Annotated in this window: 53 protein-coding genes, 1 tRNA gene and 3 pseudogenes; 29 read left to right on the forward strand and 28 right to left on the reverse strand. The window is 37.9% G+C overall.

Translation table 11 applies throughout. The annotated features are described in order from the left end of the window. Both J671_RS17855 and J671_RS17860 read left to right on the forward strand, forming a co-directional pair. Window positions 1–254: pseudogene (locus J671_RS17855) on the forward strand (IS5/IS1182 family transposase); the annotation flags it as partial. Between the two features lie 167 nt (window positions 255–421). Next, window positions 422–1,201 carry a Rossmann-like and DUF2520 domain-containing protein gene (locus tag J671_RS17860; protein WP_004888020.1) on the forward strand — a complete coding sequence of 260 codons (780 nt, stop codon included), beginning with the start codon at window positions 422–424 and terminating at the stop codon, window positions 1,199–1,201. A 14-nt stretch (window positions 1,202–1,215) separates the two neighbouring features. Here J671_RS17860 and J671_RS17865 read toward each other — a convergent pair whose 3' ends face one another. Then, window positions 1,216–1,842 (reverse strand): glutathione S-transferase family protein, encoded by a 627-nt coding sequence (locus J671_RS17865; protein ID WP_031982990.1) that lies wholly within the window; start codon window positions 1,840–1,842, stop codon window positions 1,216–1,218. A 171-nt stretch (window positions 1,843–2,013) separates the two neighbouring features. After that, complete coding sequence (gene trmB, locus J671_RS17870; protein ID WP_004888016.1) at window positions 2,014–2,730, reverse strand: tRNA (guanosine(46)-N7)-methyltransferase TrmB; 717 nt, start codon at window positions 2,728–2,730, stop codon at window positions 2,014–2,016. Window positions 2,731–2,875: 145 nt separating this feature from the next. Between trmB and J671_RS17875 the strand changes: the two genes are divergently transcribed. Both J671_RS17875 and J671_RS17880 read left to right on the forward strand, forming a co-directional pair. After that, window positions 2,876–5,314: an ExeM/NucH family extracellular endonuclease gene (locus J671_RS17875; protein ID WP_004888014.1), complete on the forward strand. Its 2,439-nt coding sequence runs from the start codon at window positions 2,876–2,878 to the stop codon at window positions 5,312–5,314. A 208-nt stretch (window positions 5,315–5,522) separates the two neighbouring features. Continuing rightward, on the forward strand, window positions 5,523–6,134 hold the full coding sequence (locus tag J671_RS17880; protein ID WP_002156856.1) for a glutathione binding-like protein: 612 nt from the start codon (window positions 5,523–5,525) through the stop codon (window positions 6,132–6,134). 61 nt (window positions 6,135–6,195) lie between these two features. On the opposite strand, the gene J671_RS17885 is transcribed toward J671_RS17880, so the two are convergent. Continuing rightward, window positions 6,196–6,540 carry a hypothetical protein gene (locus J671_RS17885; RefSeq protein ID WP_002156827.1) on the reverse strand — a complete coding sequence of 115 codons (345 nt, stop codon included), beginning with the start codon at window positions 6,538–6,540 and terminating at the stop codon, window positions 6,196–6,198. 172 nt (window positions 6,541–6,712) lie between these two features. Further along, window positions 6,713–8,278, reverse strand: a complete 1,566-nt coding sequence (gene ahpF, locus J671_RS17890) for an alkyl hydroperoxide reductase subunit F (RefSeq protein ID WP_004841771.1) — start codon at window positions 8,276–8,278, stop codon at window positions 6,713–6,715. Between the two features lie 259 nt (window positions 8,279–8,537). Here ahpF and J671_RS17895 point away from each other — a divergent pair, with 259 nt between their 5' ends. Together J671_RS17895 and J671_RS17900 are read left to right on the forward strand one after the other, a co-directional pair. Beyond that, a complete protein-coding gene (locus J671_RS17895) occupies window positions 8,538–8,756 on the forward strand; it encodes a DUF1653 domain-containing protein (RefSeq protein ID WP_004888012.1) in 219 nt (72 codons plus the stop codon). A 36-nt stretch (window positions 8,757–8,792) separates the two neighbouring features. After that, a complete protein-coding gene (locus J671_RS17900; protein WP_004888011.1) occupies window positions 8,793–9,380 on the forward strand; it encodes an O-methyltransferase in 588 nt (195 codons plus the stop codon). A gap of 63 nt (window positions 9,381–9,443) precedes the next feature. On the opposite strand, the gene J671_RS17905 is transcribed toward J671_RS17900, so the two are convergent. Together J671_RS17905 and ahpC are read right to left on the reverse strand one after the other, a co-directional pair. After that, complete coding sequence (locus J671_RS17905) at window positions 9,444–9,659, reverse strand: KTSC domain-containing protein (RefSeq protein WP_002049514.1); 216 nt, start codon at window positions 9,657–9,659, stop codon at window positions 9,444–9,446. Window positions 9,660–9,851: 192 nt separating this feature from the next. Beyond that, window positions 9,852–10,415 (reverse strand): alkyl hydroperoxide reductase subunit C, encoded by a 564-nt coding sequence (gene ahpC / locus J671_RS17910; protein WP_002049519.1) that lies wholly within the window; start codon window positions 10,413–10,415, stop codon window positions 9,852–9,854. A 352-nt stretch (window positions 10,416–10,767) separates the two neighbouring features. Between ahpC and hrpA the strand changes: the two genes are divergently transcribed. Both hrpA and J671_RS17920 read left to right on the forward strand, forming a co-directional pair. Beyond that, window positions 10,768–14,625, forward strand: coding sequence for an ATP-dependent RNA helicase HrpA (gene hrpA / locus J671_RS17915; RefSeq protein WP_004888010.1), 3,858 nt, complete (start codon window positions 10,768–10,770; stop codon window positions 14,623–14,625). Between the two features lie 95 nt (window positions 14,626–14,720). Beyond that, entirely contained in the window at window positions 14,721–15,827 is a 1,107-nt protein-coding gene (locus J671_RS17920) for a beta-ketoacyl-ACP synthase III (RefSeq protein WP_004888009.1), read from the forward strand. Window positions 15,828–15,927: 100 nt separating this feature from the next. Here the strand turns inward: J671_RS17920 and J671_RS17925 are convergent, their stop codons facing one another. The 7 genes and pseudogenes from J671_RS17925 to benA form a co-directional block, all read right to left on the reverse strand. Then, entirely contained in the window at window positions 15,928–17,190 is a 1,263-nt protein-coding gene (locus J671_RS17925) for an OprD family outer membrane porin (protein ID WP_004888008.1), read from the reverse strand. A gap of 44 nt (window positions 17,191–17,234) precedes the next feature. Then, entirely contained in the window at window positions 17,235–18,593 is a 1,359-nt protein-coding gene (locus J671_RS17930) for an aromatic acid/H+ symport family MFS transporter (RefSeq protein WP_004888007.1), read from the reverse strand. Between the two features lie 466 nt (window positions 18,594–19,059). Then, window positions 19,060–20,253: a benzoate/H(+) symporter BenE gene (gene benE, locus J671_RS17935; RefSeq protein ID WP_004709804.1), complete on the reverse strand. Its 1,194-nt coding sequence runs from the start codon at window positions 20,251–20,253 to the stop codon at window positions 19,060–19,062. Window positions 20,254–20,310: 57 nt separating this feature from the next. Then, the gene (locus J671_RS17940; RefSeq protein ID WP_004888006.1) at window positions 20,311–21,096 is read right to left on the reverse strand and encodes a 1,6-dihydroxycyclohexa-2,4-diene-1-carboxylate dehydrogenase; all 786 of its coding nucleotides are present in this window, start codon (window positions 21,094–21,096) and stop codon (window positions 20,311–20,313) included. An 18-nt stretch (window positions 21,097–21,114) separates the two neighbouring features. Next, entirely contained in the window at window positions 21,115–22,131 is a 1,017-nt protein-coding gene (gene benC, locus J671_RS17945; protein WP_004888004.1) for a benzoate 1,2-dioxygenase electron transfer component BenC, read from the reverse strand. A gap of 10 nt (window positions 22,132–22,141) precedes the next feature. Next, window positions 22,142–22,703: pseudogene (benB, locus tag J671_RS17950) on the reverse strand (benzoate 1,2-dioxygenase small subunit). After that, complete coding sequence (gene benA, locus J671_RS17955; protein ID WP_001137400.1) at window positions 22,700–24,082, reverse strand: benzoate 1,2-dioxygenase large subunit; 1,383 nt, start codon at window positions 24,080–24,082, stop codon at window positions 22,700–22,702. The pseudogene benB and the gene benA overlap by 4 nt, the downstream one beginning before the upstream one ends. A 174-nt stretch (window positions 24,083–24,256) precedes the next feature. Here benA and J671_RS26330 point away from each other — a divergent pair. Both J671_RS26330 and J671_RS17960 read left to right on the forward strand, forming a co-directional pair. Then, a pseudogene (locus J671_RS26330) lies at window positions 24,257–24,325 on the forward strand (hypothetical protein); the annotation flags it as partial. 44 nt (window positions 24,326–24,369) lie between these two features. Beyond that, window positions 24,370–25,329 carry a LysR family transcriptional regulator gene (locus tag J671_RS17960; RefSeq protein ID WP_000423281.1) on the forward strand — a complete coding sequence of 320 codons (960 nt, stop codon included), beginning with the start codon at window positions 24,370–24,372 and terminating at the stop codon, window positions 25,327–25,329. 48 nt (window positions 25,330–25,377) lie between these two features. Here J671_RS17960 and J671_RS17965 read toward each other — a convergent pair whose 3' ends face one another. From J671_RS17965 to J671_RS17995, 7 genes are all read right to left on the reverse strand, one after another. Next, window positions 25,378–26,259, reverse strand: coding sequence for a SphA family protein (locus J671_RS17965; RefSeq protein WP_004887999.1), 882 nt, complete (start codon window positions 26,257–26,259; stop codon window positions 25,378–25,380). 183 nt (window positions 26,260–26,442) lie between these two features. Then, window positions 26,443–27,504 (reverse strand): NADH:ubiquinone reductase (Na(+)-transporting) subunit F, encoded by a 1,062-nt coding sequence (locus J671_RS17970; RefSeq protein ID WP_004887997.1) that lies wholly within the window; start codon window positions 27,502–27,504, stop codon window positions 26,443–26,445. A gap of 14 nt (window positions 27,505–27,518) precedes the next feature. Continuing rightward, window positions 27,519–27,881: a phenol hydroxylase subunit P4 gene (locus J671_RS17975; protein WP_004887996.1), complete on the reverse strand. Its 363-nt coding sequence runs from the start codon at window positions 27,879–27,881 to the stop codon at window positions 27,519–27,521. A gap of 59 nt (window positions 27,882–27,940) precedes the next feature. Further along, window positions 27,941–29,467 (reverse strand): aromatic/alkene/methane monooxygenase hydroxylase/oxygenase subunit alpha, encoded by a 1,527-nt coding sequence (locus J671_RS17980; RefSeq protein WP_000211828.1) that lies wholly within the window; start codon window positions 29,465–29,467, stop codon window positions 27,941–27,943. A 45-nt stretch (window positions 29,468–29,512) separates the two neighbouring features. Then, window positions 29,513–29,779: an MmoB/DmpM family protein gene (locus J671_RS17985; protein WP_031957921.1), complete on the reverse strand. Its 267-nt coding sequence runs from the start codon at window positions 29,777–29,779 to the stop codon at window positions 29,513–29,515. A gap of 11 nt (window positions 29,780–29,790) precedes the next feature. Next, a complete protein-coding gene (locus tag J671_RS17990) occupies window positions 29,791–30,789 on the reverse strand; it encodes an aromatic/alkene monooxygenase hydroxylase subunit beta (RefSeq protein WP_004887991.1) in 999 nt (332 codons plus the stop codon). A gap of 21 nt (window positions 30,790–30,810) precedes the next feature. Then, a complete protein-coding gene (locus J671_RS17995) occupies window positions 30,811–31,098 on the reverse strand; it encodes a phenol hydroxylase subunit (protein ID WP_000193471.1) in 288 nt (95 codons plus the stop codon). Between the two features lie 369 nt (window positions 31,099–31,467). Here J671_RS17995 and mobR point away from each other — a divergent pair, with 369 nt between their 5' ends. Further along, window positions 31,468–33,138, forward strand: a complete 1,671-nt coding sequence (gene mobR, locus J671_RS18000; protein ID WP_004887989.1) for a phenol degradation transcriptional regulator MobR — start codon at window positions 31,468–31,470, stop codon at window positions 33,136–33,138. Between the two features lie 57 nt (window positions 33,139–33,195). Here mobR and J671_RS18005 read toward each other — a convergent pair whose 3' ends face one another. Beyond that, window positions 33,196–33,396, reverse strand: coding sequence for a heavy-metal-associated domain-containing protein (locus tag J671_RS18005; RefSeq protein ID WP_006580764.1), 201 nt, complete (start codon window positions 33,394–33,396; stop codon window positions 33,196–33,198). Window positions 33,397–33,562: 166 nt separating this feature from the next. Here J671_RS18005 and J671_RS18010 point away from each other — a divergent pair, with 166 nt between their 5' ends. From J671_RS18010 to J671_RS18020, 3 genes are all read left to right on the forward strand, one after another. Next, window positions 33,563–36,034, forward strand: a complete 2,472-nt coding sequence (locus tag J671_RS18010; RefSeq protein WP_031982992.1) for a heavy metal translocating P-type ATPase — start codon at window positions 33,563–33,565, stop codon at window positions 36,032–36,034. Between the two features lie 75 nt (window positions 36,035–36,109). Further along, window positions 36,110–36,511: a Cu(I)-responsive transcriptional regulator gene (gene cueR / locus J671_RS18015; protein WP_004887985.1), complete on the forward strand. Its 402-nt coding sequence runs from the start codon at window positions 36,110–36,112 to the stop codon at window positions 36,509–36,511. A 28-nt stretch (window positions 36,512–36,539) separates the two neighbouring features. After that, window positions 36,540–36,947 carry a GFA family protein gene (locus tag J671_RS18020; RefSeq protein ID WP_031982994.1) on the forward strand — a complete coding sequence of 136 codons (408 nt, stop codon included), beginning with the start codon at window positions 36,540–36,542 and terminating at the stop codon, window positions 36,945–36,947. A 604-nt stretch (window positions 36,948–37,551) separates the two neighbouring features. Here the strand turns inward: J671_RS18020 and J671_RS18025 are convergent. Both J671_RS18025 and J671_RS18030 read right to left on the reverse strand, forming a co-directional pair. Beyond that, a complete protein-coding gene (locus J671_RS18025; protein ID WP_004709792.1) occupies window positions 37,552–37,908 on the reverse strand; it encodes a four-helix bundle copper-binding protein in 357 nt (118 codons plus the stop codon). Window positions 37,909–38,379: 471 nt separating this feature from the next. Continuing rightward, window positions 38,380–38,709: a hypothetical protein gene (locus J671_RS18030; protein WP_004887981.1), complete on the reverse strand. Its 330-nt coding sequence runs from the start codon at window positions 38,707–38,709 to the stop codon at window positions 38,380–38,382. A gap of 453 nt (window positions 38,710–39,162) precedes the next feature. On the opposite strand from J671_RS18030, the gene J671_RS18035 reads away from it, so the two are divergent. Continuing rightward, window positions 39,163–39,756: a LysE family translocator gene (locus J671_RS18035; protein WP_002048762.1), complete on the forward strand. Its 594-nt coding sequence runs from the start codon at window positions 39,163–39,165 to the stop codon at window positions 39,754–39,756. Between the two features lie 47 nt (window positions 39,757–39,803). Next, the gene (locus J671_RS18040) at window positions 39,804–40,022 is read left to right on the forward strand and encodes a hypothetical protein (RefSeq protein WP_004887978.1); all 219 of its coding nucleotides are present in this window, start codon (window positions 39,804–39,806) and stop codon (window positions 40,020–40,022) included. A gap of 243 nt (window positions 40,023–40,265) precedes the next feature. On the opposite strand, the gene xseB is transcribed toward J671_RS18040, so the two are convergent. Together xseB and xseA are read right to left on the reverse strand one after the other, a co-directional pair. Further along, window positions 40,266–40,460: an exodeoxyribonuclease VII small subunit gene (gene xseB / locus J671_RS18045; protein ID WP_004709785.1), complete on the reverse strand. Its 195-nt coding sequence runs from the start codon at window positions 40,458–40,460 to the stop codon at window positions 40,266–40,268. Next, window positions 40,450–41,715, reverse strand: coding sequence for an exodeoxyribonuclease VII large subunit (gene xseA / locus J671_RS18050; RefSeq protein WP_004887976.1), 1,266 nt, complete (start codon window positions 41,713–41,715; stop codon window positions 40,450–40,452). The genes xseB and xseA overlap by 11 nt, the downstream gene beginning before the upstream one ends. Window positions 41,716–41,970: 255 nt before the next feature. On the opposite strand from xseA, the gene J671_RS18055 reads away from it, so the two are divergent. Together J671_RS18055 and J671_RS18060 are read left to right on the forward strand one after the other, a co-directional pair. Continuing rightward, window positions 41,971–42,047, forward strand: a tRNA-Met gene (locus J671_RS18055). Between the two features lie 180 nt (window positions 42,048–42,227). Then, window positions 42,228–42,458, forward strand: a complete 231-nt coding sequence (locus tag J671_RS18060) for a hypothetical protein (RefSeq protein ID WP_025466846.1) — start codon at window positions 42,228–42,230, stop codon at window positions 42,456–42,458. A 151-nt stretch (window positions 42,459–42,609) separates the two neighbouring features. Here J671_RS18060 and J671_RS18065 read toward each other — a convergent pair whose 3' ends face one another. Continuing rightward, on the reverse strand, window positions 42,610–43,281 hold the full coding sequence (locus tag J671_RS18065) for an XRE family transcriptional regulator (RefSeq protein WP_002048763.1): 672 nt from the start codon (window positions 43,279–43,281) through the stop codon (window positions 42,610–42,612). A 627-nt stretch (window positions 43,282–43,908) separates the two neighbouring features. Here J671_RS18065 and J671_RS18070 point away from each other — a divergent pair. Further along, the gene (locus tag J671_RS18070) at window positions 43,909–44,238 is read left to right on the forward strand and encodes a hypothetical protein (protein ID WP_272480772.1); all 330 of its coding nucleotides are present in this window, start codon (window positions 43,909–43,911) and stop codon (window positions 44,236–44,238) included. Between the two features lie 36 nt (window positions 44,239–44,274). Beyond that, window positions 44,275–44,820: a glycoside hydrolase family 108 protein gene (locus J671_RS18075; protein WP_004887974.1), complete on the forward strand. Its 546-nt coding sequence runs from the start codon at window positions 44,275–44,277 to the stop codon at window positions 44,818–44,820. A 70-nt stretch (window positions 44,821–44,890) separates the two neighbouring features. On the opposite strand, the gene J671_RS18080 is transcribed toward J671_RS18075, so the two are convergent. Further along, window positions 44,891–45,508: a LysE family translocator gene (locus tag J671_RS18080; protein WP_004887973.1), complete on the reverse strand. Its 618-nt coding sequence runs from the start codon at window positions 45,506–45,508 to the stop codon at window positions 44,891–44,893. Window positions 45,509–46,022: 514 nt separating this feature from the next. Between J671_RS18080 and J671_RS18085 the strand changes: the two genes are divergently transcribed. From J671_RS18085 to J671_RS18095, 3 genes are all read left to right on the forward strand, one after another. Next, on the forward strand, window positions 46,023–46,238 hold the full coding sequence (locus J671_RS18085) for a cold-shock protein (RefSeq protein ID WP_002048761.1): 216 nt from the start codon (window positions 46,023–46,025) through the stop codon (window positions 46,236–46,238). Between the two features lie 203 nt (window positions 46,239–46,441). Then, window positions 46,442–46,675 carry a hypothetical protein gene (locus J671_RS18090; protein ID WP_002048783.1) on the forward strand — a complete coding sequence of 78 codons (234 nt, stop codon included), beginning with the start codon at window positions 46,442–46,444 and terminating at the stop codon, window positions 46,673–46,675. 271 nt (window positions 46,676–46,946) lie between these two features. After that, the gene (locus J671_RS18095) at window positions 46,947–47,771 is read left to right on the forward strand and encodes a pyrroline-5-carboxylate reductase family protein (RefSeq protein WP_004887972.1); all 825 of its coding nucleotides are present in this window, start codon (window positions 46,947–46,949) and stop codon (window positions 47,769–47,771) included. 65 nt (window positions 47,772–47,836) lie between these two features. Here J671_RS18095 and J671_RS25275 read toward each other — a convergent pair whose 3' ends face one another. Continuing rightward, window positions 47,837–47,956, reverse strand: coding sequence for a hypothetical protein (locus J671_RS25275; protein WP_002048755.1), 120 nt, complete (start codon window positions 47,954–47,956; stop codon window positions 47,837–47,839). 487 nt (window positions 47,957–48,443) lie between these two features. On the opposite strand from J671_RS25275, the gene J671_RS18100 reads away from it, so the two are divergent. From J671_RS18100 to J671_RS25280, 6 genes are all read left to right on the forward strand, one after another. Further along, on the forward strand, window positions 48,444–48,902 hold the full coding sequence (locus J671_RS18100) for a hypothetical protein (protein ID WP_004887971.1): 459 nt from the start codon (window positions 48,444–48,446) through the stop codon (window positions 48,900–48,902). Window positions 48,903–49,193: 291 nt separating this feature from the next. Further along, a complete protein-coding gene (locus tag J671_RS18105; RefSeq protein ID WP_002048765.1) occupies window positions 49,194–49,538 on the forward strand; it encodes a hypothetical protein in 345 nt (114 codons plus the stop codon). A gap of 85 nt (window positions 49,539–49,623) precedes the next feature. After that, complete coding sequence (locus J671_RS18110; protein ID WP_004887970.1) at window positions 49,624–50,730, forward strand: minor capsid protein; 1,107 nt, start codon at window positions 49,624–49,626, stop codon at window positions 50,728–50,730. 48 nt (window positions 50,731–50,778) lie between these two features. Then, window positions 50,779–51,102 (forward strand): hypothetical protein, encoded by a 324-nt coding sequence (locus J671_RS18115; protein WP_004887969.1) that lies wholly within the window; start codon window positions 50,779–50,781, stop codon window positions 51,100–51,102. A gap of 345 nt (window positions 51,103–51,447) precedes the next feature. After that, complete coding sequence (locus tag J671_RS18120; RefSeq protein WP_004709759.1) at window positions 51,448–52,209, forward strand: membrane protein; 762 nt, start codon at window positions 51,448–51,450, stop codon at window positions 52,207–52,209. Window positions 52,210–52,458: 249 nt separating this feature from the next. Then, window positions 52,459–53,267 (forward strand): IS5-like element ISAba27 family transposase gene (locus J671_RS25280; RefSeq protein ID WP_155765201.1). Its coding sequence is split into 2 segments (ribosomal slippage), with 808 coding nucleotides annotated over them: window positions 52,459–52,839 and window positions 52,841–53,267; the frame shifts between segments, so codons are not numbered across the junction. This gene is flagged as partial in the annotation.

Raw genomic sequence — 53,267 nt, forward strand, 5'->3', positions numbered from 1 at the left:
ATTCTAAAATAAGTTCAATAGAACGAAATGAGTTACTTCAAACGGTTAAACATTTAGGCAGAACCCTATGGAAAAAATGGTCGGGTTATCACCGTCGTAGTTTGGTGGAAACCAAGATGCATTGCATCAAATTATTAGGTGATAGGCTGACGGCAAGACATTTTCAAAGTCAGGTCAATGAAATTCATGCGCGTGTGGCAGTTCTGAATAGATTTACGGAATTAGGTAGACCTCGCACCCAAGTTGTGTCTTAAATTTGAATGGATTGGGGAGAACTCAGCTTTTGAATGTTTATGCAACAAAGCCGTAGCTCAATAATCAATAGATTCACAAAAAAGTTTGATTTTATTGAATTCTGATTTGAAAAAAGCTTCTCATTTTGAGAAGCTTTTTTTATAAACATCAATATTGTTGGGTTGGTATGAAAATCAGTTTGTTAGGAAGTGGCCGTGTTGCTTTTCATTTGGCAAAGGCACTTTTGGCTAAGGGGCATAACATCGCACAAGTCTATGCGCGTGATTTTGAGAAAACCCAGAAATTTGCAGAACAAATTCAAGCAAAAGCATGTCAGTTTCTTCAAGAGTTTCAAGCGAGTGACTTAATTATTTTAGCTGTTTCAGACAGTGCTATTAGTGAACTTGCAATGCAAGTACACGCGTTATTTCCAGAAACGCTTATGGTTCATACTTCGGGTAGTACCAATATTGAAGTTATTAGTAATATTCATAAAAAAGCTGGGGTATTTTATCCTTTGCAGACTTTTAGTTTTGAAAGAGACGTCGATTGGCAAGCCACACCATTATTTGTAGAGGCGACTAATAAAAACGATTTAGTCATACTTTCTGATTTAGCAAATAGCCTAAGTAATCGAGTATATCAATACACCTCAAAACAGCGTTTAACTTTACATTTGGCGGCTGTATTTGTTTGTAATTTTAGTAACTACTGTTTTGATATGGCTAAACAGATTGTAGATGCAGAACAAGTCGACTTTAGCTTGCTTTATCCATTAATGGTAGAAACAGCAAAAAAAGCCACTGAAAATGATCCGAAACAAATGCAAACTGGGCCTGCGGTAAGGGGAGATGAAAATATCTTGGCAATGCATGAGGGTCTATTAACTCAAGCAAATAGGGATGACTTAAAACAGGTCTATCAACTTTTAAGTGATGGCATCGTGAAGCGCCATCACTCGGCTTAAAACTTATTTAAAAATTAAGGTTCGCCGTTATTGCCCCATTTTAAGAAGCCAGCACGCTGATTTAATAGTTCAAAATATTGGTCGACATGTTTAAGTGTTGGATGGTCAAAAGGAGTGGCCTTCCAGCGTTGTACAGATAGACCAATTGGAATATCCGCTAGAGTAAACTCAGTACCTGCAACATAGGCTTGAGTTTTTGCAAGTTGTTGGTCAAGAATCTGCATATGATGATTCCAGTTCTCAATACCTTGTTGCAATAAGTTAGGGTCTTGATGATCTGGTGAATGTCTAAGAAGAGACATAATCGTATAAGTCCAGCTGTTATTTAGCTCGATCGCTTGCCAATAAAGCCACTGGTCAACAAAGAACCTATCTTTTGCTTGAGTAGGGTAAAGCTTATGCTCTTTATCGTAAGCATTGGCGAGATAACGGATAATACTGTTGGACTGCCAAAGGACTAAATCGCCATCTAAAACAACAGGAATTTGACCATTTGGATTTAATTGTAAATATTCAGGTGATTGAGCAGAGCGAAAGCCTCGTCCCCAATCTTCTCTCTCATATTCAAGATTTAATTCTTCACACAGCCATAAGACTTTGCGAACATTAATGGAGTTATCACGCCCTAAAATTTTTAACATGGGTTTTCCTTAGTATTTTTTAGTATGGCAAGTACCAGTCTCTATAAATAGCTAGATTCGTTTAGATTGGCAATCATTAATTAATAAGTGGAAATAGAATATATAAGATATATGTTTATTTTTGATATTAAAAAGAAAAGGCCTAGTTTATTACTAAGCCTTTTTTATTATTTACTTAATCTTTTTAAAGATAAAGTCATTAATCTTATGACCCGACTCAATACCACGGCGTTCAAACTTAGTCACTGGGCGCCAGTCTGGACGAGGGTAGCTATTGCCTTTACCCGCCAAGTTTTCAAGGTTTGGACGGTTGTCTAGTACATCAAGCATCCATTCTGCATACGGTTCCCAGTCTGTTGCTGCATGGAAGGTACCACCAAGCTCAAGCTTCTGTTCGACCAGTTGCATACGCTCATGAATAACAAAACGGCGTTTGAAATGACGTTTCTTTTGCCAAGGGTCTGGGAAGTAAAGTTGTACGCAGTTGATACTGTTGTCTGGCATTTCACGTAAAACTTGAATCGCGTCTGCATCGAGTACACGTAAGTTTTTAAGTTCCGCTATACCTGCTTCATATAAACATTGGGCAATACCAGGTACGTGTACTTCAATGCCTACATAGTTGCGTTCAGGATTTGCTTTAGCCATAAGAACTAAAGAGCGGCCCATCCCAAAACCGATTTCAACAGTTAAAGGGCGCTCTGGATATTCAAAGTGTTGACGTAAGTCACCAACAGGATATTCCAAAATTAAATCGCGATGTTGTTCTAATGCCGTGCGTTGAGACGTATTAAGTGGTGCTGAACGACGCATAAACGTCACAATTTCACGGTGTTCAGGCAAATTGTCTAAGTCTGCAATTTGCGTTTCTAACTGATCGATCGACATAACCTTGGCAATATTGAAATTCAAATGCGGTATTTTAAGTCTTCAGGTGGTCAAGTCAAATATTTCGGTGTTTTTCTTCATGTAGATGTCATGATCAATATTTAATCTAAGAGACTAATTAAAACTCACATGAACAATTTTACTCATGAAAACTTTTCAGTTAAGAACACTTTCGGTTTTTTTAAGTGCATTTGGTGCATTTTCATATAGCTCTGTTGCTCAGGCGCAGCTTATGTTTAGTCAGTATGTTGATGGCAGTAGTAATAAAAAGGGTTTAGAAATTTATAACCCAGATGGTACTACAGTTAACTTAGCCGATTATGAGATTCAACAGTTTAATAATGGTGGCACTGCAAAGACAGCGACTTTCCGTTTACAAGGTACGCTTCCAAGTAAACAGAAGTTTTTAGTAGGTCGCTCAGAGTTGCAAACTGAGCTTGGTAGTAAAGTAAATCAGGTTGCTGCATTATCTTTTAATGGTGATGATGCAGTTGTGCTGGTTTATAAAGGCACACCTGTCGATCGTTTTGGGCGTATTGGTGAACGACCAGAGGCAGGTTGGGGAACAGCCGTTTCAAGTTTAGGAAATAGTTTTAAGCGTATTGAAACGGAAAACCCAGCTTTGAGTATCGATCCAACCGCAGCATTTGATTTGGACCACTCGTGGTCAGCATGGGCAAACCGAAATGATTTCTCAAATCTATCGGGTTCGACTACTCAACCGCCTGTGCAAACGGTCAGTTGTTCAAGCTCAGATACACCAATTGCCGATTTAGCATCTTCCACACAAAATCAAACTTATACAGTACGTGGCGTAATTACTGCTGACTATCGTTATGCTAATGGTTTTTCAGGCTTTTATGTTCAAACACCTGACACTAAAGCACGTGCAAATGTAAGCAATGCCATTTTTGTTTATATACCAAATAGCAGCATGGTAAAAGGTGGGCAAGTTGGTGATGAAGTCATCTTACGTGGTCGTTTAACAAGCTATCAAAATCAACTACAGATCGACCAATTACAACAAGATATTCAGACCTGTAATACTAATATGGCAAATCAGGTTCAGCCAATTAGTTTAGAGTTACCATTTACCAGCTTAACAGGCGGTTCAACCAATTCTCCACAGCGCTATCAAGGAATGTTGGTTAAATTACCTCAGACTTTAACGGTGAGTGAAAACTATAATTATGGTCGTTATGGTGAGTTATCGTTAAGTTTAGGCCGTTTATATATTCCAACCAACTTATATCCTGCCTTGTCGCCAGAAGCAAAAGCTTTAGCTCAGAAAAATTTATTATCGAAAATTATCTTTGATGATGGTTATAACAATCAAAACCGTACGCCATGGTTACCAACAAATTTTAGTGCTGCTAATACATTGCGTTCTGGCTATCAGCTTAAAAATGTTGAAGGGATTTTAGAGTATCGTTTTAATGGTTGGCGAGTACAGCCAGTGCTTGGACGTACGCAACCAGAAGTTGTTACTCAAACAAATCCACGCCAGAGTGTCATTACAAAAAATGCCAATCATATTCGTGTAGCTTCATTTAACGTTTTGAACTATGACAATGGTGCAACAGGTTTCCCAACAGAGCGTGGTGCAAACACACAAGCAGAGTTTGATAAACAGCACCGTAAAATTGTGAGTGCATTAAAAGCGATTGATGCTGACGTATACGGTTTGATGGAAATTGCAAACAATGGTTATGGTCCAAACAGCGCAATTGCTCATTTAACCAGTGCATTAGGTCCTGATTGGAAATATGTTATTCCTGAAAATTTGGATCGTTTAGGTGGCGATGTTATTGCTGTTGCGATTATTTATAACAGCAAGCGTGTTAAGCCTTTAAACAAACCTGTTGTGCTTGATTTGGGTGATAAAAACCGAACAACCTTAGCACAAACTTTCCAAGCTGTTCGTGGTAATAAAACGTTTACCGTTATTCCAAACCATTTAAAGTCAAAAGGTTGTACTGGAGTAGATGCGAACTCTACTGACGCTGATCAAAATGATGGTCAAGGATGTTGGAATCCAACCCGTGTGAAAGCAGTTGACCAAATTGTGCAGTGGCTAGCGAAAAATCCAACTCAAGTTCCTAAGCAAAATGCTTTACTCGTTGGAGATATGAATAGCTATGCAAAAGAAGCACCAATTTTAGCTTTTGAAAAAGCTAACTATAAGGTTCTCCTCAATGATGCTAAGGTTGGACAAGGCGCTCAGGCATATAGCTATGTGTTTGGTGTGGCAAGTGATGCAAATGGTAATGGGGGAGCGGGTAACTTAGACCATGCAATTGCCGATGCAGATTTATATCCAAAAGTAGTGCGTACTTTTGCTTGGCATATCAATGCAGATGAACCAACTGTTCTAGATTACAACGAAGAATATAAAACTGATGAGCAAAAGGCTCTGTTTTATGGTGAAGATGCTTATCGTTCTTCGGACCATGATCCTGTCATTGTCGATCTAGATTTAAATGGTAAAGATTCAAGTCATCCTGATAATGGCAACAAAAATCCTATTTTGGATTTCCTAAACCAATTAGTGGAATGGATTAGCCAACTTTTTAAACGTAATTAACGGTAAAAAATGCGTGATAGGAATGTGTTTTATCATATTTTAAACAATCGTCACGCAAGACAACTTGCAAGGTCAAACTTTTTCAAGAATATTAGGTAGTGTAAGTAATTTATAAATTTACGCTTTTTTACAATTAAGGAATTGTACAAACCTTGCAGGTTTTTTAGAAGCAATTTAAAACGTTAATGTAAGATAAGAAGGATCAGATATGAAATTATATTATTCGCCAGGCGCATGTTCTTTAGCTGCACATATTATTTTAAATGAAATTAATGTTGATTTTGATTTAGAACGAGTAAATTTAAAAACACATAAAACAGAAAAAGGTGCAGATTATTACGAAATTAATCCAAAGGGCTATGTACCAGCTTTAGAAATTAACCCAGGTTTGATTTTGACGGAAAACGTGGCGATTTTACCGTTTCTTGCTCAGCATGATCCTAAACAAGATTTGATTCCTCCTTCAGGCTTAGGCCGTGCGAAAGTGTTGGAATGGTTGGGTTATTTGAACTCTGAATTACATGACGCCTATGCAGTATTTTTTGGCGCACCGTTAACAAGCGAAGAAAAAACCAAAGCTTACGCTGAAATAGACCGTCTTTTAAAATATATCGATAATTATCTGGCTGAGTCAGATTATGACTATTTGGTAAATGATAATTTTGGTCCAGCTGATGCATACTTATTTGTGTTAACAAATTGGTCAAATTCAATTGAGCATGATCTAACGCCATATAAAAATATTATTGCACTACGTAATAAAGTTGCAGAACGTCAATCTGTACAAATCGCGATGCGTGATGAAGGTTTAATTTCATAAGCTTTTAGATGCATTAAAAAAGCCCCTAATCAATAGGGGCTTTTTTAATATTGAATATAACTTAGTGTTGAGCTTTTTCTTTTACATCAGCAGCTGCATGTTCAACAGCTTGAGCTGTATCAGCAGTTGCTTTACGCGCAGTCGCTTCAGTTTGTGCAGCAGCATTTGCAGTAGTATCGGCAGCATGGTCAGCAGCAGCATCAATCTTAGCTGTAGCGTTGTCTGTAGCAGTTGCAATATCGCTCGCAGCTTTGTCACCAGCAGATTTAATATCTGCTGTTGCTTGTTTAGCAGCATTTTCTAAATGTTCACCTGTAGTCGCACCAGTTTCTGGAGCTTTCTCTTTATTACAACCAACAAGGGCAACAGTCGCAGCAAGACCTAAAGCAACAAGTAATTTATTCATTGTGTTTTTCCTTCTAATTCATGGCATCCAAAATTATGGATGTCTAAAATATAAACATAAAGTAACTGATTAATAAAGATCAAAAATTGTTAAAAAGTTGTAACTTCAACATTAAAAAAGCCTAGCATTTTGCAATGCTAGGCTTTCGCTCAATAACAGGATTTAACCAGTTTTATTGCCCAGAACGGATGATGTAATCAAACGCAGAGAGTGATGCTTTAGCGCCTTCACCTGTGGCAATAATGATTTGTTTGTAAGGTACAGTTGTACAGTCACCTGCAGCGAATACACCTTTTACATTGGTTTCGTTGCGGTCATTGACAATAATCTCGCCACGGTTGGTTAACTCAACCTCACTGTCTTTTAAGAAGTCAGTGTTTGGTAATAAACCAATCTGTACAAAGATCCCTGCAAGCTCTACCACATGCTCTTCATCAGTCGCACGGTCTTTATATTTAAGACCGGTTACTTGTGAACCGTCACCCAATACTTCTGTACTTAACGCATTCATAATTACTGTGGTGTTTGGCAAGCTGTTTAACTTGTTTTGCAACACTTGGTCTGCACGAAGTTTAGTGTCAAACTCAACCAGAGTTACATGCTCAACAATACCTGCAAGGTCAATTGCCGCTTCCACACCTGAGTTACCACCACCAATCACGGCAACACGTTTACCTTTGAACAGTGGACCATCACAGTGCGGGCAGTACGCTACACCACGGGTACGGTATTCAGCTTCACCCGGTACATTCATTTCTCTCCAACGTGCACCTGTTGAAAGGATCACAGTTTTCGATTCAAGTTTTGCACCGTTTTCAAGTTCAACTTCAACCAGACCATTTGCTGTTTGGTTGGCACCCGTGATTTTGCTGACACGTTGCAGGTTCATGATATCAACATCATATTCACGAACGTGTGCTTCCATCTCGGCTGCAAACTTAGGACCTTGAGTCTTTTGCACAGAAGTGAAGTTTTCAATGTCCATGGTATCCATGACCTGACCACCAAAGCGTTCAGCTACAATACCGGTGTTAATACCTTTACGTGCTGCATAGATTGCTGCTGTTGCACCCGCAGGTCCACCACCAATCACCAATACATCAAATGCATCTTTGGCATTGAGTGCTGCTGCATCTTTTTCAGCCGAGTTGGTATCAAGTTTTGCCACAATCTCTTCAAGCGTCATACGACCTTGACCAATGTGTTCGTTGTCCTGAAATACCATCGGCACAGCCATGATTTTGCGTTGTTCCACTTCGTCTTGGAAGAAAGCACCATCAATCATGGTTGCTGTAGTGTTCGGGTTATAAATGGCAATCAGGTTAAGCGCCTGTACCACGTCCGGACAGTTATGACAGCTTAATGATACGAATACATCAAAGTTAGCTTTTAGGTTTAAGCCTTTAATTTGATTTAAAACTTCATCCGACACTTTAGGTGCATAGCCAGACACTTGTAACAGAGCCAAGATCAAAGACGTAAACTCATGTCCCATTGGTAAGCCTGCAAAGAACACACGCGGTTGTTCACCTGCTTTAGCCACACCAAAGCTTGGACGACGTGTATTGTTACCGTCAAAACGGGCTGTTACTTTTTCAGAAAGCTCAGCGATTTCAGTTACTAATTCTTTAATTTGGGCAGCTTTATCTGATTCATCCAAAGCAGCAACTAATTCGATTGGACTTTCTAAACGTTCTAGGTAAGCTTTTAATTGAGTTTTAATGTTTTGATCTAACATCTGTTTTTACTCCAATGCATCCAAATTCTTTCAATAGATGCATAGTACGTGAAAACAATGAATAGGTAAAACAGTATGTTTTTATGTATTTGATCGGTTTTTTGAATGTTTGTTTGATTTAGGCATGAGTTGAAAATATTAAAAAGAGAATCCCAATCTCATTTTTACTTTTGCGGTATTTTAAAGTGAAAGTGTTTGAAAATTTATATATGTTATATGGCTGTAAAGATTTTATGTCATAACATTAAAAGGTAGTTTCATGTCATTGCAACGCGGTATTTATCAGCATTATAAAGGTAATCTCTATCAGGTTTTTTCTGTAGCAAAACACAGTGAAACTGAAGAGGAATTGGTCATTTATCAATGTTTATATGGTGATTATTCAACTTGGGTTCGACCACTTGATATGTTTACTGAAACCGTCCAAATGAGTGATGGTAGTGTCGTACCGCGTTTTAAATTAATCCAAAGTACTTAACTAAAACAGCTGTCATATAAAGAAGGAGTAAAATAGATGCCAAATACTATTTTCTTACAAAGAGTTGCTGATTTATATGACACCTTTAAACAGCATGACTCACAGCAGCCTGATCGTTTACAGCGATATCGCAATATTGAAGTAGAGTCTGCAAAATTACTCTCACAATTTATTCGTATGCAGCAAGCCAAAACTATTTTAGAAATTGGCACTTCGACAGGTTATTCAACTTTATGGTTAGCTGAAGCTGCACAGGCAACGGAAGGGCAGGTGACCACAGTTGAAATCGATGAAAAACGAAGTGCAGAGGCAAAACGCCATGTAGCTGAGTTAGAGCTCAGTGAAATTGTTCAATTTTGGGTAGGAGATGCAGCCGATTACTTAAAAGAGGCAAAAGAAACATTCGATTTTATTTTGTTAGATGCTGAACGTGATGTATATGAAAGTTATTGGCCAGATTTAAAACGATTAATTAAGGCTAAAGGTGGTGTTTTAGTGGTTGATAATGTGATATCTCATGCAGCAGAAGTAAATCCTTTTTTATCTTTGATTAAAAAGGATGCAGATTTTATGAGTAGTATTTTGCCTGTAGGTGCAGGTTTATGTTTAGTGGTCACAAAATAGTTTTACTGAAATAATTTCATATTCCAGTCGCGGCCTGTTTTGAGCAGGTCTTTTTTATAGTTGTTATGAGGCAATCACCAAAGAAAGTCGAGTAAAGTGCAAATTAAATTCTAAATATTTATGTACAAAAGCAGCTTTGTCTGTTGAACGTAATAAGTTGTCATAAACAAACTCAGGGACAGGATGATATAGATCTCCAGAACCGTCGCTATAAAAGATTTTTAAATGACGCGATGTAGCATTATATTTCCATGAAGTGACGACCGCTGTATTCACCATAAATGCACCCCTTTATTTCATATCAAACTTACTCAAAAATTAACCAGTTGTTTATTTGACATTACTCAATGTTTAAGTAACGGGGAAGGGCAGAATTGTAAAAGTATCAGTAGAAAATGTGATGTGCTTATTCAAAACAAAAGAACCATCCGATAAAGGATGGTTCTTCGAGTTTTTAAAATCTAAGAGAGATTAGATTTTACCAACTAGGTCGATAGATGGAGCAAGAGTAGCTTCACCTTCTTTCCATTTAGCTGGGCAAACTTCACCTGGGTGAGAGTGTACGTATTGAGCAGCTTTTACTTTGCGAAGAAGTTCAGATGCGTCACGACCGATACCGCCGGCGTTGATTTCAACGATTTGGATTTTACCTTCTGGATCGATAACGAAAGTACCACGGTCAGCTAAACCTTCAGACTCAATTAAAACGTCGAAGTTTTTAGAAAGAGTCCAAGTTGGATCGCCAACTAATGGGTATTGAATTTTCTTGATCGCGTCTGAAGTGTCGTGCCAAGCTTTGTGAGTGAAGTGAGTGTCAGTAGAAACACCGTAGATTTCCACGCCTAATTTTTGGAATTCAGCATAGTTGTCAGCTAAGTCTTCAAGCTCAGTAGGACAAACGAAAGTAAAGTCAGCTGGATAGAAGAATACAACAGACCATTTACCTTTAAGGTTAGTTTCGTTAACTTCAACAAATTGGCCGTTGTGGTAAGCAGTTGCTTGGAATGGTTTAACTTCAGTATTAATCAAGCTCATCATTGTCTCCATGATTGAGGTTTATATTTAAACTTGTTTACGAGATGTAGAATAAATAAAAATTCTTTATTGGGGAAATAGTATTTTTACATGACTAAAATCGGAAAATTGAATAATTGGAAAATTTCCGATTTTTAAGTCCCCAAATACTGTATTCGATTTGACTGCAAAAACATGTAAATCAAATGACAGTTATAGTAAAAGAAACTTGCCTAACAACATGAAGTCTATCTAGATAAAATTCAAGGGTAAAATTTTAAAAAATTAAAAATATATAAAAAACCAACTGTTTTACCTGAGGGGCATTAAAGCGTAAAATAGAGGATTGTTGAATTTTCAGGAAAATTTATCTGTGCTGAATGGTTTAAATATAGATCAATGGGTGATGGCGAGAGATCGTTACCGTTTAAATCGTTTGCGTAAAGATAAAAAAGCCGATACTTCAGAGATTGAAAAATTATTTGAACAGTCTAATGCAAAAGTTAGACAGCGTTTTGAACGTCTCCCTAAAATTAAACTGAATCAGGATTTACCTGTTTCGCAATATGCTGACCGTTTAATTGAAGCGATTCAAAAGCATCAAGTTATTATTGTGGCAGGGGAAACAGGCTCGGGGAAAACTACTCAGCTTCCTCAAATTGCCATGTTAGCGGGTCGTGGCTTAACGGGCATGATTGGTCATACGCAGCCACGTCGTTTAGCTGCACGTAGTGTTTCTCAGCGTATTGCAGAAGAAGTCGGCGAAAAGCTTGGCGAGTCAATTGGTTTTAAAATCCGTTTCAATGAACAAGGTTCACAAGATTCGATTGTAAGGTTAATGACTGACGGTATTTTACTTGCCGAGTTAGGCAATGACCGTTTTCTGTCCAAATATGACACCATCATTATTGATGAAGCGCACGAGCGCTCACTCAATATTGATTTTATTATGGGCTATTTAAAGCAATTGTTGCCAAAACGCCCAGATTTAAAAGTCATCGTGACCTCGGCAACTTTAGATGTAAATCGTTTTAGTAATTACTTTAATGATGCGCCTATTTTTGAGGTAGAAGGTCGTAGCTATCCGGTCGAAGTACGTTATCGCCCAATTTCAGAGATGAATATTGGCGGTAGTGATGATGACGAGTTCGACGATTTTGAAGAAAACCTTCCGCGTGCCGTCGTACAAGCTGTAGAAGAATGCTTTGCCGATGCAGAAGAAAAAGGCCATCCAGAACATGCAGATATTCTGATTTTCTCAAGTACTGAACAAGAAATTCGAGAATTACAGGAAACTTTGCAAAAATATGGGCCAAGGCATACCGAAATTTTACCTTTGTATGCACGCTTAGCCGTTTCCGAGCAACAAAAGATTTTTAGCCCAAGTGGAAAGGGCCGCCGTATTATTATTGCCACGAACGTTGCAGAAACTGCGCTGACTGTTCCAAATATTCGTTATGTAATTGATAGCGGTTTTGCACGTATATCTCGTTATAACTACCGCTCACGTGTGCAACGCTTACCAATTGAGGCAATTTCGCAGGCTGCGGCCAATCAACGTAAAGGGCGTTGTGGTCGTATTGCTCCGGGTGTGTGTATTCGTTTATATAGCGAAGAAGATTTTTTAAGCCGTCCCGAATTTACCGAACCTGAAATTAAGCGAACCAATTTGGCATCGGTAATTCTGCAAATGCAGAGCTTAGGCTTAGGTGAGCTAGAAAACTTCGATTTCATTGAGCCGCCAGATTTCCGTCTAGTTAATGATGGTCGTAAGCTACTCATTGAATTAGGTGCGCTAAACGAGAAGAAAAACGAACTGACTAAAGTCGGTCAAATGATGGCCCGTATGCCGATTGACCCTCGACTCGCGCGTATGATTGTGGGCGGTGCTCATTTTGGTGTGCTCAAGGAAATTTTGGTGGTGGTGAGTGCACTTGCAGTGCAAGACCCACGTGAGCGCCCAGCTGATAAACAGATGCAGGCTGACCAAAAGCATGCCTTATTTAAAGAGGCAGATTCAGATTTTCTGTTTTATTTAAAACTTTGGGATACTTTAAATCCTAAAGGTGAAGTAGGAATGTCGGAAAACAAGCGTCGTCAATTTGCTAAGCAGCATTTCTTAAGCTGGTTACGGTTACGTGAATGGAAACAGACGCACCAGCAGTTAGTTGAGCTGGCTGAAGGTTTAAAACTTAGTTTTAATGAAAAACCTGCAAATTATGAAAACTTGCATCGTGCGTTGCTGACTGGTTTATTATCGTTCATTGCCAATAAAACTGATGAACGTAATACCTTTATGGCAGTGCGTCAGCAAAAGGCTAAAGTTTTCCCTGCGAGTACGTTGCATAAAACCAATACTGCGTGGGTGATGGCTTTTGAGATGGTGGAAACATCTCAAGTTTATTTGCGTACATTAGCAAAAATTGATCCTGAATGGATTTTACTTGCTGCACGCGACTTATTGAAATATCACTATTTCGAGCCGCATTGGTCTAAAAAAGCCGGTATTGTAAATGCTTATGCACAAATCTCATTGTTTGGTTTAATTATTGAACCGAAGCGTTTGGTTAATTTTGAGAAAGTTGACCAACCTGCTGCCCATGAGATTTTCTTACGTGATGCATTAACCACAGGAAATCTGGGGACAGTTCCACCATTTTTAAAACATAACTTGCTTAAACTTGAAGAAGTAGAGCGAGTTGAAGATAAATTGCGTCGCCGCGATTTAGTGGTCGATGAAGAAACGATTTATCAGTTCTATGCCTCTAAAATTCCTGAAGAAATTGCGAGTCGTCGTAGTTTTGAAGATTGGCGTGCAACTGTAGAAGCAAAAAATCCGCGTTATTTATATGTAGAAGATGATGCGCTTTGGCTCAATGATCGTCCGACCACGCAGCAATTCCCTGATCATTTACATAATGGTCAGTTACGTTTGGCAACGACATATCGATTTGACCCAAGTCATGATGAAGATGGAGCAACGGTTCAAATTCCGGTACAGGCATTGCCGCAAGTGGATGAAAACATCTGGTCTTGGGGTATTCCAGGCTGGCGTTTAGATTTAATTGAAGCGCTATTAAAAGCTCTACCAAAAGATAAACGTCGTAATATAGTGCCTATTCCTGACACAGCTCGTAAGCTAATGCAGGGCATAGATGCGGTACATTTGCGACAGCATATTTTTAGCTATCTTGCATTTGCTTTACGCGGTGAGCAAATTACCGATAAAGATTTTTCATTTGAACGAATAGATCCGTATTTGGTGCCTTTTATTAAGGTCATTGATGAAAAAGGTAAATTAATTGCCAAAGGCCGTGATTTAGCTGAGTTGAAAGCTCGCTGTCGTGTTGAAACTCATCGTCCAGTAAAACAGCAAAAAGGCGAGTTTAAAACTTTCCCTGAAAACTTTACCTTTGAAGCTTCACAAAAGGTGACAGGTGTTGTTGTTAAACAATATCAAGCTTTAGTACCGACCAAAACTTTTGCTGAACTTGAAGCGAAAGATGAGTCCGGTGTGGTTATACAAACCTTTAATGATCAGGCTGAAGCCATTAAGCAGCATCGTGAAGGGATTATCCGTCTGGTCCATATGCAACTAGGTGACTTGATTCGCCAGTTGAAAAAGCAGATTTCAAAACCGCTTGCTTTGGCATATTCACCTTTGGGTGATAAAGCTAAGCTTGAGCAGATGCTGGTCTATGCTACGTTGCAAATGGCAATTACAACTTTGCCAATTAATGCTGATGAATTTAATAAGCTGCTAGATCAGGTCAAAAAGCAATTTTTGAGTTATGGTCAGCAAGCACTTGAGCAATTAAGTGATATTTACATTCAATGGCAGCAAATTCGTCGTCAGCTTTTAGTACTTGATCCGGATGTGTTTGGACGCAGTATTGATGATATTGAAGATCAGTTAGATCTCATGTCACTTGGTAACTTTGTTTACTGCCAACCAGTCGATCTTTGGCAGGAATATCCGCGTTATTTAAAAGCGCTGCTATTGCGTTTAGATCGATTGCCAAATAATCTACAGCGAGATCATGCCGCTATTGATGATGTCGATCCATGGATGGACAAGGTATTTAAATTCAAAAACGATCCAAGAATCAAAGAATTGTATTTGATGTTGGAAGAATTTCGCATTTCTTTATTTTCTCAGCCGATGAAAACCAAGATGCCTATTTCACCAACTCGACTGCAAAAGTTATGGGATCGTTTGGGAATCAGTTAAGATAGATCGGGGTTTGTTTATGCGTTTGTTTAGCCTACAACGCAATTTATAAATGAAAGATTAACAGACCCTATTCATTTTTTTAGGAGTTTTACATGGGCATTCGTATCACAGGTACTGGGTTATTTCACCCAACAGAAATCATTTCTAATGAAGAACTGGCCGACAGTTTAAATGCTTATGTGGAACAATATAACCAAGAGAATGCAGAGGAAATTGCAGCAGGTGAACTCGAAGAATTACGTGGTTCTAGTGCTGAATTTATTGAAAAAGCTTCTGGTATTAAGCGCCGCTACGTTGTTGAGAAATCAGGTATCCTCGATCCAACGCGTTTACGTCCGCGTTTGTCTGAACGTTCAAATGACGAACTTTCACTTCAAGCTGAATGGGGTGTAATTGCTGCAAAACAGGCAATGGAAAATGCAGGGGTAACTGTTGAAGATATCGATGTTGTGATTTTGGCATGTTCAAATATGCAGCGCGCTTATCCGGCTGTAGCAATTGAAATCCAGTCGGCACTTGGTATTCAAGGTTATGCCTATGACATGAACGTGGCATGTTCAGCTGCTACTTTTGGTTTGAAACAAGCAGCAGATGCAATTCGTTCAGGCGCTCGCCGTGTTTTATTGGTGAATGTCGAGATTACATCTGGTCACCTAGACTACCGTAACCGTGATTGTCACTTCATTTTTGGTGATGTTGCGACCGCTTCTATTATTGAAGAAACCACTACTAAAACTGGTTTTGAAATTTTAGATATTCATTTATTTACTCAATTTTCAAACAACATTCGCAATAACTTCGGTTTCTTAAACCGTAGCGAAGATGCAGTGGTTGACGACAAGTTATTCCGTCAAGATGGCCGCAAAGTCTTTAAAGATGTTTGTCCGTTGGTGGCAAAAATCATTAATGCCCAGTTGGAAAAAATGCAGTTAACTGCAAACGATATTAAGCGTTTCTGGTTACACCAAGCTAATGCCAACATGAATGAATTAATCTTGAAATATGTGGCTGGTAAAGATGCAGATCTAAGCCGTGCACCAATTATTCTAGATGAGTTTGCCAATACCTCTTCAGCAGGTGTAATTATTGCTTTACACCGTACAGGCCACGAAGTAGATGATGGTGAGTATGGCGTGATTTCATCTTTCGGCGCTGGTTATTCAGTAGGCTCGATTGTTGTACAAAAGCACGTTGCTTAAGTTACTAGATTAATTAAAAAACGCTCGTAAGAGCGTTTTTTTATGGCTCAAAAATAATAAAGCGGACCAAAAGTGGCCCGCTTAAGTTAAATCAAAATGATTAAAACTTTTTAGTGTAGTTTACAAACAGACGATCTTCACCAAAGTCATTGCCATGTTTTACGTTGTAATCAATTCGAATGTATTGCAGGGCAAGACCTTTTAAGAAAGGCTGCTGAAATGCATAGTTTAAAATCACATTCGACTCGGTTTCGTGGTTTTTCTCGCCATTGGCTGCTTTAAAGTCATGGCCATAGACATATTTCACCATCGCGTTTAAGCCCGGCACGTAATCTTTAAAGTCGTAGCCGTACATAACGTGGTAAGACTTTTCTTCTTTTTTAAAGAATCCCGTGGCATTCCAGTTAATGAAATAAGTCTCTGGTAAAAAGCCATCCGGTAAGGGATAAGCCGACTCGCCGATAATTTGTTGGTACCCCAAACCAAAGGTATGATTTTTCACTTTAAGTGTCTCTAATACCCCAATGTTTTGCGCATCAATATCAAAAGCATTACCGTCATTTTTTGCATTGAAGTATTTAAACTTAGAGGTGAGGGCAAAATTAGGTTGTTTCCAATTATGCTCAAGTCCTACATAGTGTTTATTGTAGAGATCTTCCAAATTACCAAAGTAATATTCACCCTTGAGTGTCGGCGTAAATTGATAGCGCAGGTCAATGTAGTTCAGGCCATCAGATTCTTTGGTAATGCCATTTGAAGTGAACGAAAACTTTTTAAAATCCTCTTCATTTCGTGGCGACACTTTTTCAACCCGACCAATTTCAGCATAAAGCTGATCTGAAAGTTGTGACTTAAGATTGGTTCCCCAATAAGAGGCAAGTAATTGTCGGCTGGCATCGACAGCCGTTACAGGTAAATCCAACCAGAGTTCACCCACACTTAAAAGGGTTTTGTCATAGCCTAGTTTTAAGGTTGCACCGTATTTTAAAAAGTCGGATGCTTGTGATTGAGTTTCTTTATTAAAAGGCAAAACCGTGTCCGCAACGTGTTTGTCTGAACTTAAACGCACGGCATATTGAACAGAAGCATCAGCTCCAATGGTTATAGGCTTATCTGCTATGACTAGTGGAGTGTCATGCATTTTTGACTTATAAAATAATGACGCTGCTTGAGACCAGCTACCTGTGTCTTTGAGAGTGTCATTGTCAAAATTACGGTTGATATAGGCATTTTTTAGCGTGAACTTCCATTCATCTTCACTTTGTTGAGTGGTGTCTGCTGCCCATAAACTTGAGCTAGTCAATAAACCTAATAATGTGGCTATTGCTAAATTACATGGTTTAAAGCGGTGTAATAATTCCATAATCCATTTCCAAAAAGATGCGCCAATCCTCGGCGCATTTGTGTTTACTGCTGGGTAAGCGTGTTTTGAGGGTTAAAAGTTGATGGCGTTTGTGCGGTAACAGAGGCTTTTAGATTGACCATAAATATTGCAAGTGCAGCAATCACACCCGGAATTGCAATTGCTAAGAAATTCATTTGGTGAGGAAGCTCAAGTGTGAGTAGCGCTCCAGTTAAAACTGGTCCAATAATCGCACCGATACGGCCAATTCCAGAGGCCCAGCCCATGCCAGTTGAACGAAGTGCCGTCGGATAGAACTGGGCAACGAAAGTGTAGAGTAAGATTTGAGAACCAATTGTGGCAGCACCAGCAATCGCAATCAGGCTATATAAAATAAATTGTGGACTATTAATGCCAAGCAGAATTAAAGCTGCCGATCCCACAATAAACATAATGGTAATGACAGGTTTTAGATGGAATCTGTCCGCTAAAGCACCGCCACCAATTGCACCGACCATGCCGCCAATATTAAGTGCAAACAGGAATAACATGCTTGCACCTAACGAGTAGCCCGCTTGCAGCATGAGTTTAGGTAACCAGCTTCCTAAGGCATACACCATGAGTAAGCACATAAAGAAAGCAATCCAGAACATAAATGTGCTGAAGGTACGACCTTGTTGGAAAAGCGCACGGACAGGGGCATCGGTTGTGGTGCTTTCGTTTAACACCAGTTGTGTATTGGCGTTTACCTGCATTTCTGGCGCAATTTTACAAACAATACTTTTTGCCTGTTCGCTATGGTTCGATTTCACTAAAAAGGCGAGAGACTCTGGCAAAAATTTCCAGATTAACGGGAGTAGTAAAAGAGGAATACCCGCAATTAAAAACATGATTTGCCAGCCCATGTCTTTCACGAGCCATGCACCAAGTAGCGCTGATGTCATGCCGCCAATTGCGTAACCGCTAAACATGATTGCGACCAATGTACTGCGGATTTTTTTCGGTGCGTATTCGGTCATAAGTGCTACAACGTTTGGCATAACGCCACCAATTCCTAGACCTGCAATAAAGCGCAAAATGGCAAACTCAGTTGGTCCTTTGGCAAAGGCACCTATAAAGGTAAATCCGCTAAATAAGGTGACACAAATCAGGATGGTTTTTTTACGTCCAAGTTTGTCTGAAAGTGTGCCGAAAATCATGGCACCAAACATCATGCCGAATAGAGCGGCACTGGCGAGTAAACCAGCTTCAACAGCAGTTAACGACCATTGCTGCATTAATAGAGGAAGAGCAACCCCATAAATAACTAAATCATACCCATCAAAAATAATAATAAGTAAGCACCAGATTAAAACTTTCCAATGAAAAGGTGTAAAACGGGCTTTATCAATTAACTCATTAATATTAACCTTGCTCATATCCATTTTCTTCACCTCCAATTTGTGAAGCATCGCGTTATTTTTTAATAAACTATTTTGTTATTGGAATAGAGTCAAAAACCTAATTGATATATCTTTATGTCTTTAAGGTATTGTGTTTTTAATAAAGTAATATATTGAAATTTATAATTTATTTTAATAATTTTGGTTGTTGCTTCTTTTGTTTTTAAAATGGGGTCAAATATTATATTGTGAGAATTTTAAGGTTTTTATAGATATCTTTTTACAGATTTTATTGCTGAGAATCACAGCTAGAAATATAGCTAAATTTATATTAAGGGTTGAAGTGGAAATAAATAAAAATATTAAAGTCAATTATTTTAGAAACTCATCTTAAAAATGAAATTTAATTTATATTAAATGAAAATTGCCAAATCAGGAATAGCGGATTATTTGCATCCTGATTTGGCATTTGAAGCTTTATTTTAGTGCTGGGCGTTTAGATAAAAATTTAATTTGTGGCTGGATTTGAGCGTGGGGTAAGAATGAAATGGGCGATTACACCAATACAAATGCCCCAAAAAACTGAACTTAATCCAAGAAAATGCATACCTGATGCGGTAGCTAAAAAGGTAATAAGTGCAGCATCACGTTGACCATCATTTTTCATGGCAACAGAAATATTGGTGGCAATAGCACCTAACAAAGCTAAACCTGCCAGTGCTGCCACCAGCTCTTTAGGTAGTAAGCTAAAGAGCATGACAATACTGCCAGCAAATAAGCCTCCTAAAATATAAAAAATTCCGTTGGCAATCCCTGCGATATATCTTTTTTCTTTCAGTTCATGTGCATCTTTACCCATACATAAAGCAGCGGTAATTGAGGCAAGCACAATGGTAATACCACCGACACAGGCAACGGCTAACGAGGCAATACTGGTGGCCGTAATAATGGGTTTGGCTGGCGTGTCATAACCGCTGAGTTTCATAATCGCCATACCCGGTAAAAATTGGCCGGTTAGACTAACTAAAATAAGAGGAACGGCGAGATTGAGTGTTGAATTCCAAGTCCATTCTGGGCTAATCCACTGCGGGATTGCTAAATTAAAACTTACATCAACCGGATTCATCTTGCCTAAAATAAGGCTTAATAAAACTCCGGCAGCTAACACCCAAATCATGGTGTAGCGCGGCATTAAACGTTTGGCAATTAAAAAGACAATGAGCATGCTAAATACAATAAAAGGCATGCTATCAGATGCAGTAAATAGGTTAATACCGAACTGAAAAAGAATACCTGCCATCATGCCCGCAGCGACGTCTTGCGGAATCCATTTTAGTAATTTGTCGAAGTAACCTGTAATACCAATTAAAAAAATAACGATGGCAGAAGTAATATAGGCGGCTACTGCTTCATTCAAGGAGATATTGGGAAATAGGGTAACTAACAGGGCAGTGCCCGGTGCAGACCACGCGGTGATGACAGGAGTTTTATATTTAATCGAAAGATAAATACCTGAAACGGCAGCACCAATTGAAATTCCCCAAATCCATGACACCATCATATCGGTGGACACATGGGCACGCTGAGCAGCTTGGAAAAAAATAATCAGTGGGCCTGAGTAAGAAATTAAAACTGCAAGAAAGCCAGCAACTGTTGCTGATATGGACCAGTCATTTTTTAATGTCTTGAACAGGGTTGCCATGTGTGATTGCCTCCATGCAAATCATGTTATTTACCCAAACATATAAAAAGATCAGGATTAACCCTGATCTCCACCTCCGACCGGAATGACCGATCCCGTCATATACGATGCGTCGTCTGATGCAAGAAATAAAATTGCATTGACTTGTTCTTGAATTGTGCCATAACGGCCCATAAATGTTCGATCTTTTGTTTGATCAACTACTTGTTGCATCCAGTCTTTTTCATTTTGACTTAACGGGTTGGTATTACGTGGTACTTTGCGAGGCGGTGCTTCGGTTCCACCCGTCGCAACGGCATTGACTCGAATTCCGTCTTTGGCATGTTCAAAAGCAAGCGATGCTGTTAAAGCATTTACCCCACCTTTAGATGCCGAGTAGGGAATACGATTAATACCACGGGTTGCAATGGAAGATACATTTACAATAACACCCGCTTGTTGCTTAATCATGGTCGGTAACACAGCGCGGCAGCACCATAAAGTTGGAAACAATGAGCGATTCACTTCCTTAATGATTTCTTCTTCGGAAAACTCTTCAAAAGGTTTCATCCAGATCGCGCCACCTACATTATTAATCAGGACATCGACCCGACCATAGTGTTCAATGGCTTTTACAACTACCGCTTGCGCGCCTGCATAGGTTTCTAGGTCAGCATTAATCGTGACAGCATCGCCACCTGCACGCTGAATTTCTTTGAGAACGTCTTCAACATATTCAGAGCGGTCAGCCATGACGACTTGTCCACCTTCAGCTGCAACTTGTAGTGCCACACCACGACCAATGCCTTGGGCACTACCCGTAACAATCACGACCTTATCGATAAATCTTTGACGGTTTGACATAGATAATTTCTCCACCTGTTAATTCGCAGAGAATTTTTCAAACAAGAAATTTGCTGGTTTGATATTTTCAGTTTCTAACCAACCACGTACAGCCTCTACCATCGGTACCGGGCCACATAGATAAACATCGACGTCGCCACCGTTTAACCATTCACTTTCAATATGACCAGTGACATAGCCTTTACGTTCATGGTTGCTCTCAGGGCTTGCGACCACAGTGCGGTATTCAAACCACGGGAACTTTTCCTGCAACTCGTTGAGCTTTTCTAAAGCAACCAAATCAAAGTCATTGGTTACGCCAAAAACCAAGCGAACAGGCTGTTCTGAACCTTTCTCTTCGAGTACTTGTAACATTGACATAAATGGGGCAATGCCAGTACCACCTGCCAGCATAAGCACTGGACGCACTACATTACGCAAATAGAAGCTGCCGAATGGTCCGGTAAAAGTCATTTTGTCGCCAGTTTTGGCATTCTTACTTAAGAATTCGCTCATTTTGCCATTTGGTACATTACGTACCACAAAGCCCGTTAAGCGATTGCCCGGTTTTGAGCTAAATGAATATGAACGGGTTTCGCCAGTTTCTGGAATGGCAACATTCACATACTGACCTGCAAGGAAATGAATATCCGGTTGGCCTTCATTAAGCTGAATATCAAATGTGATGGTTGAGTCTGATAAGTTTTCAACGCGGGCTAAAGTACCTTGGAAGCTATGAATTTCTGTTTTGCAAACATCTGACGACGCTTGAATCTGGAATACGGCGTCTGAAGTTGGTCGACATTGGCAAGCAAGAATATAGCCTTGTTCAGCTTCTTCCGGGGTTAATGCATCTTCAATATAGCTTTCTTCTGGCATGTCATAACTACCGGACTCGCAAAATGCGCGGCAAGTTCCACATGCACCATCACGACAATCCAAAGGAATATTAATTTTTTGGCGATAGGCTGCGTCAGATAGGGTTTCGCCTTGAGCTACGTTAATGAAACGTGTAACACCATCTTCAAATTGAAGTGCAACATTGTGGTTTGACATGGCATGTATCCTACAAAATATTTGAAACTTTTACCCTCAGCCAACAGTCCGGATAACTGAGGGGGTATGTCTTAAAGGTGGTAAATATCAATCACTTGATTGATATAGTCGTTTTTCAAAACGACATACTTGCTCAAGATTTTTGGTTGATCACCTGAAAAATCGATCACATAACGTGACATACCGAAATAGCTGTAATTTGTCTTGTAACGGAAACTCAAGGTATTCCAGTTAAAGCGAACAGTAACTTTGTCGCCGTCGCGATCGAGAACTTCAACGTTGGCAATATTGTGGCTTGTACGTGTGTCCGGCATGGTTGCGGATGAGCGCTCGGTTTTAATACGGAACACTCGATCTTCTAAACCTTGACGGTCTGGATAATAAATAAGTGAAATTTCAGATTGCGGATCTTCAGTTAATCTATCGTCGTCGTCCCAAGCTGGCATCCAGAAAGAAGCTTCTGGCGCATAGCATTCAAGCCAGTCATCCCATTGTTCATCATCTAAAAAGCGTGCTTCACGATAAAGAAACTGAGCAATATTTTCTAAAGTTGCTTTGTCTTGAGTACTCATGCTGTTTCTCCCTGATCAGCAATTTCTTTCTCTGATGCAATCGCATGTTTCATGGTTTTTAACCAATATTGATGCTGGGCCAGATACAGGCCTTCATCTTCAGTTTTGATACCACTTAACATCGGTTTTAAACCAATTTCGTTTGCTGCATCGTCCGGTCCATAAATCCAGTGTTTTGAACCGCGGCACATGTCATTCCATTCAAGTGCAATACCGGCGTAGCCTGCCTGACAAGCACGGAATTCTTCTAAATCGTCTGGTGTTGCCATACCTGAGGCATTAAAGAAATCTTCATATTGGCGGATACGGCGTGCACGAGCTTCAGGTGCTTCACCTTTAGGCGCGATACAGTAAATGGTGACTTCGGTTCGATTAACCGAAAGTGGGCGAAGTACACGAATTTGCGAACCGAATTGATCCATCAAATAAACATTTGGATACAGACAAAGATTACGTGAACGCTCAATCATCCATTTCGACATCGCTTCACCGTATTTTTCGGTATATTCATCTGCTTTTGGGAAGTTAGGACGGTCTTCTGGGTTTGCCCATTGTGTCCAAAGCAACATGTGGCCATTTTCAAAGCCATAAGAGCCACCGCCTTGTTTACCCCAAGAACCTGCACTCATTGCGCGAATGTTATCGGCAGCTTGAGTTTCTTTACGGTGTTGAGTCGTTGCTGCATAGTTCCAGTGAACAGCAGAAACATGGTAACCATCGGCACCATTTTCAGCGGTGAGTTTCCAGTTACCTTCGTAGGTATAGGTAGATGAACCACGTAAAACTTCCAAACCATGTTCAGATTGGTCAACAATCATGTCGATGATTTTGGTGGTTTCACCTAAGAATTCTTCAAGTGAAGGAACATCGGGATTTAAGCTACCAAATAAGAAGCCTTTGTAGCTCTCAAAACGAGCTACTTTTTTAAGATCGTGTGAGCCGTCTTGGTTAAAACAGTCAGAGTAACCTGCGTCAGTTGGGTCTTTTACTTTGAGTAATTTACCTGAGTTATTAAACGTCCAGCCGTGGAAAGGGCAAGTATACGTTGCTTTGTTACCACGCTTGTAACGGCAAAGTTGTGCTCCGCGGTGTGAACATGCATTGATCATGGCATTAAGTTCGCCGTTACGGTTACGGGCAATGATAATCGGCTGACGACCAATATAAGTCGTATAGTAGTCATTATTATTTGGAATTTGGCTCTCGTGTGCCAAGTAAACCCAGTTACCTTCGAAGATGTATTTCATTTCGAGGTCAAATAAGGCTTCATCAGTAAAAACTGAGCGGTGAAGTTTAAATTCACCTGTATCGATATTGTCTACAAGTAATTCATCAATACGGTCAAGATGGCTGGTATTGATTACAGGAATACGTGGCATGTCCGTTCTCCGACTTTCCAAAGGGTGGAAGTCATCAAGACCTTCGCTACGATTTAAAAGGTCTTGATATCCTAATATGTCAATGAAGCGCATAAACGCGTCGGGTGTTTAACCGCGAATGGATAAAGATAGATAGATCGAATGTTGGCCAGTATGATTTCAATCGGTGCTATACAAGTGATCTATAACTTCATCGGGTTATTGCTTGTATATACCTTAAAAGAATGGTTAAACTGTGTCTAAGACTGAATTTGCATTTTAATATATCTTAAAGGTATGGAAACCTGATGGAACTAAGACATTTACGGTATTTTGTGGCTGTTGTAGAAGAACAGAGCTTCACCAAGGCAGCCGAAAAACTATTTATTGCTCAACCGCCTTTGAGTCGGCAAATCCAAAATTTGGAAAGTGAGCTTGGCATTCAACTGTTTGAGCGTGGAAGCCGCCCTTTACAAACCACACCAGCAGGGCATTTCTTTTACCAGCATGCCGTTAAACTTTTGTCGAATGCTGAAGAAATAAAAAGTATGACCAAGCGTATTGGTCTCATCGAAAGAAGCATGACCATTGGTTTTGTCGGGTCTTTACTCTATGGTTTGCTGCCTCGAATCATTTATTTATTTCGTCAGCAGCAACCCCATCTGAATATTCAGCTCATGGAATTAAGTACTACTGAACAGTTACAGGCATTAAAAGAAGGCCGTATTGATGTTGGATTTGGACGTTTAAGAATTAGTGATCCCGCCGTGAGGCGTATCCTTTTACGTAAAGAGCGTTTGGTCGTTGCCGCGCATACCAGCCATCCAATTGCTCAGCGTACGGAAGGGGTATATCTGGCCGACCTCATTGATGAAAAGATGTTTATGTATCCCACCTCGCCAAAACCTAACTTTTCAACCCAGCTTTTGAACATCTTTGCCGAGCATAGTTTGGTTCCAAAAAATATGCATGAGATACGAGAAATTCAATTGGCTCTGGGCTTAGTCGCAGCGGGAGAAGGGATCTGTATTATTCCAGCAAGTGCCGATACCATTCGATTTCCACACTTAAACTATATTCCGATTTTAGATAACGGCGCGGTCAGTCCAATTTTTATTACTGCACGGGCAATGGACAGAAGTGAAGACTTACAATCATTGTTCGATTGTATTTATCAGGTTTATGACTTAGAAGGGATACCTTATCAACGGACTGTTTTTACACTCGACCAGAACCCGATAGATGATTCAAATGGTATCGACTCTTAAATAAGGGAGGTGCATAGCCTCAAGGTTGAAGCTATGCGTTAAATGGTTCTAGAAAGCCCAAATCAGTTTTAGCCAGCTGGTATGGCCTTCGGGACGATATTCGACTTCGGTTTCTTTTAAAAATTTGGCTTCGATAGACCAGTTCTTATCGGCATATTGAATGCCTGGTCCAATTGCAAAAGCCTGTCCTTTAAAACCAATGTCATTTCCGTTTACTTTGTCATCTGTGATTTGTTTAAAAGCATAGCCTTCAACTGCAAGTTTGAGTTTGGGGTTAATGCGGTAACCTAAGCTATAGTCACCTGCAATGTATTGTCCAGACTGGTAGTCGGTTGCATCGTTACGTGTATTCCAGCTATAAGACAATTTAGTTGAAAGATCTAACCCTGCCGCATTGGCATAACTATAGGCAAGAATAGGTCGAATGGTGTGATAGTTTTTCCCGAGATTAGCTTCAACTGGATGTGTCTCACTTGGAGTTTCATATTCACCTGTCCCCAGTACGGTTTCTAAAGCTGCAATCCAGTGATGATTTCCTTGATGCCAGCCGAGCATACCACCCAAAATCAAGTCTCCGAGTCCTTGGTTTGAGTCAGCCATTCCATTTATTTTGAGTCTTAGATCAACCAATGGCTGGGCTGCATAAAGCCCGAGTTGTCCATCCAGAATTTTTTGATCGGTCATCCAGACCAAACGAGGAACCACAGCATTGACATCAACATGGAACTGATCGGGACCATTTTGAAACTCTGATGCGTGGTAATTTTGATAATAACTGAGTAAGTAGACACCAACAGGTGGTAAGGCACCCGCCATCATACCTTCGGCACCTAATGCAAAAGAGTCTGAGCCATTTTCTGTCGCAAATGCAGAGGGAAGGTAAAGGGCACTGATTACACCACATATGATTGCAGCAATTTTGTTATTCATAGAATGTCCTATTCTGTGTTGTTTGGCTTGTCACTAAAAAACGTTATTCCTTAACGATTTTTAAAAATCTAAGTCTGTTTAACCTAAAAATTTGGGATGCAAACTCCTGTGAGCTTTGTATTTTCTTTCTAAATTACAAATACAAAGCTCATTTGAAAAAGTGGATTGTTGAATGATTTATTTTTAAATATGTTTGAATAAAGCAGAACGCGATTGTCCAGCAGCACCATCGGCTGCACTTAAGAAGCGCTCAGTGTGAATGTCCCGTTCGAATAAGCGACTTTGCATGAGTGTTGAAATTGCAGAGTCGATCATGATTGGTGGGCCGCACAAATAGGCTTTGTGTCCACCACATCGATTTTCAAAATAATCTGCAACGGCCTCGTGCACAAATCCGGTAAATCCAGTCCATTGGTCTTCTGCTTTTGGTGCATTCAGGGCAGGGATATAGCGGAAGTTCGGATAGTCTTTTACGAGCTGTTCAAACAATTCTCGGTTGTATAGTTCTGCCAAGTCTCGTGCTCCTTGGAAGAGGTAAATTGTGCGACTATCTCCAGACTCAAGCAAATCTAAAATCATTGATTGTGGACTTGACAGACCTGAACCACCTGCAATGAAAATAGCATTTTGATCATCTGACTTGCGTACGAAAAATTGACCATAAGGGCCTGAAATATCAAGCTGATCGCCCGTGGCAAGTTGTCCATGTACATAAGTCGTCGCTGCACCGCCTTCAACTTTACGAATATGCAGCTCAACGATGCCAACTTCACTTGGTGAATTGGCAATTGAAAATGCACGAGTTCCTTCAATGTCTGGGAACTGGACATTGATATATTGGCCAGCTTGGAATTCGATTGGGCGATCTAGTTGTAGTCGGATTCCTTTAATGGTTGGCGACAGGTCTTTTATTTCAATGACAGTTGCTTGATAGTCTTGAACCAAATGACCTAAGAAATCTGGGTCTTCATCGACATCGGCCTCAATAACCATGTCAGACTGTGGTTTGCAGCAGCAGGCAAGCACCTTATTTTCATCGCGTTCAATATCCATGAGCGCAAATGGTGAAGCTTCACCAACATCGTAAAAACCGTCGGTGACTTGAACCTTGCATGTCCCGCAAGTACCGTGACCACAAGCAAAGGGTAACCAAACGCCTTGACGTAAAGCGGCGTCTAAAATGGTCTGGTCTTCTTCTACTTCAATCGTTGTTCCGATCGGTTCAATGGTGACTTGATAACTCATGACACACCTCCGAATTAAACGTAGCTGTCGTTATAGCCATTTAACTCTGGCGTAACGAAACGAAGTAATGACTTATGCCCAAAACCAAGCTCTACCAAAGTTTTTGTACTCTCAGGACTAATTGTTTGACTATCTAAGGTGTATTGCACTTTTGACCAATCAATTTTGGAAAAATCTGGATGTTGGGCAAAACCACCTGTAATTTGTTGCTCAATCAACTGTCCAAAAGTTTGTTGAGGCGAGGCAAGCATGGCATGTGCCGAGCAAAAAAGGGTGTGATGATCCCAACCCACGTAAAGTAAGAATTGATCGCCATAATTTTTTTGCAGATCAAGCGGTTCAAATTGATAGTTGTTGTGTATCGCGCGAACAGTCATGTTCAATCTCCTTATTTCCTATCAGGCAGCTTGATGACTGCCTGAACAATTCCTTGTGCTTAAGCTGCGTTGCCTTTCCATTTTTTCCAGCGCTGTTGGTCTGGAGAACCTTCAATATCCAGATTGTCGGCACCGACATTCATGCGGTAATAATCGCGGAGCATGGTTTCGAGGTCACCGCCACCACAGTTACCTTGCAAAATTTGATTTACAGGTAGCCATGCTTGTATATATTTCTCAGGCTCGCGTTCGAAAATGTCATGACAACCATCTGAACAGGTGTGGTAGCGTTCGCCTTGGTAGATGCTATGGCGATAACTAAACTGAGTTGGGTCATCGCCCATTTCGGTAAAGGTCATTGGAATCTGACAAACCTGACAAAGCTGTGGTAAACCTGCGCTATAGAAGCGTTTACCTTCAGCTTCCATTTTGCGAGCCAACTCCCATTTTGGACGGTAGTATTTATCGAAAGTGTCTGGATATTTAGCAGATAACCAATCCATTTCTTCGTCGGTTGGAATCCAAGTATGGAAACCGGCAGCATGACCAAAGTTATAGAAAATCCACCATGCTTGATGTGAGACATGCTCTTTTTCTTTCACAATCACATCGCTATATTTCGGCATACGAATGCCATAACGGCTTAAATCTTTAAATAACGCACCGCCTGCCTGTTCAAAATAAACTTCCCAAGCTTCTTTCCACGACATCACTTTATTTGGCAGCATGTAATCCATCATCATGCCCACAATTGAAAGCAAACGCGTCCCACGCCAGAACCATTTATCAATCCATTCCTGCACAATCGGTACATTGTCTTCATGCTGTTCGAGCAAGAATTTTACGATTTCAAGACCAAGCGTCATATGACGCGCTTCATCTGACTGCGCACTAAAACCAAAGGTCACGGTTGCCATATCGCCGTTATAAGCTGCTCCCGACATAAACGGCACAAACAGTAAGTTGGTAAGTACATATTCAAAAGCAAAACTAATCGCTAATAAAAATTCGAAAGGTCCGGCAGAACGGGCATCTTCAAAAAATGATTTAGGCACAGACAAATACCAAACACGGTCATGCATATGTGCCCAGTCCTGAAAACCATCAAAGAACTTGTTGTAATGGCTCATGGCATGAATTTGGGTCTGTACATGACGCAGCTCATCAATCGACTGCATCTGAGAAGCAATACGTGCTCCAATACCACTAAACTGGCGACCTACATGGGCATAGCCTTGATAGGCCTGATATTCAAGTGGAGTCACCGCCGTTAAAAAGAGTTTGATCGCATTTAAGTAGCGTTCATTGCTGACATTCATCTGACCGTTGTTTTGAGCAAACGCATCAAAAATGGCATAAAGTTTTTTCTCTTTTTCTGCCTGATATTTCCAGTAAGCATCCATGGTTAAACGGAATGGATCTTCCCATTTAGACCAGTCCGTAATTTTGATGCCTTCAAATTCCTCATAAGGGAAGGCGTCTTTACGGTCAGCATAGGAAAAGTCCCAGTCCAGATCACGGGTTAATGCGCGGTAACGATCTTTAGCATTTAACTTTTTGCTGGTTTCTTTCGTTTGAGTTGTCATGATTGATCATCCTTAAATCTTTGTTAAACAACGTCTATGTTGTGATTAATTCCAGTGAAGGCGGAAAGTATCGTCATCTTCTTCGACGTTGCCGCCCAGCGTAATCATGTTGAGTTGTAACGATTGGATGTCCCAATCTTGGCCTAGTTTTTCAGATACAGTTTCGGCTTTAATGACCAAATCAGTTTCACTTTCAATTCGGATCATGGCGGGTAAATACTGAATTGAAGCTTCAGGGGTATCTTCTTCAATCGCTTCGATGATGTAGCGTGAAGTATCGTTATCTTGTAATGCGAGATAGACTTTAGACATGTTGCTTCTCCTTAAGCATTTGTAAGTGGTTGTAGGCCGAGTTTTTTTGCGCGTTCAATAACGGCATGTTCTGCTTGATTGACTGCATCTGCTGATAAGGCTGCTGTTGCCCACGGTGTAAAAGCTGCTTTTACTTGAGTTAAAGACTGAGTGAACCATTCATTTAATAGCTGTTTGTTGTGATCGGATTCTGCTGCCGCAGTTTTAATGACGGTGTCTGACCACTTACGTAAATCACCTAAAGTGTCTTTCATAAACTCAGTCAGCATGGCTAAGTCGCGAGCATTTTGAGTGACTAACCACTGATCAAACTGTTGATAGACAAGCTCTGTCACAAAGCCGTCAATCACAAGGTTCTGTAATAAAAAGAGTTTGAAGTAGTCTTGCTCGGTGAGGCTTTCTTCACACAGACGGCGTAAGCCTTGCCATGCAGGATGTTGCATCCAAGCCTGTTTTGCCTGCTGTAGTGAGTCGCCGCTGTTGCCATCTAAAGCTAAGCCAATACGCGAGATGTACTGTGCAATTCCTAAATGATCCATCGCGGCATAAATACAAGCTTGGGTTAGCACGGTGCCATATCCATAGGCACTGCCAGACATCATGTGTAAGTTTGCAGTTTGTTCAACGTGGCGAAATGGCAATAGGTACTCGATGACTTTAGCTTTGACTTCATCAGACAAATGTTCTGCAAGCTGACGTTTTTCAAAAAAAGCAAAATTACTTTCGGCGGTGTCTTGTAAACGTGCACGGTGTTGAACATAAGTTCCATAATAGAATTGACGTGGATCTTTAAATGCATACCAATCTTGCATTTGCAGAGCAGTATGGGTTTTATCATTTAAAGTCTTTTCAGGTTTCCACAAAGGACGATAGTGGAAGTTAGTTTCAGCTTGTACATCGAAGCTTACTTCTTGATATCGAGTTGCTGGCTTACTACCAAATCGTCTTTCGATATAGGCGTAGTTCTGGCGGATAGGTTCGACATTTGACGTTTTGATTTCTAAAGTCATGGCTTTATCTCCTTATATTTTTTACATCTGATCATCGTGATCGTTGCTATTACGTTGCGTGCCGACTAAGGTTGCTTCAGTGCCATAGCGCCATTTTTCTTCCTGAGCGTCATTAAAAGCTTGTTGCTCTTGGGTCATTTCAACCACTTGATTGGTCTTACAAAAATCATTAAATGCATGTTTAGGCAAAACCAGTTCCACAAATAGACTTGGGTCATGAATGGCAAAATCGAATTCGATAAACTCTGCGTTTAAGTCGCCAGTGACCCGAATATATTTGGTTAATGCTTCGACTTGAGGTTGCGTCATGCTGTACTCCATCAAGACATGGTCTTGAAATTGATGAATGCTCCTTGCTCTCGCTATAAGCTTTACAAAAGCTATGCCAACTTTATTTTTATAATTAAAAACAATTGTTTAGTATTTTTATTAAAAGTACAGCATTTTTAAAATTCACCATTTCATGAATTTTTTTGAATGGTGAAATAGAGATATTCATGATTTGATGAAGTGGGTCGTAAAAATTTCTTTTTAGATTGTTTGGGGCTTTAAAAGGAGAGATTTAGAAATACTTTTTTAGTATGAAGTTATGTCTTTAAGGTACTAGGACATTTATCTGGTTCTTCGATAAGATGAGATAAAACCAAAATGTGTTTAATGGATTAAAACAGATCACTCATGGCTCGAGTAAAATACGATAAAACGGGACGATACGCAGATCATCCGCAAGAAATTCACGATTTGCTCTCTAAACTGCACTTTGATACTGCCCACGGCCAAATCTGGTTTGATGAATATCGAATGCTGCTTTTACACACCAGCATTATGGGATATTTGCGTAAAGACTTAGCGCACATGATTGGGCTTGAGCGAACCAAGCGTTTTTTTATTCGTTTAGGGTATCAAGCTGGGTTAAAGGATGCAGAAGTTACAACAAAAATGCGTCCCGATTTAAATGAACACGATGCTTTTATGGCAGGCCCACAAATGCATGCGATTCGTGGAATGGTGCAAGTACAGGCCAACCAGCTCAATTTAAGCCACGATAAAAAACAGTTTTATGCCGATTTAAATTGGCTTAACTCTTTTGAAGCCGATGTGCATTTAGAGCATTTTGGCCCAAGTGATGAACCTGCGTGTTGGATGCTTCTGGGTTATGCATGCGGATACAGCAGTTTTGCGACAGGCATGACCATTATTTATCAAGAAATAGAGTGTAAAGCTTGCGGCGATGAGCATTGCCGTATTATTGGTAAGCCTTTAGAAGAGTGGGAAAATGCAGATGAGCTGATTCAATTCATGTCACCGGAACCCATGGAGAAAGAACTGATTGCGTTGCAGGCTGAACTTTTTGAACTAAAAAAATCAATTTATAGCGACAGTGAAGCCGATTACCAATTATTTAGTTCTGTGGGTAAGTCAGCATCTTATAAACAGGTCTGTGCATTATTAACCAAAGCAGCAGGTTCGAAAGTTACCATTTTATTACAAGGTGAAACCGGCGTTGGTAAAGAAGCTTTTGCACGAGGAGTTCATGCAAATAGCCAAAGAAAAGACCAACCTTTTATTGCGGTAAACTGTGCAGCGATTCCACCAGAGTTAATTGAGTCTGAGCTATTTGGGGTAGAAAAGGGTGCTTATACAGGAGCACATCAGTCTCGCTTGGGTAAGTTTGAGCGAGCCAATGGCGGTACGATTTTTTTAGATGAAGTGATTGAGCTTTCTCCTCGTGCACAAGCAGCACTATTACGCATTTTGCAGGAAGGTGAATTTGAGCGAGTAGGAGATTCACAGACACGTATTTTAGATGTCCGTGTAATTACAGCCACCAATGAAGACCTTGAACAAGCTGTGAAAACAGGACGATTTCGGGCAGATTTGTACTATCGCTTAAATATTTTTCCAGTTCAGATTCCGCCTTTGCGGGAGCGCCGTGAAGACATTCCTTTACTGGTTGAACACTTTCTTCATCGCTTTGAAAAAATGTACGGTAAAACCATTCAGGGTGTAAGTGATAAGACCAAAGTTTTTATGCAGCAATATGAATGGCCGGGCAATATTCGTGAGTTGGAAAACTTATTAGAAAGGGCGGTTTTATTAACGGACGATCAGCAGTTGATTAAGTTAAATGCCATTTTCCCACAGATTAAGCATGACCCAGAGCAGGCTGTAGCTGTTAAAACTGACTTTGAACAACTGTTGCAGGCAGAGTTTAATTTAGAAGAACACGAGAAGCAGTTAATTTTAACAGCTTTAAAAAAGGCAAATCATAAGGTGTCTGAAGCGGCACGCTTATTGGGACTAACTCGGGCAGCACTGGATTATCGAATTAAAAAATTTCAGCTTTGAGTCAATATCAACAAGCTAAAAAATAAAGGCCTAACTTTAAAAGTTAGGCCTTATTCACTATTGCACTTTCGCTGGGAAACCATCTTCTTCAAGTGCTTCGGTAATTTTATCGACACTTTCACTACTTTCAACAGTTACGATTTTAGTCGCTAAGTCTACATCTACTTTTGCATTTGGATCGACATCTTGAATCGTTGCAGTCACACCACGCGCGCAGCCACCACACGTCATATTTTCAATAAGTAGTTTCATCTTCATACTCCATCAAGAATGAGATATTTGTTTGGATAACACTGAGTCTAAACCTTGTCATGATTGTAAGGTCAAGACCAAATTTTTAAAAAAATATGCTTGACCTTCCCATGATGGGAATCTGTATGCTCAATACAGAATATTAAATTTTGCAGATTTGCAGAGGTGTTTGATGGACTCAAAAACCACAAAATTGCCAGCATATAGTGAAACACTTCCAATCGAAGGCATGACCTGTGCCTCGTGTGTAGGTCGTGTCGAAAAAGCACTTAAGAAAGTTGAAAATATTGAGATTGCCAATGTTAATTTGGCAACAGAAAAAGCTGTTGTTTATTCAAGTCAACCGATTCAGCGTGAAGCACTGGTTAAAGCAGTTGAACGTGCGGGGTATGATGTTCCAAAAGCTGCGCCAGTGGAGTTGTCTATTGAGGGCATGACCTGTGCATCTTGTGTTGCACGTGTAGAAAAAGCCCTAAAAAAAGTAGACGGCGTTCAAGAGGCAACCGTCAACTTAGCAACAGAGCAAGCTTGGGTGCAGGCAGATAATTCAGTCAATGTTGAAGACCTAATTCGTGCTGTTAAAAAAGCAGGTTACGACGCGAAAGCATCTGAAAAAAATCAAGATGTACAACTCGATAAAAAAGCTTCAGAGTTAGATCAGCTTAAAAAAGATTTGATCATTTCGATTGTATTGGCCTTACCTGTGTTTATTTTGGAAATGGGTTCACATCTCATTCCAGCTTTTCACATGTGGGTCATGAACACGATTGGTCAATACAATAGCTGGCTTTTACAGTTTGTTTTGACCACATTAGTTCTCATTTTTCCTGGTCGCCGTTTTTACCAAAAAGGGATTCCAGCTTTATGGCGTTTAGCACCAGATATGAACTCGTTGGTCGCTGTTGGAACCTTGGCTGCCTACAGTTTCTCAGTCGTAGCTACCTTTATGCCGCAGGTTTTACCACAAGGTACCGTCAATGTTTACTTTGAAGCGGCTGCTGTTATTGTCAGTTTAATTTTACTCGGACGTTATTTCGAAGCCAAAGCTAAAGGACGTACTTCACAAGCCATTCAACACCTAGTGGGAATGCAGCCTAAAACGGCTCGTATCCAGCGTGGGGGTCAAGTGGGGGAAGTTGCAGTTGCCGAAGTGGTCAATGGAACTATTGTAGAAATTCGCCCAGGTGAACGTGTACCTGTCGATGGTGAAGTGGTTGAAGGGCACAGCTACATTGATGAATCTATGATTACGGGGGAACCTGTCCCTGTTGAAAAAATAGTAGGGCAACAAGTAGTTGGGGGTACAGTCAATCAAAACGGTACTCTAAACATTCGGGCAACCGCCGTTGGTTCTTCGTCTGTACTTTCACAAATTATTCGCATGGTTGAGCAAGCCCAAGGTTCTAAACTTCCGATTCAGGGGTTGGTCGATAAAGTCACTATGTGGTTTGTACCGGTAGTGATGTTAATTGCTGCAATTACTTTCTTGGTTTGGTTTATTTGGGGGCCAGAGCCTGCGCTCACTTTTGGTTTGGTGAATGCTGTTGCGGTACTGATTATTGCTTGTCCTTGTGCGATGGGGCTTGCAACACCAACCTCAATTATGGTCGGTACTGGGCGTGGTGCTGAGCTAGGTGTCTTGTTTCGTAAAGGTGAAGCTTTGCAGCTTTTACAAGAAGCGCAGGTTGTTGCAGTTGATAAAACTGGAACACTCACCGAAGGTAAACCGACACTCACTGACTTTAATGTGCTATCTGGCTTTGAACGTAAACAAGTGCTGACTTTAGTTGCCTCAGTCGAAGCTAAGTCTGAACATCCAATCGCTTTAGCTATTGTTCAAGCAGCAGAAAGTGAAGGCCTAAACTTATTACCAGTAACAGCATTTAACTCGATTACGGGTTCAGGTATTGAAGCAGAAGTTTCAGGCCAAAAAGTACAAATTGGCGCAGATCGTTATATGCACCAACTTGGTTTAGATACCAGCTCATTCCAAACGATTGCAGCTCAGTTAGGTGAAGAGGGCAAAACACCGCTGTATGTTGCTATCGATCAACAACTTGCTGCAATTATCGCCGTTGCAGACCCAATTAAAGAAACAACCTATGCTGCGATTGAAGCCTTACATCAATTAGGGCTCAAGGTTGCCATGATTACAGGAGACAATCGTCATACGGCGCAAGCGATTGCTAAAAAGCTGAATATTGATGAAGTTGTAGCCGAGGTTTTACCAGAAGGTAAAGTAGACACAGTTCGCCAATTGCAAAAACAATATGGTCGCTTAGCTTTTGTTGGTGATGGTATTAACGATGCGCCAGCCTTAGCGCAAGCAGATATCGGTTTAGCCATTGGTACTGGAACTGATGTTGCTATTGAAGCTGCCGATGTTGTGCTGATGTCTGGTAGTTTAAAAGGTGTACCGAACGCAATTGCGTTAAGTAAAGCAACCATGCGAAACATTCGTCAAAACCTGTTCTGGGCATTTGTATATAACGTAGCGCTGATTCCAATTGCAGCAGGTGCCCTATATCCAGCATTTGGTGTGTTACTTTCACCTATGTTTGCAGCAGGCGCGATGGCACTTTCTTCAGTCTTTGTTTTAGGCAATGCGTTACGCTTAAAACGTTTTCATGCGCCAGTAGAGTAAGCGTGCTGAAAATCAACTTTTAGTTTAAGATCATGACAGCAGGTCTTAAACCAAATTTAATATTTGAGGTGTGAGATGAATATCGGTCAGGCATCCAAACATTCGGGCATTTCGGCGAAAATGATTCGCTACTATGAAGAAATCGGTTTACTTGAAGCAGCTCAGCGTTCAGCTTCTGGCTATCGCATTTATTCAGAAACAGACCTTAAAACTTTAAACTTTTTAAAGCATGCTCGAGAGTTAGGTTTTTCATCTGAACAGATGAAAGAGCTTATTTCACTTTGGAAAAATACCGATCGGCATAGTGCAGAGGTGAAAGCCTTAACAGTAAAACACATTGCTGAATTAAAGCAAAAAATTTCTCATTTACAAGAAATGGTTAATATTTTGCAGGCTTCTGCCGATGATTGCTGTGGTGACCAGCAGGCTTCGTGTGCGATTTTAGACCACATTGAAAAAGGTGTAGGTGTAAGTTAAACCTTATAAAAATAAAAAAGGAAAAATCATGGCTTATACAGCTTCTTGTCTTTGTAATGGCATTCAACTCCGTATTAATGCCGAATTAGAACCCATTATGGTTTGTCATTGTAAACAATGCCAAAAAGCCCAAGGCGCTGCTTTTGCGGCCATCACTCAAGTACAAAAAAGTGACTTAAATGTGGTACAGGGTGAAAACCTTTTACAGGCTTATTTTGCATCGCATAATAAAAAAAGAGTATTTTGTAAAACTTGTGGCTCGCCTGTCTGGAGGGAACGTTTAGATAAACCAGAAGTGGTGCGTTTAAGAGTAGGGCTCATTAATGAAGATATATCGACGCGAGTTATCTCTCATGCTTTTGTTGCTTCAAAAGTGAAGTGGTATCCCATATGCGATAATGCCCGCCAATACCCAAATGCGGTAGAAAACCCTTGAAATATGAAGGTTTGAAAGTATTTTGTTTATTTGTAAAAAAACGTGAATAAGACTAGTCATGAATAAATAATGTGCTATAACTGTACCTAAGGTAATCGTAATATCTCCTCGATCCACAGGGAAACTTGGGACAGGGCAAAAGATACGATAAGACCTTACATATAGCTAGCAAAGAGCATGTAAGAGATGGATAGACACAAATCTTAGATTGCTCACCGTTGCAGAAAAGCCCGTGAAACGGGCTTTTTTAATGCTTGTAAAAACTATTTCTTATTTGGAAAGATTATAGTTTTTTAAACTATTTATGAAAAAGTAATGTAAAAATAACAAAATATTTTAAATATACAGACTATTCTGTATTGCAATTTGTTTTTATTAAGGGTACATTTAGTCAACGGTTTAAAGTTCAAGCTTAATAATGAACTCATGGTCGTTGTGGGAGATCTAAGAGCCTGCATTTTCCCCAAGATGCGGGTTTTTTTATGCCTAAAGAAAAGTAGTTTTTCATCTCATCTAAAAACTTTAATTTTCTAATTGTTTGTTCTTTAAATATTAAAAACCCACGAGCCTAATAGGCCGTAGGTTTCTACAATAAAACTAGAAGTTAAGCACGATATGCCAGACAAGCTTTAGCACATGCTAAACAAGCTTTGGCACAAATCTGGCAATGCTCATGTTCGTGTTTGCTACATTCAGCTGCACAAAGTTGGCACGCGCTGGCACATAATTGCATGGCTTGTTCAGCAAGCTCTGAATGTCTTAATTCTAAAGATGTGCAAAGCTGACAGGTTTCGACACAGGTTAAACAATGTTTAATACATTCACGCATCATATGCACATGTTCTTCTTGCAAACATGCTGAGGCACAATGTTTACAAGCAAACATGCATTCAATGCAGGCTTGAACTGAAGTAGATGCTTGATTAAACAGAGATTGATTTGGTTCTTGCGAGCTATTCATTTTAATATTCTCCTTTTGAAAGGCTATTATTAAAAAACCGAATATTGTTATCTTTTTTCATTTTATAAAATCATTTTTCCTATTGGGCACTTTGAAATGAAAGGTCTACAAATGCTCAATAAGGAATTAACCTCGTATAAGAATGTTACAAGTGTTTTTCTAATTAAATTTTTTAAAAGGTAAAAAATAGATTGCTCAAGACAAACTACAAAATTTATTTTCATATAATACTTTTGGCTAATTTTTTTATGGATGAAAATTAGGCAAATTATCAGTGTGAACTTTAAGGGCACACGTAATGGAAAACATTGAACAGTACGCTCACGGAGCTGAGCATGAAGTCCACGTACACTGCAAACGATCATTAAGCACATTAATACTGAGCCTGTTTGTATTAATCGCAACTGGTCGTTAAAAGAAAAAGCACCCACGGGTGCTTTTTCTGTATCTATTGACTATTGATAGTTTTGTTTAAGAGCCTGTAAAGCCGCGCCGTTTTTTATAGGCTTTACGATCATAAGAGGGAATATTGGACTTTTGAAGATCAATAGACAGTTGTTTTTTGCGTTGAAATTGCACTTCACTTAAAAGTGCATCATAAATTTTGGGACGATCAGTTTTAAACTTTTCTACATCCAATGGAATTTTACTTTCCTGTTTAACAATATACAAAACAGAACCATTGGCATTAGTTTCATATATTGTCCAACCAACTCTTACCATGTAGAGACCGGTTTTTGCATCCTTTCCTAAATAAGCTTTAAAACCATCGGGATGAGGGCGAACATAAGCATTCATCATGCATCCTCCATCAACTATTTAATTCGATGAAAGCGGCGATTAATGAATTGATGGGGAACGATACATCTATTCAGTAAAATCACGATTTTCATGTGTATATATATTGATCAATTTGGTAATTTCAAGGCGTGTGATATTTGTTTTTTTGCTATTTAAGAAGTGGGAAAAATGGCCTAAAAAATATATAAATAATCACTTATTTTAAAAAAAATATATGATTTTGGAGTTTAATATCTTTTTAAGTTAATGCAGTGTTTTTTTATAAATGTGTGACGCATTTTGCAAATTTAAAATTGGAACAAATTTTAATGAATATAAATTCACTTTTTATTAAATTATTAATTTTAAAAAATAAAAAGTATTTGTAATATTTCTTGTTACAACGATTTTGTCGACAATAGATGCTCATTTTTGACATATTTCGCCTAGCGTAATCAATCGAGTTTTTGGCCTATGGTGTCATTTTTATTTATTGGACTTGTGGTCACTATTTTGTTGACTCCAGGACCAACAAATACATTATTAGCCTCGGCTGGCTTGCAAGCAGGGCTAAAGCACTCTCTTAAGCTAATTCCGGCAGAGGTAATAGGTTATCTGATCGCGATTACCTCATGGGGTGTTTTACTTGAGTCGGTATCTCATTTTATTCCATGGCTTCCTGCTATATTAAAATTGATGAGTGCGAGTTTCATTCTTTATCTCGCTTTTAAACTTTGGATCACTTCAACCGAAGATATTAAGTTAGATCGCCCACTGATTACGCCAAAAGCTTTATTTCTTGCAACACTTTTAAACCCGAAAGCTTTGCTCTTTGCTTCGGCGATTTTTCCACATGCAGCGTGGGAAGTTCCGCATTTGTATTTTATTCACATTGTTGTCTTTTTATCTTTAATTACCCCAATTGCTTTTTTATGGATTATGTTTGGAACTGTCCTCATTTCAAATAAAGTAACTTGGTTAAATCAACGCAATTTACAACGTACAGCTGCATTTATTTTAACTTTTTTTGCTATGCCAATCGGCTATTCTGCGATTAGCTCATTTTAAACTTAACCCATTATTTATATTAAAAATTTATTTTTCAGGAGATTTTTATGAAAAGATTAAAAGTAATTATCAAGGACCAGTTTGATAAAGAATCAATCGCTTTGGCAAAAGTTAGACCAATGAATGACCATGCACTTGAACTTCATAAAAGTGTTGAACATATTGAAATTAATGACGATATCATTTTACCAAACATGGATTTGTTATATGAGAATCCTAAAGACGGCAAAATTTATCAATTAATTGGTCCATGCAGTGAGGAATAACTCTTAAATTAAATTTAAAAATAAGCATCAGCAGAGTTTGTGTTTCTTACGGTCTTAGATGGTGGAAATTAAGCCAAACTAACGTATAGACACAATTAAAATATTGAACATCGCAGGTCGTTATGGGACTATGTTTTTGCAAAAATGTGACCTAATCCTCATTTTTGCATTTCAGGACTAAGTGGTGTTCACTAAGCCCATTTCTTCAATGAGAAGTAGAAATGGGCTTTTTTTATGGAAATTTTATTCTTTAAAAGTCTCATCTAAAGCTTGTTGGACAGCTTCAATTCGAGATTTGCAAGCTTTATAAGCGCTAATAGACTCTTCAACAATTTTCATTAAATTATCTATATCAGGACTTTCCTGTGATTCTAACAATTCAGCATTTTTCTTCAAAATGTCATGGCCATCCTTAAAGGTTAACTCTTCATTCTTCATTTGGGATTACCTGTGTAATGTTGGCTTCAACTACGCCATCTTGCATTTCAATGGCAATGGAGGGGCTTGAAATTTGGTGTATAGAGCGAATCGCTTTTCCTTCGGATCTGACAATTGCATAGCCTTTAGCTTGAACCTGTTTAGGGTTTTGCAAAAGGATTTCTTTCATTAATGACTCGATTTGAGCTAAGGAAAATTTAACTTGTTGCTGTGAGCTGAACTGAATACGTTCTTTCATCTGGTCAAGTAGACGATGCGCCGAGTTAAGTTGATTTTGTGCAGAAGAATTAATGTGATGAAGCAATTGATCATTTTTGCTTTGATAAGTCGTGATTTGATGCTGAGAAAGCAGTTTAATCGTTTGTAGACTATCTACCGCTTCTTGTACATGTTCAACAATATGATTACGAATACCAGCAATCACTTTACTTGGAGTATCAAACGAACGATGTGCGATCTCATCAAGGATGGTACGGTCTTTTTCATGCCCGATACCGACCCAAATCGGAACGCTGCGTTTACAGAGAAGTGCGGCAAGCTCATAATCATTTAAGTAAGCTAAGTCATTTACAGCACCACCACCACGAATAATTACAATCAGATCTGGTGGAAAGTTATAACGATTTGCCCATTGCTTTAAACCTGTTGCCAAGGACTCCATAAGGCTAACAGCAGCAGTATTCCCCTGAAAGGTCGCACTTTGATAAACAAAATGACAAACCTTATTTCTTTCTAAAGCATCTGCATCTTTTTTAAAGTCACCCAAACCTGCAGCATTTTGAGGAGCAATCACTAAAACATTTGCAATATCAAAAGGGGTAGGGAGAAGTTTATTTTTATGAATCAAACCTTCTTGGGTTAAACGCTCTACAATTTGTTGATAACGTTTTGCAATTTCCCCAAGTGTAAAACTTGAGTCAATTTCTTCGATATTGACTGAAAATCCGTATTGTGGATCAAAACGCGCTCTAATTTTAATTAAAACGTTTAAATCACTTGCTAACTCAATTCCTGTTTCACGTTCAAACTTTAAAACAATTTTACTCGCTGAAAATTTCCAGATGGTTGCCTTACAACTGGCAATCACTTTATCGGTGTCAACATCTTTCTCTGCAAGTTCTAAATAGTAATGTCCACCTTTAATATTTAAATTCCGAATCTCTGCTCTAACCCATACCGGTTCGTCAAAGGTCAGGCGTATGACTTCCTGCACAGTGCCGAGATATTCGCTTAGAGAGAACTGAGGATCAGACATATAAACTATTAATAATGGGATGAAACTAGATAGTATAAAAGCTATCCAAGCAAGGCAATTGATGTCTATGAATATCGCGTTCTATTTAAAATAAATACAACAATTTAAAGAAACAAAAATTAGAAATTACGATGTCGATTTGGACTGAATGGTAAAAATAAAAATTAATAAAAAGATAATTGTTAATAATTACAACCGATTAAAAAATAAAGTTTGCTTTATAAAATATATAGGCGTATAAAGCATACTTCCAATTGCGGGGTGGAGCAGTCTGGTAGCTCGTCGGGCTCATAACCCGAAGGTCGTTGGTTCAAATCCGACTCCCGCATCCAAAAAATATTATGCTCTGTGATGTACTACTTTTCATGATACGAACTCATGAAAAGCAATTAGCTTATAAATAACCCTATATCAAGCTAAATATTAAATTCTAGACGAACTGTCCATACCTTAAATCTAGCGTTCTAATTAAATATCGTTAAATCACATGAGCTCAGTAATGAGTGAATACGATTGTGAATATAGTAAATGAGTGGCACATTGCCACAGCCGTAAATGGCAATGAAATCAATGTGAGGATTATTCCTCATGTGCGTAAGCAAAATTCGCTTGATGGATATCGTTGGGTAGAAGTTGGAAAGAAAATTCAGCTTCAAACTGGTGAAGAAATTGAGCTAAACCAAGATGGAAAAAGCTTTTATGCTGGTTTTAATCAACTTTATCGTTTAAATACATATTGTTGATAACATCATGGTACTAAAGCAAGAAAACCTATCTCTTTTAAAGGAGATAGGTTTTTTTATATCTATAAGTCATATAAATAATTAAAATTATAAAAAAGTAAGAAATTTGAAAATGATAGAATTATTATTTTAGCTATATTTAATAACTCATTTAACCTGCTCGCCAGAACTGACGGCCCATTACTTTAAAGTTTTTCCCGTTCTCTTCAGTTACACGGCGGTCTCTAAATTTTTCATTTAAACTATGCAAAATTAAAGAGCCATCAGCTTCTTTAAAAATTTGTTTAATCATTCCCTCGCCAGCGAAATAAACAGCATAGATTTCTCCATCAATTACTTCTGTCTGAGAAATATCAATGCCGACCAAATCTCCATCTTTGATGTAGTCAGTCATGCTATCGCCCTTAGCTTTAATAATGCGCATACATTCCTGAGGAACGCGCTTTTCTTTAAAGAAAGAAGCAGGGAAAGGAATTTTTCCATTAATTGCATCAAAATGAAATTCGATTGATTCACCTGTACCACAAGAAAAACTTGCTTCAACTACTTCAATCCAGACATATTGATCTACTACATCACTGCTGACAACGGTGGGACTAAATACATCACTTTCTCTAAAAGAGTCTTCTGTGTTACCAGTAGTAAGCCAATAAGCGTCTACACCTAAAAACTGTGCAATGAGTGGAAGAAAAGCAGATTTTAAATTCTTTCCCGATTCTAAAGCTTGATAGGCAGGCTGAGACATTTTTACTGCTTCAGCAACTTCTGCCTGAGTTTTCTTAGCTTTAATCCTTGAATCTTTTAAACGGTCTTTAAGAGCCATAATGATCGCACCAGCTAACTTATCACAAATATATAACTAAAGTTATATCTAGTAAAACAACTATAGTTATTGACTAATAATAACTATAGTTATAATATCAATTATAAGAGCTCATTGATAGAACTAATGCAATATTTTTACTAAAACATATTTTTATTTTGTATCAATGGCTTGGTAAGTAGTGATCAGTATTCTGCCTCAATGGACGACAGAATATAAAATGGCGATAGTAAATCAGTGGTAGAGATCGGCTATCAAAAAATAAAAAATGAATAAAAAAAGCCCGATTCCGTGGATCAGGCTTAATGTTCGTCGATAAAGGGTATCAAGAACATGAAGAATCTAACAAAGAATTTAATGGCTCACAAAAGTTTCCGATATACGGCAGCGTGTTATCTCAACTTTTTGGTCAAAAAAGATAAGTCATATATGTATGCCAGTTTTAAAAGAAAAAAGAACGGCTAGGCTAAGCACGGGTGTATAGCAATTTTTTATAAAAATATGAGAAATAACAATGTAGTAAGTACGATTATTTTTCAAATTTTAAGTATGAGACAGGATTGTATTATGGAAAATTTTTTAACATTAAATGGACTAGCTTCTATTTTTAAGCTGTATGGTACGGTCATGATGATCGCTTTAGCAGTAAGCTTAGTCGTAGCGGTGGTTTTAATCATGCGTTTCCCACGTTCGCCTCAAGAATGGGTAGTAGGTTTGATTTGTACTATTGTCTCAAGCTTGACTGGTGGTTCATTCATTATCATGAAATGGGACTTACATGAATGGGTGACTGATATATGGGGCATGATCACTTTAGGTGGATTCTTCTTTATTTGTGGCTTACCTGGTTGGGCAATTGTGAGGTGGATATTTAACTTCATTAATAAACAAGAAGGAAAAACTATTGTTGAAGTAATGAAAGACTTAAAAAAAGCAAAAGATGATATTCAAAGTTAATAGCTATCAGCGAGTTATATAAATGAGGACAGGCCCATGAAGGTTGAACAATATCTAGATGCACTTATAAAACGTGAAGGTGGTTATGTAAATGATACGCTTGACTCTGGACATGCCACCAAATTTGGAATTACTCAAGCAGTTGCACGTAGCTATGGATATCAAGGTGAAATGGAGGATTTACCTTTAGAAACTGCAAGAGATATTTATAAAAAGCAATATTGGCTTGAGCCGCGATTTGATCAAATTAATTTGATTAGTCCAATCATTGCTGAAGAACTGCTCGATACAGGAGTAAATTGTGGTCTTGGTTTTACAAAACCACTTCTACAACGTGCTTTGAATTTGTTAAACAGACAAGGAAAAGAGGGATGGAGCGATCTTAAATTAGATGGTCAATATGGGACTTCTACCTTACAGGCTTTATCACTCTATATTAAAAATCGCGGTCAAGAAGGGGAAAGAGTGATGGTACGTCTTCTAAATATTATGCAAGGCCAACGCTATATTGAAATTACAGAGAAAAATCCAAAGTATGAACAATTCTTTTACGGATGGCTTGCTAACCGTGTGAGTTTTTAAAAAGACCAACTTGCTTGAGCTGAATACATATAGCAAGTTGATCCATTCTTCTTTTTATAATACAAATTCTTTATTGAGTAATAAGTAAAATGGCGAGAAGAAAGAAAATACAACCACTCACTTTATTCAGTTTTGCAAAATTATTTCCGGCAAGCATTTTCTCTTTAAAAATTGAAGAAAAATTAGCATAAACTAAATGAATTAAAAATCCGATAAAGCAAAAGGTTAAAGATAAAATGAGAAATTGATTTAATATTTCTTTTTTAATATCAATAAACTGAGGAAAAAGTGCAATAAAAAAGACAATCGTTTTCGGATTAAGTAATGAAGCAAATAGCCCCTGATAAAAAAGTTTTGATTTCTTCACGATTTTATCGTTGTGTTCAGTTTCTAGTAAATCTTGAGTAGGAGATTTGTTTATAAAGTTTTTATAACCTAAATACATAAGATAAAAGGCCCCAATAAACTTTAAAACAGTAAAGATGGTGGGGTTACTGGTAATAATGAGACCAACACCACTTGCAGAAATCACAGCGATAATGAACATACCAATGATTAAACCGCTAATACCGAATAAAGCGGTACGAACACCGTAATTTATTGAATTTGTTACTGTAAATAAAACGCCTGGTCCAGGGCTAGATAAGGTAAGAAAAGCAATGGTTATAAAAACTAAGAGACCGTTCACGTGGCTACTTCCTGTTTATCATCAATATGTTAAGCTGCACACGTACTTTAAATCAGAATACATAAAGTGTATATATACAGGTCTGTATATTTTATAAAAAAATAAAATATTTTAGTAAGATATTAAAGTAGTTTTAGAGCGTAAAGAGAGGCTTAATAATTTTCAAAAGATAAAATTTTATAGTATAAAAATAAGATATATTTAATTAATATATTGAAGTTAAAACAATTAACTAAATTAAAAAATAGCATTTAAAATCAATAGATAAGTGATCGTTAGAGACGCACAAATTGTGTGGAAAATCAATTAATCAAGATAGAGATTGCAATTCGTTAAGAAGCGTGTATAGTCGACATTAACTACAAAAATATTCATGTTACCCTAAATCTCTCTTTTCGTAGTTTTATTTATAATCCTCCGTATATTATTAGATATTTAAGTAGAGTGTATATTTTTTAGTTCAATTGGAATACCCAATAACAAATGATAATGTTTTTAAAATTAGGATTAATTTATGTCTAATGCTACTGGTACAGTAAAATGGTTTAATGAAACTAAAGGTTTTGGTTTTATTCAAACTGATGAAGGTAAAGATGTTTTTGCACATTTTTCTGAGATTCAAACACAAGGCTTTAAAGTTCTTCTAGAAGGCCAGCGTGTTCAGTTTACTGTGACACAGGGTAAAAAAGGCCCTCAAGCTTCGAATATCACAATTGTGACGAATGCTTAAATAACATAATTTGATGATTTTATTTGATTTATTTTTTGGCCATTTGCTCAATTAAATAACATGAAATCATCTACGTAGTTAAAAAACCCACTTCTTCCTTTGTGGGTTTTTTATATAAAATATTAAATAAGTTGATTATTTGTTTTATATAATATAAAAATTAAATTTGTGTTGTATAAGTTAACATTATAACTGGTATAAAAATGGATATTTGTATTGGCGGTATTTTAAACGGTAAAGTAAGAAAAATTAATGAAGATAGTTTCTGTGTTGGAAACCCTCATTCAGATGATATAAATGAGTACTATAAGCAATACTTTCATTTAGGTGGAAAGCTTTTGTCATTTTGGGTATACAGCGAAATAAATTATCAGGAAGCATCACGAATAGCGGAAAGTTTCTTAAAAAAAGAACAAAGATCTTTAAGTGGATGTTAAATAAAACCACTTTAAGTCTGGCAAGTATATTGCTTAAATCAGATAAGCTATAATTAATTTTTAATTACATATTTTTAACAATTTAGTTTAATTTGTTATTCATAACGTCATAAGTAATAGAGTAATCTTAGCTCAAAATAGAGTTTAGTTGTAAAATTAAACTTAACATTCATAAAAATTTATTAAATTTTTATTGTATTAACGGTCCATGACTTAAGTCATAAATAATATTTCTTTTTGTAGTATATCTAAAGGAAGGAAATAATTCTAAATGTTGAATATAGTACAACCAAATATTTGCTTCATCGGTAGTAGTAATTTGTCTTTAGCTTTAATTGGAGGTTTGGTTTTAAAAGGATTTCAAAAAGAAAAAATTAATCTTATAGAGGAAGGAAAGTTTGATAATGAAATCATTCTAAAGCAAAAGCAGCATGAGGTAAAAAAGGCTGATATCGTTGTTCTATTAGTAGACCCAAAAAATCTAAAAGTCATCTTAGCACCATTAAAAAAATGGTTAGCTGATAAAACTATTCTATCGATGATGGCTGGAATTAATATCAAACAACTCATGAATATTACGGGTTCAAAAAAGGTTATAAGAATCATATCTAACCCACCAGTATTAACTTATACAGGTACTCATGTGTTGATTGGTTCAGAATATCTAGAACCTTTAGATAAAGAGTTAGTTGAGACAATTTATTCAGCCACAGGGCAGACCTATTGGGCAAATTCAGAATCAGAAAGTGATGCCATTATCGCGTTATCGGGTTCAGGCCCAGCGTACTTCTTTTATATCCTCGACAGTATGGTAAAAACTGGTGTTTCTATGGGGCTAGATAAGCAGTTTGCTTTAGATCTGGCACTTCAAGCAGCGTCAGGTGCTGTAGACATGGTGCGTAAAAGTAATGTTCAGCCAAGTGAGTTATGTGGCAAGGTCACATTAGCTAATGGCATTACTGAATCTGCATTACGAATGTTTGAGCTAGGCAATCTTTCCGATGATATTCGACTGGCTTTAAAAGCAGCTTATCATCGCAGTAAAGAAATAAGTCTAGAGATTAATGCTGAAATTGCCAGACATAGCGTTAACTGATGGCTAAGTACCTTTCAATCTTGAGATAACTTAAATTTTGAAAGGTACTTTTCATGCTTAATAATTCATGGAATTTGTAGGAAATATTCCCAAATAACATAGCCTAAGCCAAACCCTAACATTGAATAGAGAGTGATAATAAATAATACAAAACTAGCTTTATTTTTCTTTCTTAAAAAATTCATGTTAGCTACCTCGTGTCTAGATAGTTACTATCATGAAGAAATACAATGTGTAATCATAGATACAGAATTTTTTCAAAAAAATATAACAGATAGATCAGTGTTATAAATTTATCTTTAATTAAGTTTTTTTAAATTATCAACTTAAAGAAAGACAATCTCGATATTGAGTTTTATCATAGAAAAAGCAATTTAAAAAATAAGTTTCTCATTGATTTATAAAACTATTATCTTAGAAGAGTATGTCTAAAAAATAATCATTTACAATTGAAAGAAAACATTTCTAATTAGTTAAAATTATTAAATAAAATTGTGGACCAGTTAACGTAATATGAATTTTTTTGTGGTTCATTCTGGTGCAATTTTACATAATATTGGTAATTTTTACATTGAAAGCTAATTTGATTTCACTCAATTACAATTAATTCTTCATAATCAAAATATGAATTTTTTTATTTTCAATTATTTATAAAAAATTGAGGAGGAAGAAATGCCAAAGTATTTAGCTATAGCGGATAAAGTATATAAGGAAATTAAAAAAGACAATTTATTTACGGATGATATGATTCAAAATTTGAATTGTTTAATTAGCCTGATTCGTAAAGCAATTAAAGGTACTGAGTTCAAACTTAAGTATAATTTTATAAATTTTGAAGAATGCCTAAATCAATTTAATAAAGAAAAATCAGTCCATATAGATTTAAGTTTGATGCCTAAGTTTAAAAATGAAGGCGAGTTTATTTTATGGTTGGCTGGTTTTATTGAACGAATGACGGTAGGCGGAAAGGAAAAGCTGCCTCCAATTTCAAACTATATTCCGAAAGACTTTAAAATGGATAAGATCGAGATTCCAGCTGCTGCTGATCCAAGTAGAGAAGAAAATGCAGAGATGATTATTAATTACTTTAAATCTGAGGACTATATTAAAAATAGTAAACTGTCTTCATAAAATATAGAAGTATTCATCCACCATACTTCTATATCTCGCTGATAGAATTCAGCTACCGCTTTCTGGGGCGGTTTTTTCTGTTAAAACCGTTAATGGTACATATTTATGCCAATTAAAAATGTCAGAAAATATGGAAATGTTTTATGAGAAAATATTAATGATATAAAAAATAGTAGGTTAAGCAATGAATTGTTATTTTTATTAAAATATTTTTCACATAAAAATACGCTTAAATTACGTATAGAAACATTTACTCGTACATAATTTCCAAAAAAATAGGAAGATAACGAGATGAATGAGAATGCTGAACTCATTAAATATTTAGATATTGCTGAAAATGTATACGCCAATATTTATGAAAAGTACCAGATTACTGATAATCCGGTGACTAATCTTAATAGAGTCATGGCTGAAATTAGAAAAGAAGCTGAGCAAATCAATTTAAAACTAAAATATAGCAAAATTGATTTTGAAGAATGTTTAAGTAAGCCTCTTTCTGAAAGAGAGATAAAAGTTGACTTGAGCTTACTTCCGCGCTTTGAGTATCGTGATGAATTTATTTTATGGTTGGCCAATTTTATTGGAAACATTAGCGTTCAGAAAAAATTTATAAAACAAAATTACCAGTTTAATTAGCTTTTCAAATTTTTAGTTCCTTAAAATTTCTACAGATCAGCGATATAAAAAAAATAATAAAGTGCGCTTTTTAGAGGTAACTTTCATGAAGAATATTACTGAAAAATCGCTTTTTGATGTCTTCACACAACATCAAGCCTATCTTTATCGAGCATCTTCCAGATCGGTAAATGAGCTTTTTAGATTTTTTAATACTGAAACAATAACTATGCTTGATCGTTTGGGGCATTTAATAAAAGAGCTTAATGATACTGAAAGGGCGGCTTTAGCAGGTGGAGAATACACAACTCGTCACCTTAAAAATATTCAACTTGTAATTTCAGATTGGTTTAATTCAATTAACACTGTTTTGCCGGAAATCTTTACTCACTCGGCAATTGCTTTGGCTATATATGAGTCAAACTATATGGCCAAACTATTTGGTAAGGTTATTAAAGAATTAAAGGGAGAACAGCTTTATCAGTCAATAAAACGAGTGCCTTTAGCGGGTGGTGCCTTAGTTGGTGAATCCTTAGCTCAAATTAGTGAGAATGCCCTGCAAAGAATTGAATATGCTATTCGCGATGGAATGAATACAGGCATGACACCTCAGCAAATTATTAGGCGTATTACTGGTACGAAACGCCTTAAGTATGAAGATGGATTGCTCAACAGTACCAGAATTGATATTGAGCGTATTGTCAGAACCCTGCGGAGCCATATCTCAAATCAGGTCTATTTATATAACTTCAAAAAATTTAATTTTGAATATGTCAGGTTTGTGAGTGTACTTGATGGGAGGACTTCTAAAGTTTGTGCAGCCATTGACGGTTCAATTTGGAAATTGAATGATCCAGCGAAAAGGGTGCCACCTTTGCATCCCAATTGCCGGAGTATTCTGGTTCCTGTTAGTAAGGACGGAAGGCTTATTGGTAATCGATCTTTTATTATGGATGAAAGAAGGATGCGAGACATTCCTAAAGATGAACGGGCTCAATTAATGGGTCAAATAGATGCAGATATTTCCTTTAAAGAGTTTTTTAAACTGACCGATAATTTTTTCCAAAAAGAATGGTTAGGCCCTAAACGCTATAAATTATATAAAGAAGGGCAATTTGATTTTGACAAATTCTTTGATCCTAAAGGCCGACTTTATACTTTGGATGAGCTAAGGGAGCTCGATGAGCGAACCTTTAAAATACTTGGGCTGTAATTTTAAAGGATAACTTGTTACCCTTGCGCGTGAAATTAAGGTGAGATTATGAAATTTATATTCCTCTTTATGAGCGCGATCACTCTTCCATGCTATGCTGCATCTGAAACTATGGAAACGCATTATTGTTATCTTGTGAAAAATGCTGCAAAAGGCGTTATGGATGCGAGACAACATGATGTACCAGTGATTGAACTACAAGAGATTGCTAATCATCTTGAAGAAGCAGAGGCAAAAGAGCTTTATCAACAAATTATAGATACAGCATATTCTTCTAAGTTATTTGAAGATCCTTTAACCAAGACAAAAGCTGTTGAAGACTTTCAAATGATATGGCATGAAAAATGTTTAGCGAAGAGTTCTATAAGCTGAGCTATATACATAATTAAGACCTGCTCATGGAGTAGGTTTTTTATTTAATTCAAGCAAATAACAATAAAATTATTAGAAAATAAAAACTATAGATAAAGTGAAAGTTATAAAAATAACTACAAAACTTGAGAGTAATAAAGAACAACCTAATATTTATGACATTAAGATGAAAAAGTTTGTATAACAAAGTGTTTGCAACAAATTAAGAACTCATCCTTTCAATTAACAGATCAAAGTATTCATTATTGGGGAACTTTGTAGTTTATTTTTACTCTTAATTTCAGCTTAAGGCTTGATCTTTTAGATATTGGCTAATCGGTGAATATGTTTGGAGAACATGCAGTGATGAGTCATGAAAGTTTATCTAAAAGTTTAAGTAAAGTTCCAGAAGTTACGTTACTGTTCTGGATCATTAAAATTGCTGCTACCACTTTAGGTGAAACTGCTGGAGATGCGCTATCTATGTCCCTTAATTTGGGATATGGAATTAGTACAGCTATTTTCGCAGTGATATTTGCAGTTTTTGTTGGCTTGCAAATTAAAGCCAAAAAATACAATTCATTTTTTTATTGGGCGACCATTATTGCCACGACCACATTAGGAACGACAATTGCCGACTTTGTTGACCGAACTTTAGGTGTGGGTTATGCAGGCGGAAGTTTAATATTGCTTATTTTATTAGGTCTCTCTTTGTTTGTCTGGTATTTAAGCTGCGGCACAATTTCGGTAAAAAGTATTCAATCTGCTAAAAGTGAAGCCTTCTATTGGCTAACCATTATGTTCTCTCAAACATTGGGAACAGCATTAGGTGATTGGACTGCGGATACTCAAGGGTTAGGGTATACCAGCGCTGCTTTAATTTTTGGTACTTTGTTATTGGTTTTAGCAATCTGCTATTTCTATACCAAAATCTCAAGAACATTATTATTCTGGCTGGCCTTTGTTCTTACTCGACCGCTCGGAGCGGTTTTAGGTGATTTCCTCGATAAACCTATCGCACATGGTGGATTAGAGCTAAGCAGATTTAGCGCATCTTTCGTTTTGTTGGCTTTTATTGTGGTCTGTTTAATGGTCTTTAAACCTAAAGCAGCAGAGACAGCACATTAACTTAACTGTTAAAAAAGGCTGCATTATTCTGTTGGAGGATGTGGTCTTTTTTTATTTGAGCGCAAAAGGTTAAATGAAATCTTGTTAACATTTTATTTTGGACGTAAAAAAGCCCTTGCTCGGGAGACTTTGCGATAATATACTTTTAAGCTAATTTTTAATTTCAATATCAATAAAAACTTAATGATGGGTTTAATCATAAAATATTAGACCTCTTGCGAAAGTAAAAACCACCTCAATCTAAATTTCATGAGATATCAGAAATTAAATCGTTTTTCAGATTCTGAATTCCAGCGCTTGGTTGGTGTACCTCGACCAGTTTTTAGTGAAATGATCGAAGTTTTAAAAGAAGTAGAATCACTTAAAAAGAAATCTGGGCGTCCTCATACTTTAGCTATAGAGGATCAATTATTATTAACACTCAATTACTTACGGAATTACAGCACTCAATTGGAGTTGGCTGCAAATTACCATATCGCTGAAAGTAATGTGAATCGAACCATTAAAAAGGTTGAAGATGCATTGATGAAATCAAGACGGTTTACTCTGCCAAAACGAAGCATTACCACAGCAGACGAACAGTTTAACTGGGTCATTATTGATGCGACAGAATGTTCAATAGAACGTCCGAAAAAAAAATCAGAGTAAGTTCTACAGTGGTAAAAAGAAGAAACATACGCTAAAAGCACAAGTGATCTATCATCCGAACAGCAAACAAATCATAGGGCTAGATATATCGAATGGCAGTCAGCATGACATTAAATTGGCAAGAAGAACGGTTAAAAAATTCAAACATTGTAAATATGTTATGACCGATTTAGGGTACTACGGATTAGAGCAAGATGGCTTTAAATTATTGATGCCAATAAAGAAAAAGAAGAATTTACCCTTATTTGATGTTGAGAAAAAGTACAATAAAATGATTGGAAAAATACGAGTTGTGATCGAACATATTAATAGTCAATTGAAAACATTTAGAATATTAAGTGAACGCTATCGAAATAGACGGAAAAGATTCGGTTTACGCATTAACTTAATCGCTGCACTGGTAAATCGGA

It is taken from the genome of Acinetobacter sp. 1130196, assembly GCF_000588095.1.
GTDB lineage: Bacteria > Pseudomonadota > Gammaproteobacteria > Pseudomonadales > Moraxellaceae > Acinetobacter > Acinetobacter nosocomialis.

Coding starts and splice junctions, on each gene's coding strand:
- J671_RS17860 (WP_004888020.1), top strand. CDS start 422: ATGAAAATCAGTTTGTTAGGAAGTGGCCGTGTTGCTTTTCATTTGGCA.
- J671_RS17865 (WP_031982990.1), bottom strand. CDS start 1,842: ATGTTAAAAATTTTAGGGCGTGATAACTCCATTAATGTTCGCAAAGTC.
- trmB (WP_004888016.1), bottom strand. CDS start 2,730: ATGTCGATCGATCAGTTAGAAACGCAAATTGCAGACTTAGACAATTTG.
- J671_RS17875 (WP_004888014.1), top strand. CDS start 2,876: ATGAAAACTTTTCAGTTAAGAACACTTTCGGTTTTTTTAAGTGCATTT.
- J671_RS17880 (WP_002156856.1), top strand. CDS start 5,523: ATGAAATTATATTATTCGCCAGGCGCATGTTCTTTAGCTGCACATATT.
- J671_RS17885 (WP_002156827.1), bottom strand. CDS start 6,540: ATGAATAAATTACTTGTTGCTTTAGGTCTTGCTGCGACTGTTGCCCTT.
- ahpF (WP_004841771.1), bottom strand. CDS start 8,278: ATGTTAGATCAAAACATTAAAACTCAATTAAAAGCTTACCTAGAACGT.
- J671_RS17895 (WP_004888012.1), top strand. CDS start 8,538: ATGTCATTGCAACGCGGTATTTATCAGCATTATAAAGGTAATCTCTAT.
- J671_RS17900 (WP_004888011.1), top strand. CDS start 8,793: ATGCCAAATACTATTTTCTTACAAAGAGTTGCTGATTTATATGACACC.
- J671_RS17905 (WP_002049514.1), bottom strand. CDS start 9,659: ATGGTGAATACAGCGGTCGTCACTTCATGGAAATATAATGCTACATCG.
- ahpC (WP_002049519.1), bottom strand. CDS start 10,415: ATGAGCTTGATTAATACTGAAGTTAAACCATTCCAAGCAACTGCTTAC.
- J671_RS17920 (WP_004888009.1), top strand. CDS start 14,721: ATGGGCATTCGTATCACAGGTACTGGGTTATTTCACCCAACAGAAATC.
- J671_RS17925 (WP_004888008.1), bottom strand. CDS start 17,190: ATGGAATTATTACACCGCTTTAAACCATGTAATTTAGCAATAGCCACA.
- J671_RS17930 (WP_004888007.1), bottom strand. CDS start 18,593: ATGGATATGAGCAAGGTTAATATTAATGAGTTAATTGATAAAGCCCGT.
- benE (WP_004709804.1), bottom strand. CDS start 20,253: ATGGCAACCCTGTTCAAGACATTAAAAAATGACTGGTCCATATCAGCA.
- J671_RS17940 (WP_004888006.1), bottom strand. CDS start 21,096: ATGTCAAACCGTCAAAGATTTATCGATAAGGTCGTGATTGTTACGGGT.
- benC (WP_004888004.1), bottom strand. CDS start 22,131: ATGTCAAACCACAATGTTGCACTTCAATTTGAAGATGGTGTTACACGT.
- benA (WP_001137400.1), bottom strand. CDS start 24,082: ATGCCACGTATTCCTGTAATCAATACCAGCCATCTTGACCGTATTGAT.
- J671_RS17960 (WP_000423281.1), top strand. CDS start 24,370: ATGGAACTAAGACATTTACGGTATTTTGTGGCTGTTGTAGAAGAACAG.
- J671_RS17965 (WP_004887999.1), bottom strand. CDS start 26,259: ATGAATAACAAAATTGCTGCAATCATATGTGGTGTAATCAGTGCCCTT.
- J671_RS17970 (WP_004887997.1), bottom strand. CDS start 27,504: ATGAGTTATCAAGTCACCATTGAACCGATCGGAACAACGATTGAAGTA.
- J671_RS17975 (WP_004887996.1), bottom strand. CDS start 27,881: ATGACTGTTCGCGCGATACACAACAACTATCAATTTGAACCGCTTGAT.
- J671_RS17980 (WP_000211828.1), bottom strand. CDS start 29,467: ATGACAACTCAAACGAAAGAAACCAGCAAAAAGTTAAATGCTAAAGAT.
- J671_RS17985 (WP_031957921.1), bottom strand. CDS start 29,779: ATGTCTAAAGTCTATCTCGCATTACAAGATAACGATACTTCACGCTAC.
- J671_RS17990 (WP_004887991.1), bottom strand. CDS start 30,789: ATGACTTTAGAAATCAAAACGTCAAATGTCGAACCTATCCGCCAGAAC.
- J671_RS17995 (WP_000193471.1), bottom strand. CDS start 31,098: ATGACGCAACCTCAAGTCGAAGCATTAACCAAATATATTCGGGTCACT.
- mobR (WP_004887989.1), top strand. CDS start 31,468: ATGGCTCGAGTAAAATACGATAAAACGGGACGATACGCAGATCATCCG.
- J671_RS18005 (WP_006580764.1), bottom strand. CDS start 33,396: ATGAAGATGAAACTACTTATTGAAAATATGACGTGTGGTGGCTGCGCG.
- J671_RS18010 (WP_031982992.1), top strand. CDS start 33,563: ATGGACTCAAAAACCACAAAATTGCCAGCATATAGTGAAACACTTCCA.
- cueR (WP_004887985.1), top strand. CDS start 36,110: ATGAATATCGGTCAGGCATCCAAACATTCGGGCATTTCGGCGAAAATG.
- J671_RS18020 (WP_031982994.1), top strand. CDS start 36,540: ATGGCTTATACAGCTTCTTGTCTTTGTAATGGCATTCAACTCCGTATT.
- J671_RS18025 (WP_004709792.1), bottom strand. CDS start 37,908: ATGAATAGCTCGCAAGAACCAAATCAATCTCTGTTTAATCAAGCATCT.
- J671_RS18030 (WP_004887981.1), bottom strand. CDS start 38,709: ATGATGAATGCTTATGTTCGCCCTCATCCCGATGGTTTTAAAGCTTAT.
- J671_RS18035 (WP_002048762.1), top strand. CDS start 39,163: ATGGTGTCATTTTTATTTATTGGACTTGTGGTCACTATTTTGTTGACT.
- J671_RS18040 (WP_004887978.1), top strand. CDS start 39,804: ATGAAAAGATTAAAAGTAATTATCAAGGACCAGTTTGATAAAGAATCA.
- xseB (WP_004709785.1), bottom strand. CDS start 40,460: ATGAAGAATGAAGAGTTAACCTTTAAGGATGGCCATGACATTTTGAAG.
- xseA (WP_004887976.1), bottom strand. CDS start 41,715: ATGTCTGATCCTCAGTTCTCTCTAAGCGAATATCTCGGCACTGTGCAG.
- J671_RS18065 (WP_002048763.1), bottom strand. CDS start 43,281: ATGGCTCTTAAAGACCGTTTAAAAGATTCAAGGATTAAAGCTAAGAAA.
- J671_RS18070 (WP_272480772.1), top strand. CDS start 43,909: ATGATGATCGCTTTAGCAGTAAGCTTAGTCGTAGCGGTGGTTTTAATC.
- J671_RS18075 (WP_004887974.1), top strand. CDS start 44,275: ATGAAGGTTGAACAATATCTAGATGCACTTATAAAACGTGAAGGTGGT.
- J671_RS18085 (WP_002048761.1), top strand. CDS start 46,023: ATGTCTAATGCTACTGGTACAGTAAAATGGTTTAATGAAACTAAAGGT.
- J671_RS18090 (WP_002048783.1), top strand. CDS start 46,442: ATGGATATTTGTATTGGCGGTATTTTAAACGGTAAAGTAAGAAAAATT.
- J671_RS18095 (WP_004887972.1), top strand. CDS start 46,947: ATGTTGAATATAGTACAACCAAATATTTGCTTCATCGGTAGTAGTAAT.
- J671_RS25275 (WP_002048755.1), bottom strand. CDS start 47,956: ATGAATTTTTTAAGAAAGAAAAATAAAGCTAGTTTTGTATTATTTATT.
- J671_RS18100 (WP_004887971.1), top strand. CDS start 48,444: ATGCCAAAGTATTTAGCTATAGCGGATAAAGTATATAAGGAAATTAAA.
- J671_RS18105 (WP_002048765.1), top strand. CDS start 49,194: ATGAATGAGAATGCTGAACTCATTAAATATTTAGATATTGCTGAAAAT.
- J671_RS18110 (WP_004887970.1), top strand. CDS start 49,624: ATGAAGAATATTACTGAAAAATCGCTTTTTGATGTCTTCACACAACAT.
- J671_RS18115 (WP_004887969.1), top strand. CDS start 50,779: ATGAAATTTATATTCCTCTTTATGAGCGCGATCACTCTTCCATGCTAT.
- J671_RS18120 (WP_004709759.1), top strand. CDS start 51,448: ATGAGTCATGAAAGTTTATCTAAAAGTTTAAGTAAAGTTCCAGAAGTT.